Below are 56,317 nucleotides of genomic sequence, written 5' to 3' on the forward strand. Positions count from 1 at the left end.
GCTGTCGGCACCGACGGCGGTGGCTCCTCCGCTTGCTCCTCCGGCCCCTGCGGCCCCTGCCCCGGCCCCGGCGCCCCGCGTCGATCCGGTCAGGGTATCCGTTCCGGCCCCGGCCTCGGAAACGGCTGCTTCGGCCTTTTCCGCTTCCCGGGTTTCCCCGGTCATGCCAATAATCTCTGCCGGCTGCCAGACCCGGAGCATCAGCAGGACCGCAATCACCGTCACAACGGCTGCAACAACGTCGGTCAGCTCCACGATGAAGAAGTTTGAGGCCACGAACTGGGCCAGCCCGAAGGCCGCTCCGGCCACCAGTGCCACCGGCCAGGTCTGCCGCAGCCCGCGCTTCCCGTCCACCAGGAACACCAGGATCAGCGGAACCACCAGGGCGATGAAGGGCGTCTGCCGGCCGGTCATGGACGAAAGCTCCTGCAGCGGGATGCCCGTGACACCGTTCAGGGCGATGATGGGTGCCGCCATGGCCCCGAAGGCCACCGGTGCGGTGTTTGCGAGCAGAGCAACAACAGCGGATTTCAGCGGCTTCATGCCGGCAGCCATCAGCATGGCGGCCGCAATGGCCACCGGTGCGCCGAACCCGGCGAGGGATTCGAGCAGGGCGCCGAAACAGAAGGCAATCAGGATGGAGAGGATGCGCAGGTCATCCGAGATGGACCGGATGGTGCGGCCAAGGATTTCGAACCACGGGGTGGCGACAGTGAGTTTGTAAATCCACAGGGCGTTGATGAGGATCCAGAGGATCGGGAAGATCGCGTAGAAGGCGCCCAGGCCGGTTGCCGACAGGACCTGGCCCACCGGCATTTGCCAGCCGACAACCGCCAGGATGATGGACAGTGCCAGGCTGATCAGGGCCGCTTGGTACGCCTTCATCCGGAACACGCCCAGCAGGACGAAAAGGATCAGCAGCGGAAGGGCGGCCAGGATGGCCGAAATGGCCAGGGACCCGGCTACGGGATCGAGCGGTTGCTGGAATGCGGCGGCTACATGCGTCTTCACAAAAACTCCCTTGTTTTTGTTCCCACATCTCTAGGTTTCCTACCGCTTTCCTCCGCGCCGCTCTTCCGGGGCGAACTGTCACAGTGAGGATGGGTCCGACACTAGGCCCGGGTCACCGGCAGGGTCAACGGTTCATGACCCTTGGATCAATAGCCACTCCGGGCAAAAGAAACGTCCCTCCGATTCAGGGTGCGGCCCCGATACCGCATTTAACGAGGCAGCCGCCCGGATTCCCGCCTCAAAGGCGGAAGTCCGGGCGGCTGCCGTCGGAAGTGTGCCAGGCGTACTGCCCGGCCGGCCGAACCTGTCCGGCCGCACGGGCGGGAGTGGTTGGCCGGATGTGACGGGCTAGGCTCGGGCGGCCGGTGCGTCCCGGCGGTCACGGGTCAGGGCCAGGCCCGAACCAATCATGGCAACCGCAAGGAAGGCGTGCAGCCAGTTATCGGCGGTGTTCAGCGGCACGAAGTTGGCCGCGGAGTCGTGGCCGATGAAGAGCCCGTAAAGAAGCAGCAGAGCGTAGACCGCACCGCCCCAGATCAAGTAGTTCCGCGCGGCGCCAACACTGCGGGCAAAGGCGAGGCCGGCAATGCCGAACAGCAGGTGCACAATGTTGTGCAGCACCGAGACCTGGAAGATGCCCAGCAGGAGCGCGCCGGAGTGGTGGCCGGCAAAGGACAGCTGGTCATAGTCGCTGGTGATGCCGGGGATAAAGCCCATCACGCCGACCAGCAGGAATACTACGCCGAAGGCGAGGGCTGCCTTCTGAACATTGGTTCGCCGGGAGGTTGTGGTGGTAGTGCCAGGTTGGACATTGCTCATACCTATCTCTCGTTCGGCCCGCGGGGAAACTGCGGGATGGTTCGGAGATATGGTAAGCATACTTACTGTCTACTCGGCAAACTGCGCAATGGAAATGTTATGGGATCCGTCTGCGCTACTGCCGGGGATCCGGATTGCGCGGTTCATCGCCACCCATATCCGCCGCCCCAAACAGCTTTTCCGCGGGTGAATTAGTACCTTCGTTGGCCCGCGGCATCAGCTCCGGATGGTGCAGGTCCAGTGCCGGACGCTCCGAGCGGATACGGGGCAGCGAGGTGAAATTGTGGCGCGGCGGCGGGCAGGACGTGGCCCATTCAAGGGATCCCCCGAAGCCCCACGGGTCATCCACTTCCACTTTTTTGCCGTGGCGCCAGGTGATGTACACGTTCCAGAAGAACGGAATCATGGACAGGGCAAGAATGCCGGAACCGATGGTGGACAGCTGGTTCATGCCGGTGAAGTTGTCCTCCACCAGATAGTCCGCGTAGCGGCGCGGCATGCCCAGCACACCGAGCCAGTGCTGGATCAGGAAAGTGGTGTGGAAGCCGATGAACAATAGCCAGAAGTGGATTTTGCCCAGGCGTTCATTGAGCATCTTCCCGGTCCACTTGGGCCACCAGAAGTAGAAGCCGGCGAACATTGCGAAGACCACGGTTCCGAAGATGACGTAGTGGAAGTGTGCCACCACGAAGTAGGTGTCCGAGACGTGGAAGTCCAGCGGCGGTGCCGAGAGGATGATGCCGGTCAGGCCGCCGAACAGGAAGGTAATCAGGAAGCCGATGCTCCAGAGCATGGGCGTCTCAAATGTAATGGACCCCCGCCACATGGTGCCGATCCAGTTGAAGAACTTCACGCCGGTGGGCACCGCAATCAGCATGGTCATAAAGGCGAAGAACGGCAGCAGCACGGATCCGGTGACGTACATGTGGTGTGCCCATACGGTCATGGACAGGGCAGCGATGGCGATGGTGGCAAACACCAGCCCCTTGTAGCCGAAGATCGATTTGCGGCTGAAGACGGGCAGGATCTCGGAGATGATGCCGAAGAACGGCAGCGCGATGATGTACACCTCGGGGTGGCCGAAGAACCAGAACAGGTGCTGCCACAGGATCGAGCCGCCGCGTTCCGGATTGTAGATGTCGGCGCCGAACCGGCGGTCGGCACCGAGGGCGAACAGGGCTGCGGCCAGCGGCGGGAACGCCATCAGGATCAGGATGGCGGTGACCAGGGTGTTCCAGGTGAAGATCGGCATCCGCCACATGGTCATGCCCGGGGCTCGCAGGCAGATGATGGTGGTGACGAAGTTGACCGCACCCAGGATAGTGCCGAAGCCGGACAACGCCAGCCCAAAGACCCACAGATCCCCGCCGAGGCCGGGGCTGAAGGCCGTGTTGGAGAGCGGGGTATAGGCCGTCCAGCCGAAGGACGCCGCCCCCTGGGGCAGGATGAACCCGGCCAGGGCAATGGTGCTGCCAAAGAGGAAGAACCAGAAGGCCAGGGCGTTCAGCCGGGGGAACGCCACATCGGGGGCGCCGATCTGCAGCGGCATGATGGCGTTCGCAAACCCGGCGAACAGCGGGGTGGCGAACATCAGCAGCATGGCTGTGCCGTGCATGGTGAAGAGCTGGTTGTACTGTTCCTTGGTCTGCAGGATCTGCATGCCCGGTTCAAAGAGTTCCATGCGGATGATCAGTGCCATCACGCCCGCGAGGCAGAAAAAAGTGAAAGAGGCGATCAGGTACATGTACCCGATGGTTTTGTGGTCTGTGGAGGTGATCCAGTTGACGACGATGCGCCCTTTGGAAACCGGAACAACCCGGGGCGCAACGTAGGTGCCGTCCGGTTCCGCGGTGTATTTCACTGTCGACATGGATCTATCCCCATCAGCCGTTGGGTACTGCCCTGCCAGAAACGTTTCAGACCGTGTGCTTCGTATCGTAGGGCGGCCGCGGGCTGCCCGCCAGACCCCCGACCCTTCGGGACGGCTCCGCGCAGCCAATGGCTTCACGGGTTTTCACCGCGGGCAGGGAACAGGCGGAAGGTCCCGGTGGTGCACCGCCTGCGGACGGCAGGGCAGAATCAAGTCATGGACAAGGACACGCACAACATCCCACCAGGTGCCGCTGGCGCCACGCCCCGCACCGCCGTGGTCACCGGCGCCGGATCCGGTATTGGGCGGGCAACCGCGCAGGCGTTCCTGGCGGCAGGCTACCGGGTGGTGCTTGCGGGCCGGCGCGAGGCCGAGCTGCAGGAAACTGCTGCCGGCCACCCGGAAGCGCTGGTGGTGCCCACCGACGTCACCGTGCCCGACGACGTCGAACGACTGTTCGCTGCCGCCGCCGGAACCTTCGGGCGGGTGGACGTGCTGTTCAACAATGCCGGGGTCTTCGGGCCCACCGGCAGCATTGACGAACTGAGCATTGAGGATTGGAACCGGACCCTGGCGGTCAATGTCACGGGCACCATGCTGTGCGCCGCCGTGGCGGTACGGCACATGAAGGCACAGACACCCCGTGGCGGACGGATCATCAATAACGGTTCCATCTCCGCCCACACTCCCCGGCCGCTCTCCGCGGCGTACACCGCCACGAAGCACGCTGTGACCGGACTAACGAAGTCCATCGATCTGGACGGCAGGCCCTACGGCATCACCTGCGGGCAGATCGACATCGGCAACGCCGCCACCGAACTGCTCAGTGGGATCAGCAGCGGCCAGGGCGCACTTCAGGCCAACGGCACCACATCGGTGGAGCCGTCATTCCCGGTGGAGGAAGCGGCCGCGGCGGTGCTCTTTATGGCGTCGGCACCCGCCTCCGCGAACGTCCGTTCCCTGGTGGTTACGGCATCGGGGATGCCGTTCGGCGGCCGCGGCTAAGCGAATCAGTCTTTGCGGGCTTTCCGTGTTTCGCTCGCGTTGGCCTTTTGCAGGGCGTCCACCAGTTCGTCCTTGGTCATCTTGGAACGGCCGGAGATTTCCAGCTTGGAGGCCAGCTCGTAAAGGTGTTCCTTGGAGGCGTTGGCATCCACACCGCCTGCAGTGTCCTTGGAGGATCCCCGTCCTTCAGCCGCCCTGGCATCGGAAGGGCCTTTCCCTTCCTTTTCCTCCCAGTGGTCGCCCACCTTTTCATGGGTGTGCTTCAGCGAGGCGTAGGCAGTACGCGCGGCCCGCTCGGCGTCGTCGTACTCCTCCATGGCGGAGTCATACGTCTTTGCGAACGTGTCCTGCGCCTTTTTGTCCGAGCGCTGCAGAGTCGAGGGCAGTTCGTCCTTGATCGGTGAACCACTCTTGCCGGTCTTAGGCATTTCGGGCCTCCTTGTCCTTCGGGTGGCTGTTTCCGTGTGTCATGCCGTTCCTTCCGGTCCGTCGCTGCCAGGGGTTCTTCCGGTTTTACCACCGGAGAATCGGACGCCTCAAGCCTCTGCACGCGGCTCGCCCCGAACATTTCAGGCGTTGGCCTGGGCCTCTTTGATGTCCTCTTCATCGATGCCGAGCACCTCCAGCTTGCCGCTCCGGCGGTCCGCCAGGTACTGCTTCATTTCCCGCTTGATCACCGGCAGGAGGAGGTAAACACCCAGCAGGTTCACAAAGGCGCAGACAAACAGTGCCGCATCCGCAAAGCTGATGACCTGGCTGAAGGACAGCACGCAGCCGGCCACGGTGAACGTCAGGAAAATGACCTTATAGGTGGCTTCCCGGCGACGCCCGCGGCCAAAAAGGTACTCCCAGGATTTGAGTCCGTAGTAGGACCAGGTGATCAGGGTGGAATAAGCGAACAGGGCCACGGCAATGGAGAGGATCACCGGGAACCACGGCAACACTGTGGCGAAGGCATCCGAGGTGAGGATAACGCCGTCGGGGGCATCACCACCGCCCTGCACCTGGTCAATTCCGGCCTGCAGGCTGGGAGTAGAGGCCATGATGATGGTCAGGGCGGTCATGGTGCAGATAAGGACCGTATCCACCAGCGGCTCGAACATGGCCACGAAGCCCTCGCTGACCGGCCGGCGGGTCTTGACCGCCGAGTGCGCGATGGCTGCGGATCCCACGCCCGCCTCGTTGGAGAAGGAGGCGCGCTGGAAGCCGACAATCATGACGCCGATGATGCCGCCGGCAAAACCTTCGGGGCGGAAAGCGCCCTCGAAGATGGCGCCAAACGCCGCGGGCACATTCTCGATGTTCACGATGATGACGAACAGGCACGCCAGAATGTAGACCGCGCCCATGGCGGGTACCAGCTTGGAGGTTGTGGCACCGATGGACTTGATGCCGCCAAGGATCACCACCGCCACCAGGGCGGCCAGGATCAGGCCGAAGATCAAGGCTCCGCCCGCGCTGCCCAGGAGTCCGTCATCGCCTCCGGTGACGTTCTGAATCTGGGCGAATGTCTGGTTGGCCTGGAACATGTTGCCGCCGGCGACGCCAAAGATCAGGATGGCCACGGCAAACACGCCGGTGAGGATCTTTGCCGGCCAGCTGCCGAAGCGGGCGAACGCCACCGGCAGGTACTTGAACGGCCCGCCGCTGATGGAGCCGTCGGCATGCACCTCGCGGTATTTCACGCCCAGGGTGCATTCGGCAAACTTCGATGCCATGCCCAGCAGGCCGGCCAGGATCATCCAGAGGGTTGCCCCCGGCCCGCCCAGGGCCATGGCCGCGCCAACACCGGCAATGTTGCCCAAACCCACGGTGCCGGACAGCGCCGATGTCAGTGCCTGGAAATGCGGCACTTCCCCGGGGTCCTCTTTCGAGGAGAACTTCCCGCGCACCACTTCCACCGCCACTTTTAGGCCGCGGAACTGAATGAAGCCGAAATAGATGCTGAAGACTACGCCTGCCACGATCAGCCAGGCGACCACCACGGGAAAGCTGAAGTCACCGATGCTGACCGGAAAAAACACGATCGCGGAGAAAACGGCCGTTATGGGTTCGAAGAAGGAATTGACCGCGGCATCCACAGACCCGAGCCATCCGACTTCCTCCGACGCCGGAGCCATCGGAACTGCCCGTGCTGCACTCATCAATCGAACCTCGGTTTTCAGTAAGCATGCTGTCGAAGGGACACCATAGCCTTGCTTAAACCTCAGCTGTAACACAAATCACATCAGCCGGACGCAGCGCGCAGCGGTCAGCACTCCACCACGTTGACGGCGAGGCCGCCGAGGGCGGTTTCCTTGTACTTCGAACTCATGTCGCGGCCGGTTTCGCGCATGGTCACAATGACTTCGTCCAGCGAGACACGGTGGTCGCCGTCGCCCCAGAGCGCCATCTTTGCCGCATTCACGGCCTTGGCCGCTCCGATGGCGTTGCGTTCGATGCAGGGCACCTGGACGAGTCCGCCAATCGGGTCACAGGTCAGGCCCAGGTTGTGTTCCATGGCGATTTCGGCGGCATTTTCCACCTGCTCCGGACTGCCGCCGAGGATCTCGGCCAGACCGGCGGCCGCCATGGACGACGCCGAACCCACTTCGCCCTGGCACCCCACCTCAGCACCGGAGATGGAGGCCTGCTCCTTGTACAGCACGCCCACGGCACCCGCTGCGAGCAGGAACCGGACCACCACGTCGTCGCGCTGTTCGGGCGTGGCGCTGTCCATGCCGGGACCGTAGTGGGTGGCGTAGAACATTACCGCGGGAATGATGCCTGCGGCACCGTTGGTGGGTGCGGTGACTACCCGGCCGCCGGAGGCGTTTTCCTCGTTCACGGCCAGCGCCACCAGGTTCACCCATTCCTGCCAGAACTTCGGATCACGGTTGGGGTCTTCAGCGCGCAGCCGGGTGTGCCAGGCGGGGGCACGACGGCGGACCTTCAGCCCGCCGGGGAGCAGGCCCGTGCGGCGGATCGCGGAGTTTTTGCACTCCTCCATGACGTCGCGGATGTGCAGCAGGCCGGCACGGATATCCTCTTCGCTCCGGGCGGCCTTCTCATTGGCCAGCATGACTTCGCTGATGCTCAGGCCGTTTTCGGTACAGTGCCGCAGCAGCCCGGCAGCGGTACGGAACGGATACGGCAGCTCGGATTTGCTGGCTTCCAGCTCCAGGGCCGCTGCCCGTTCCTCGCCCTCGCGGACAATGAACCCGCCGCCCACGGAGAAGAATGTTTCGGCGTGCAGCACTGATCCGTCTCCGGCCAGGGCCGCGAACTTCATGCCGTTGGTGTGCCGGGGCAGCACCGTCAGGGGGTGCAGGACAATATCCGCCTCGCCGTATTCCAGTGGGCGGGCGACGGCGCCGGGCACCTCGCTGCAGAGCTGCAGTTTCCGGGTGGCCTCGATGTCGGCGAGCCGCTCCTCCACTTGTTCCGGCAGGATCAGTTCGGGGGCGAAGCCTTCCAGTCCCAGCAGCACGGCCGTCATGGTGCCGTGGCCGCGGCCGGTCGCCGCGAGGGACCCGTACAGGTCCACGCGGAGGCCGGCCACGGAATCCAGGATGCCGGCGTCCACCAGTTCGGCCGCGAACACGGCAGCGGCACGCATCGGACCCACGGTATGCGAGCTCGACGGGCCGATGCCCACGGTAAACAGATCAAAAACGCCGACAGCCATCGGGTGTCCTAACGGTGTGCTGCCGCCGGGGCCGCGGAGAGATCCGCGACATCGGTGTACAGCGGGTGGGATTCAGCCAGGACGGTGACGCGGTTGCGCAGCGGCGCCAGATCGGCGTCGCCAGCCGCAATCAGCGCCTGCGCAATGATGTCCGCAACCTCGCGGAACGCGTCCTCGTCGAAGCCGCGGGTAGCCAGGGCGGGGGTACCGATCCGCAGGCCCGACGTCACCATCGGCGGACGCGGGTCGAAGGGCACCGCGTTCCGGTTCACGGTGATGTCGATCTGCGCCAGCCGGTCTTCGGCTTCCTGCCCGTTGAGGGAGGCATTGCGCAGGTCCACGAGCACCAGGTGCACGTCCGTGCCGCCGGAGACCACCGAGATCCCGGCAGCAGCGACGTCGTCGGCCAGCAGGCGCTCGGCGAGGATCCGCGCACCGGCGAGCGTACGTTCCTGGCGCTCACGGAATTCCGGCGTCGCGGCGATCTTGAAGGCGGTCGCCTTGCCGGCAATAACGTGTTCCAGCGGCCCGCCCTGCTGGCCCGGGAACACTGCGGAATTGATCTTCTTGGCAATCTCCGCGTCATTGGAGAGGATGATGCCGCCGCGCGGACCCGCGAGGGTCTTGTGCGTGGTGGTGGTGACCACATGGGCGTGCGGAACCGGGCTGGGATGCAGTCCGGCGGCCACCAGGCCGGCGAAGTGGGCCATGTCCACCATCAGGTAGGCGCCCACCTCGTCGGCGACGCGGCGGAACGCCTCAAAGTCCAGCTGCCGGGCGTACGCGGACCAGCCGGCGACGATCAGCTTCGGCCGATGTTCACGGGCCAGGCGGGCGACGTCGTCCATGTTCACGGTGTGGGTCGTTTCGTCCACGCCGTAGGGAACGATGTTGTAGAGCCGGCCGGAGAAGTTGATCTTCATGCCGTGGGTCAGGTGGCCGCCGTCGGCCAGGGAAAGCCCCAGCACGGTGTCGCCCGGCCGGATCAGCGCATGCATCACCGAGGCGTTGGCCTGCGCACCGGAGTGCGGCTGTACGTTGGCGAAGTTCGCGCCGAAGAGTTCCTTGGCACGGTCGATGGCCAGCTGCTCAATGACGTCCACGTATTCGCAGCCGCCGTAGTAGCGGCGGCCCGGGTAACCCTCGGCGTACTTGTTGGTCAGCACCGAACCCTGCCCCTGCATGATGGCCACGGCGGTGTGGTTCTCCGAGGCGATCATCTCCAGGCCCTGCTGCTGGCGGCGCCTCTCGTTGTCGATCTGCTCGGCTACCTCGGGATCAACCTCGGCCAGCGGGGAATTGAGGAAATCGCTCACAGCTCGCCGCCGTTCTTCTCGGCGTACTCCTCAGCGCTAAGCAGCTCACCCTCGGCGGTGGCATTCACCGTGAACAGCCAGCCGGCGCCGTACGGGTCCTCGTTCAGCAGGGCCGGGTTGTCGATGGCTTCCTGGTTGATTTCCACGATTTCGCCGGATACCGGAGCGTAGAGGTCCGAAACGGACTTCGTGGACTCGACCTCGCCGCAGGTCTCGCCGGCGGTGACCGTGTCGCCAACGGCGGGCAGGTCAACGTAGACCACATCGCCCAGGGCGTCGGCAGCGACGGCGGAAATGCCGACGCGGACGGGACTGGAGGAGTCGACCCACTCGTGTTCGGCGGAGTAGCGGAGTCCTGCGTTTACTTTGCTCATCTGTTTGCCTCTCGGAAAGCTTGATCGTGGTTTGCTTCAAAGTTTAGGTTCCGAGGGCCCGCGGGGCGGCATTCGCCGCCCCTTAGCGTTCCAGATCCTGCCCTCCTCCTCGCAAGCTCGGAGAGGGAACCCTGGATCTTTCACTTCCTCGTCGTTCCTCGCTCGGCGATGCGGGCTACACAGAATGCCCCGCGTCCGACGCGTTCGTCCCGCCTTACTATGCTCACACCCACGTACCCACACGAGAGGCTCGCAAGAAGGTGACCGACAGCCGGCCCTCCGGCGCCGGCGTCACGAGAATCTTTTATTTTTTTGGTTTACCGCTTCTCGCGCTTATAGAACGGAAGGCCAACAACCTCGAACTGCTCGGGCTTGCCGCGGAGGTCCACGTCCAGGAGGGTGCCGGGTTCGGTGTAGGCGGCATCAACGTAGGCCAGGGCAATCGGGAAGCCGAGGGTGGGGCTGGGAACGCCGGAGGTGACTTCGCCGATCGTCTCCCCGTCCTTCAGGACCGGGTAGGAGCTGCGGGCCGACCGGCGGCCGGAGCCCTTCAGGCCCACGAGCTTCCTGGCCGGGCCGGTTTCCTTGCGGGCTTCGAGAGCGGTGCGGCCCACAAAGTCGCCTTCCTTGGACAGGGCCACCACCGGGCCGAGGCCCGCGGCGTAGGGGTCGGCGTCCAGGGTGAGCTCGTTCCCGTAAAGCGGCATGCCGGCTTCCAGCCGCAGGGAGTCGCGGCAGGCCAGGCCGGCCGGGATCAGGCCAGAGTCCGCGCCGGCGGCGAGCAGCGCGTCCCAGAGGGCCGCGGCGTCGTCGTTGGGCACGTAAATCTCAAAGCCGTCCTCGCCGGTGTAGCCGGTGCGGGCCACGAGCAGGTTCAGCGTCCGCTCCCCCGCAGTGACATCCACCGTGTCCGCGGCGTAGTACTTCATGCCGGTGACGGCTTCGTGCTGCGTTTCGGGCACGAGTTCCAGCAGGATGGCCTCGGCTGCCGGGCCCTGCACTGCCACCAGTGAGGTTTCGGTGGACACGTTGGTCACCGTGACGTCGAAGCCCTCGGCGCGGGCGGCCAGTTCAGCGGCCACCGTGTCCGCATTTCCGGCGTTGGGGACCACGAGGAACGAGTCCTCTGCCAGCCGGTAGCTGATCAGGTCATCAATGATCCCGCCGTCAGTGGTGGTGATCAGCGAGTACTTGGCACGGCCCGGCTTCACGGCGGAGAGCCTGCCCACCAGTGCGTAGTCCAGGAACGCCCCGGCGTCGGGGCCGGAGACCTCCACTTCACCCATGTGGGAGAGGTCGAACAGGCCTGCGGCGCTGCGCACGGCCTTATGTTCGGCCAGCTCGGAGCTGTACTTGAGCGGCATCTGCCAGCCACCGAAGTCGGTGAAGGAGGCGCCCAGCTGTTTGTGCGCCTCATAGAGCGCGGTGTATTTCTCAGTCACTGGAATAACCCCTAGTTCTCGAACTCTTCGATGGGCGGGCAGGAGCAGATCAGGTTCCGGTCGCCGGCAGCGCCGTCAATCCGTCCCACCGGCGGGAAGTACTTATCCATCCGCAGGCTGCGCAGCGGGAAGGCTGCCTGCTCGCGGGGGTAGGCACGGTCCCATTCGTTCCCGGCCACCACAACGGCGGTGTGCGGGGCATTGCGCAGCGGGCTGCCCTCCAGGCTGAAGTCCCCGGCCGCCACCTGATCGATTTCGGCGCGGATGGCGATCATCGCGTCAATGAACCGGTCAATCTCGCCCAGATCCTCAGACTCGGTGGGCTCCACCATCAGGGTGCCGGCCACCGGGAAGGACAGCGTGGGGGCGTGGAAACCGTAGTCCACCAGCCGCTTGGCCACGTCCTCGGCGGTAACACCGGTCTTCGCAGTGAGTTCACGCAGGTCCAGGATGCACTCGTGCGCCACGAGTCCGCCCTTGCCGGTGTAAAGCACCGGGAAGTACTCGTTCAGGCGTGCAGCCACGTAGTTCGCCGCGAGCAGGGCGTGCTTGGTGGCGCTGGTCAGGCCCTCGCCGCCCATCAGGTTCACGTAGGCCCAGGAGATGGGCAGCACGCCGGCGGAGCCGAAACGCGACGCCGAGACGGGGATGTCCTCGCCCTCGGTCCAGGTGGCGGCGTCGCCGGGCATAAACGGTGCCAGATGTGCCTTCGCGGCCACGGGTCCGACGCCGGGACCGCCGCCACCGTGCGGGATGCAGAAGGTCTTGTGCAGGTTCAGGTGGGAGACGTCGCCGCCGAAGTCGCCCGGCTGGGCCAGGCCCACCAGGGCGTTGAGGTTGGCGCCGTCTATGTAGACCTGCCCGCCGGCCTCGTGCACGGCTTCGCAGACGTCGCGGACGTCGTCGTCGAACACGCCGTGCGTGGAGGGGTAGGTGATCATGATGGCGGCCAGGTTCTCCCGGTGCGCGTCGATCTTGGCACGCAGGTCCGCGTGGTCAATGGCACCGTCCTCGGCAGTGGCAACAACTACCACCTTCATGCCGGCCAGTACGGCCGAGGCGGCGTTGGTGCCGTGCGCCGAGGCGGGGATGAGGCAGACGGTGCGCTGCTCGTCGCCGCGGGAGTGGTGGTAGCCGCGGATGGCCAGCAGGCCGGCCAGTTCGCCCTGCGAGCCGGCGTTGGGCTGGATGGAAACGGTGTCGTAGCCGGTGATGACGGCCAGCTTCTCTTCCAGGTCCGCAATCAGTTCGCGCCAGCCCTCGGTCTGGGAATCCGGGGCGAACGGGTGGATGGAGGCGAACTCGGGCCAGGTCATGGCCTGCATTTCGGCGGTGGCGTTGAGCTTCATGGTGCAGGAGCCCAGCGGGATCATGGTGCGGTCCAGGGCCAGGTCACGGTCCGAGAGGCGGCGCAGGTAGCGCAGCATCTGGGTCTCGGAGCGGTAGGAGGAGAACACCGGGTGGGTCATGAACTCCGAGGTGCGCAGCATATCCGCGGGCAGCTCGAAGCCCTCCACCGAGTCCGCCGGGGCGGCACCAAAGGCGTCCGCCACGTCCGCGATGACGGCCGGCGTTGTGGTCTCGTCGGCGGAAACACCCACGGTGTCGGCATCGACGAAGCGCAGGTTGATGCCCTTTGCCTCGGCCGCAGCCACAATATCTGCGGCCTTGCCGGGAACCCGGGCGGTCACGGTGTCGAAGAAGGTCCCGTGCAGCAGTTCGACGCCGGCGGCCTGGAGGGCGGCGGCCAGCGAACGGGCCGAGTCATGCGCCCGGCGGGCAATCGCCGTCAGGCCTTCGGGGCCGTGGTACACGGCGTACATGGAGGCGACAATGGCCAGCAGGGCCTGTGCGGTGCAGATATTGGAGGTGGCCTTCTCCCGGCGGATGTGCTGCTCGCGGGTCTGCAGGGCCAGGCGGTAGGCGGGGGTGCCGGCGGAGTCCTTGGAGACGCCGACCAGGCGGCCCGGCAGGGAGCGTTCCAGGCCCTTGCGCACGGCCATGTAAGCGGCGTGCGGGCCGCCGAAGAACAGCGGAACGCCGAAGCGCTGCACGGAGCCGACGGCAATGTCCGCGCCCTGCTCGCCGGGAGGGGTGATCAGGGTCAGGGCCAGCAGGTCAGCCGCAACGGTGACCAGCGCGCCACGTTCCTTTGCTTCGGCAATCAGCGCGGCCTGGTTGCGGACCACGCCGGAGGCACCGGGCTGCTGCAGAACGACGCCGGCCAGTTCACCGTCGGGGAGTCCGTTGGCCAGGTCCGCGACGATGACCTTGAAGCCGAGCGCCTTCGCCCGGCCCTTCACTACGGCGATGGTCTGCGGGAAGGCTTCGGAGTCCAGCACAATGGCGCCGTTGCCCTTGGACTTGTTGGACCGGCGCATCAGCAAAACGGCCTCAGCCACCGCGGTGGCTTCATCCAGCAGGGACGCATTGGCGATCGGCAGTGCGGTGAGGTCCTGGACCATGGTCTGGAAGTTCAGCAGCGCTTCAAGCCGACCCTGGGAGATTTCGGGCTGGTACGGGGTGTAGGCGGTGTACCAGGCCGGATCCTCCACCACATTGCGCAGGATTACCGGCGGGGTGTGGGTGGAGTAGTAGCCCTGCCCGATCATCTGCACGGCGGTTTTGTTCTTCCCGGCGATACGACGCAGCGCGGCCAGGGTTTCCTCCTCGGATTTCGCCGGATCCAGCACAAGCGGGAAGCCCTGCCGGATGGCGGCGGGGACAGCCATGTCCGCCAGCCCGTCCAGGGTGTCGTAGCCAACGGCCTTGAGCATGGTTTCGACGGCGTCGCCGCGGGCACCGATGTGCCGGTCCGCAAACGCGGCGGCAAGGGTGGAGGAGGACGGTTCTACAGGCATGAGAGGCTCCAGGAAAGGCAGACGGGGGTACGCCAACTAACGAAGGCTCCTCCCCGCTCTGTATTGGACCTGAGAGATTCCGCGGGTGTACTTCCGCTTGCACCGTCGGTGAGTCCCGGCCGTGGCCGGAGCTGCTTTCCAGAGTTGCCTCGCCATGGCGGTACGGGGGCCTGAGAGATTCCCGGGGAGGGTTTGCTCCTACGGCGCCCGGCGCGATGCTCGTGTGCATCCGGCGGGACTCTCCCGCCACGGCTGATAAAGGCATGTTCATTTGTGGGTGTCACACGCACGTGACACAGCAAACTCTAACCCGACGCCCGCACGGCCTCAACCCCTCGACACACCCGGCTGCGGGGGCCGTACGCAGCCCCACACGAGCGCTGTGACCTGCAACGTCACAATCCTGTAATTTGACGGGGCCAGTAGGCGGCTTCCAAACTGAAATGTCGGCGGCAGCGCCAACAGCAAGGTGCTGTCCCCTTCCGGGAGCGGCATAGGCGAGTACGGCGGTTAGCTGCCGGCGGGTGCCTATTAGAAGGATTTTGATGTCTGAGCGCATTACCCGCCCACCGAGCGACAGCCCTGTTTCAGCGCCGAAAAACAATTCCGCTGAGCCGCATCTTGCCCGCTCACTCTCCAGCCGCCACATCCAGCTGCTGGCTATCGGCGGAGCCATCGGCACCGGCCTGTTTATGGGTTCGGGCAAGACCATCTCCGTTGCCGGCCCGTCCGTCATCTTTGTTTACGCGATCATCGGCTTCATGCTGTTTTTCGTTATGCGGGCCATGGGCGAACTGCTGCTCTCGAACCTCAGCTACAAGTCCTTCAGCGATTTCTCTGCGGACCTGCTCGGCCCCTGGGCCGGCTTTTTCACCGGCTGGACCTACTGGTTCTGCTGGGTGGTCACCGGCATTGCGGACGTGGTGGCCATTGCCCACTACGTGACGTTCTGGTGGGGCAACGCTCCGCTGTGGATACCCGCGCTGGCCTGCATACTGGTCCTGCTCGCGCTGAACCTGCCCACGGTGAAGGCCTTCGGCGAGACCGAATTCTGGTTCGCACTGATCAAGATCATCGCTATCCTCACCCTGATTGTGGTGGGCCTGGCCATGGTCCTGACCGGCTTCACCCACGGCGACGGCGTCACGGCAGGCTTCAACAACCTCTGGGACCACGGCGGCTTCTTCCCCACCGGTCCCATGGGTTTTGTGGCCGGCTTCCAGATAGCCGTCTTCGCCTTTGTGGGCATCGAACTGGTGGGCACCGCCGCCGCGGAGACCAAGGACCCGGAGAAGAACCTTCCCCGCGCCGTGAACTCCATCCCCATCCGCATCCTGCTCTTCTACGTAGGCGCCCTCGTTGTACTGATGGCCGTGGTCCCCTGGGACGAATTCAGCGCCGATGAGAGTCCGTTCGTAGGGATGTTCACACTGGCCGGCCTGGGCACGGCTGCGGCCGTAGTGAACTTCGTGGTGCTGACTTCCGCGGCATCCAGCGCGAATTCGGGGATATATTCCACCTCGCGCATGGTTTTCGGCCTGGCGCACGACGGCGATGCCCCTCAGGCTTTCGGCCGGCTGTCCCGGCGCAAAGTGCCCCAAAATGCTCTGTTCTTCTCCTGCACCTTCCTGCTCGCCGGCGTCGTGCTCCTGTATGCCGGCGAGTCCGTCAGCGCCGCGTTTACACTCGTAACCACAATTTCCGCGCTGTGCTTTATGTTCGTCTGGTCCATCATCCTGGCCAGCTACCTGGTGTACCGGAAGCGCCGGCCGCAGCTGCACGAAGCGTCGAAGTTTAAGCTGCCGGGCGGCGTCGTTATGGTGTACGTGGTATTCGCCTTCTTCGCCTTCATCCTGTGGGCGCTGACCACCCAGCCGGACACCTTCCAGGCCCTGTTGGTAACGCCCTTCTGGTTCATCCTGCTCGCTGTGGTGTACGCATTCCTGCGCCGCACTCCCGTGCACCAGGCGCGGGTGGCGGCGCATCAGGACAAGGTGGTCCGCGAGCGCGCCGAAGCGGTGCGGGCCCGCTAGTACACCACGGTGCCCCGGGAGCTGACCCTTGCCCCGTCAGTCCGGGCGCCCGGTTTGCTGCTGGCGTCCACTTCGAGGCCGAAGGTGTTAAGCGGCACCTCCAGCGCCGTCACCAGATGAGGAACCACCTCGTGCTGGATCCGGGCGATGACCCCCTGCACATCCGCATCGGAGTTCACCGTGACCTTCATGGCCAGATCGGGTTCATCTGCCGTGCCCCGCAGGCGCACGCTGGAGGAGACCACTCCGGGCAGCTGTTCCGTCTCGTTGCTGACGGCGGCCGCAAGCACTGCCGGATCGCAGACCGTTATGCCGCGCGCCGGGTCTTCCTGCAGGCGGAAGGTCCCCGCCGTCCGGCTGCGCGGAATCTGGGCCAGGATCCACCAGAGGCCAAGAATGCCCAGCACCACGCCGGCCAGCAGTACCACCCACGGCGCTGACTCGCCGGCGAGCAATTCCGCACCGTCCGCCAGCAGCGGCTCCGATGCGTTGGCCACGCCGCCCAGCACACCGGTGGCGATAAGCACCGCCAGCACTCCGGCGGCAAGGAAAACTATCCCGAGGATGATCAGCCACGTCCGGTTGGCCGCTCCGGCATGTTCTTTCATTGAGGCTGGCCTTTCTGCTTGTCCGTCACCGCTCCCGGGTCATTCCCGGGAGCGGATGGAGGCGGTGACTTCCGGCACCGGATCCAGTCCGGTGGCGGCAAGACGGGACCGCACCCCGTCCACCACCCAGTGCTGGAGATCCGCGGTGCCGTGCAGCGCGGTAGTGACGTCCAGATGGACCCTTCGACCCGAGGCACTCGCCGAGGCGGAGGACACCCCGTCAATGTGGTTGCAGGTGGACGCGGCCAGCCGCGCCACGGCACGCCGGCTCATCACCACCGTTTCCCCTCCCCGCACCGAAGGCACCCCGCCGGACTCCCCGGCTCCGGACAGGCCCGGCATGTTTACGGGTTTGGCCCGCAGCGGCAGGGCGCCGAATTCGCCGGGGATGATCCCGCACAACAGCAGGACCAGGCCGATGAGGAGCAGGACCACCGCGGCGGTCCAGCCCTGAGGGCTGTCCCAGGAGGTGGAGGACAGCCACACCAGCGGCTCGGCAAAAAAGACCGGCCACATCCCTTCCGCCAGCCGGACCACTGCCGCCCACACCAGTGCCACCCCCAGTGCCAGCAGCAGGAGGGCGGTGACCACGGCAGGGGCGGACCGGCTGGGTCTGCGCCGCATGGAGACCGGCGGGTGAATCCTCCCGCTCATTGCAGCCTCCGGCGTGAGAGCTCCGTCCCGGCGGGCTTCAGCCAGGACACAGTAATGTCCACCTGCCGTACCTCCACACCCGTCAGTTCAGTGACCCGGTCGGTAATCCGGCGGCGCAGCTGTTCCGTAGCCTGCCGCAGGGCAATCGGGTACGGCAGTCCCACGGTGACTTTCAAACTGGCAATATTTCCCGCCAGTTCCACACTGGCATCCGGCCTGGCAGACAGATCGGCCCGGGCACCGATCCCCAGAAAGCCTCCCGAACTGCCGCCTGCAAAGGTTTCATCCCGGGCAACCTGGCTGGCGGTTTTCTCCAGCACCCGCCGGGACAGCACGGTTTCCCCCCGGTCATTGATATCCCGTGCCGGACGCAGCCGTCCCGGCGCCGATGGGATGCTCATCGGCTTGACGCTCTGCCGAGCATCCCCTGAACGTCCACCTTTCCGTCCACCACCAGACCCACGAGGAGTCCGATCAGACCAAAGAGAAGCGTAATGAGGAGCGCCAGCCAACCGCCGAAGGCCAGCACGATTCCCAGTACCAACCCGATTACCAGACACCACCGCGTTGCGGACATGGAGTCCTCCTTCTGCTTGTTGTACTGCCGTTACTGCAGGCTCTTGGGCGGCTTGTTTTCGCTCTCGCCGCTCTCATCCTGTTCATCCGGCAGGTGTACGTCCGTGACATTCACGTTGACTTCGAGCACCTCCAGTCCGGTGGCGTTTTCCACGGACCGGATGACGTTGCGCCGGATGCTCTGGCTGACCTCCACTACGGAGAAGCCGTACTCCACCACGATGCTCACATCCACGGCTGCCTGCCGCTCTCCCTTTTCCACTGTGACGCCGTTGCTGACGTTGGTCTGCGAGCCCGGGATCCGCTCGGTCATGGAACTGAAGGCCCGCCGCGCTGCGTTGCCCATGGCGTAGACACCGGGCACTTCGCGGGTGGCCATACCGGCCAGTTTCTGCACCACGGTTTCTTCAATGGTGGTGTCGCCCCGGGGAGTCTGCAGCGGGCCGGACCGGCGCTGGGCATCCATCCCCGACGACTCGTGATCGTGTCCCTGCGGGTCCGGAGCCGGGGGCCGGGCCTGGGTTCCGGTTCCGGAGGGGTCCGGGACGCTCTGGGCTCCCCGGGGGGTGGTGGTTGCCGGTGTGGGTCCGGCCGGTTTCGATGGATCTGCCATGGGAATCATCTCTCCTGCGATCGTTGCGGCGTCACCGCGCACGCCCCTTACAGGATTAATGACGTGTGCGGACGGGAAACGTCACGGCCGCAGCTGAGATTTGGGTATCTTCCCCTCGGTCCGGCAGCCGCTTATTCCGCCCTGCCCGCACCTCTGGGAAAATAGGAGCAGATCCGGTCACTGCCGGACGGACAAGGGACACCATGGCAGGATCCGAGCTGCCGCAGGCGGCACATGACCGGAGGGGTTCCACCCGCAGCCCGGCGGGGACGGATACCGGCTTCCCGAACGAGGTTTCCCTCGTGGCGATGGCCAGGGGCGGCGATCTGACGGCGTTCGAATACCTTGTGGCACTTTACCGGGAACGGTTGTTCCGGCTGGCCTACCGCATGCTGCGGGACCGCGGCGATGCCGAAGACGTTGTGCAGGACACCCTCACGGCTGGCTGGCGTGTGCTGCCGTCATTGGAACGCGACGATGCGTTCGGCGGATGGGTTTACCGCACAGCCACCAACCGCTGCCTCGACGTCCTGCGCCGCCGCACCTCCCACCCGCAGGACATGCTGGATCCGGATGCTGATGACCCGCACTTCCGTGCCACGTTTCCCGGTACGGACCCGCACCGCACCGCGGAAGTCTCGGCTGAACTCGAGACCCTGCGGCGTGCCCTCTCCCTGCTCCCGACGGACCAGCGGGCATGCTGGCTGCTGCGCGAAGTCCATGACCAGAGCTACGCGGAGATTGGTGCCGCCCTGAGGATCAGCCCCCAGGCGGTCCGCGGGCGGCTGGCACGGGCGCGGGAACACCTGGCAGCGGCTATGACGGAGTGGAAGTAGGCACCGGTAATGCTGGGTCACAGGACACATTTACCCTTGTAATTCCACTCCACAGATAATAATATCCACGATACGGAAGAAAGTGTAGGGTTGGCGGTTCATCACGGACCGCCGCGGCCCCGTTGCTGCACCCGCACCCGCCCCACAGGCATTGTCGACAGGGAGAACCATCATGGCCATTGAAGTAACCGACCCCTCACCCGCAGAGGGAGCGGAGCAGATCCTGACCCCCGAGGCACTGGAATTCATCGAGGAACTCCACCGCCGCTTCCGCAGCACCCGCGACGAGCGCCTCGCTGCCCGCACCGTCCGCCGCCGCGAGGTTGCCGCCTCGGGCAAGCTGGACTTCCTGCCCGAAACCGCCGAGGTTCGCAGCGGAGACTGGAAGGTAGCCGAGGCCCCGGCCGCACTGCAGGACCGGCGCGTGGAAATGACCGGCCCGGCCTCCCCCGCCAAGATGGCCATCAACGCGCTGAACTCCGGCGCGAAGGTGTGGCTTGCCGACCTCGAGGATGCCTGCACCCCCACCTGGCACAACGTGGTGGATTCGCAGGTGAACCTCTACCACGCCGCCCGGGGAGACCTTTCCTTCACGTCCCCCGAGGGCAAGGAATACAAGCTGCGCACGGATGCCCCGCTCGCCGTCGTCGTGATGCGCCCGCGCGGCTGGCACCTGCCGGAGAAGCACGTACTGATCGACGGCGAACCCGCCGTGGGCGCATTGGTGGACTTTGGCCTGCACTTCTTCGCCAATGCCAAGCAGCTGCTCGAAAACGGCCAGGGCCCGTACTACTACCTGCCCAAAATGGAGAGCCACCTCGAAGCCCGGCTCTGGAATGACATCTTTACCTTCGCCGAAGAGTACGTGGGCGTACCCCAGGGATCGGTCCGGGCCACGGTGCTCATCGAGACCATCCCGGCGGCATTCGAGATGGACGAGATCCTCTACGAACTCCGTGACCATGCCTCGGGCCTGAACGCCGGCCGCTGGGATTATCTGTTCAGCATGATCAAGGTCTTCCGTGACGCCGGAAAGTCCTTCCTGCTGCCCGACCGCGCCGACGTCACCATGACGGCACCGTTTATGCGCGCCTACACCGAGCTGCTGGTGAAGACCTGCCACCGCCGCGGCGCCTTCGCGATGGGCGGCATGGCCGCGTTCATCCCGAACCGCCGCGAACCGGAAACCACTGCCGCCGCCCTGGACAAGGTCAAGGCGGACAAGACCCGCGAAGCCGGCGACGGTTTCGACGGCTCCTGGGTGGCACACCCGGACCTGGTTGCCACCTGCAAGGACGTTTTCGACGGCGTGCTGGGCGAGAAGCCCAACCAGGTGGACCGGCAGCGGGACGATGTTTCGGTCAGCGCTGCGGACCTGCTGGATGTCAGCACCGCCGGCGGATCCATCACCGAGGCCGGACTGCGGTCAAACCTCTACGTGGCTGTCAACTACGTGGCCATCTGGCTTTCCGGCAACGGTGCAGTGGCCATCCGCAACCTGATGGAAGACGCTGCGACGGCGGAGATTTCCAGGTCCCAGGTCTGGCAGCAGGTTCGCAACAACGTGGTGCTTGAGGACACCGGCGACACGGTGACGGAGGAACTGGTCAGCCGGATCCTTGCCGAGGAAACCGAACGCCTGCGCGGTGAGGTCTCCGAGGAAATGTTCACGGCGTACTTCGAACCGGCCAGCCGCATGATCGGCGAGATCAGCCTCTCCGAGGACTACCCGGACTTCCTGACCCTGCCTGCATACGAGCTGATCGACTAGCCGGGCACACCGTCACGGTTCACCCCGGCGGTGTGAGCGAGCTTCGGGTCCTGCCGCTTTGCGGCGGGACCCGAAGGTAGCCGCTGCTCCAGCGGGTAATCGCCGCATAGGCCTGCGCCCGCACCGCCGGTGCGGACAGGAACACGTCATGCATGGCGTTGGCAATCCGCACCACGCTCACCGCGGAACCGAGCGACAGTGCCCGGTGGGCCACCACGTTTACATCGAGGGCGACGTCGGCGCGTTCCGCTGCCTCGGACCACCTCGGGTGCAGGTAACTCTTGTCCGAGAGCAGCACCAGCACGGGCACCTCCAGCCGGAGCCCGTCCGCCACGGTTGCCTGGGCTGAAAAGACGGCATCCAAAAACGCCACGGTAACGGGAAACCCGCGGACCGGGCGCCAGTCCGTGTTGTAGTGCCATTCCCCGCCAAACGCTGCGGAGACGGTCCGGGTGTAAATCCCCTGATCCACCGGAGGGAACAGAGTGCGGGGCCGGCGCTGCGCCTGAAGGCTCACCAGCGGAGACATCACGCGGCGGGCCAGTTCGGTGGCCTGGAATTCCAGCCAGGGACTGTTCAGGATCAGGGCAGCCGCCCGTCCCGGATGCCGGTACACCCAGGTGGCCAGCGTCAGCCCGCCGGTGGAGTGCCCAAGCAGGATGAGCGGGGCTGCGTCCGGCCGGTCCTGGCCCATGGCCAGCAGTGCAGCCTCCAGATCCGGGTCATACTCCGCGAGGCTCCGGGTAAAGCCGGGTTCCTGGCCCGGCCGCAGGCTGCGCCCGTAATTGTGCAGGTCCACTGCGAAGAAGCGCGCTCCACGGCCCGCCCAGTAGCGGGCCAGTTCGGTCTGGAAAAAGTAGTCCGACCAGCCGTGTACATACAGCACATCGGCAGGGACGGCGTCCGGGCTCCCGGAATCCGCCGCCGGCGCCGGCCCGCGGGGATGGGGCTCCGGCGGGACGTAACGCACAAGCGTGGCCACCGAACCACCGGGGAGGGGCATGGTCAGCTGCTCGAACCCCTCCCCCAGAATGTCCGGACGCCACTCCTGCGCCGCCGGGATCCCGTCCGCGGACTCATTCATTCTGTGCCGCCACGTTCCCGGCCGGGAGTCCGGTTCCGCTAGTCAAAAAGAATCACCTGGCGGATCGCGTGGCCGTCCGCAAGGGTGTCCATGGCAGCGTTGATGTCCTCCAGGGCGATCGTGGAGGAGACCAGTTCCTCCACCGGAAGTTTTCCCTCCCGCCAGAGCTGTGCATACACCGGAATATCGCGTGCAGGCACGGCAGAACCGAGGTAGCTGCCGATGATGGTCCTGGCCTCGGCCGTCAAGGTGAGCGGAGTGATCTCCGAGGTCTGGTCCGGGCCGGGAAGGCCCACTGTCACGGTGGTGCCGCCGGGCGCAGTGATCCGCACCGCTGTTTCAAAGGCCCGGGGATGCCCGGCTGCCTCGATCACCAGCGCCGGGCGGATGCCGGCCTCAATCGCCTCCTGCGGGGTATACACCGCGTCAGCGCCCAGTTCCTTGGCCCGGATGAGTTTCTCCGGCAGTGCATCAATGCCGATGACCGTGCGGACATCCAGCGACAGCGCCGTCAGGAGGGCTGCCATGCCCACCCCTCCGAGCCCGACTATTGCGACGTCGTCGTCCCGGCCCGGACGCGCGGGGTTCAGCACGGCTCCGCCGCCGGTAAGGACGGCGCAGCCCAGCAGGGCGGCTACCTGAGGCGGAATATCGTCCTCCACCGGCACCACGGACTTCCGGTTGACCACCGCGTGGGTCGCGAAGCCGGAAACGCCCAGATGGTGACGCACTTCCCCGCCGTCGGGGTAACGCAGCCGCATCCCGCCCCCAAGAAGCGTGCCGGCATTATTGGCCGCGCTGCCGGGAATGCAGGGCATTTTGCCGTCCGTCCGGCAGCCCGCGCAGTCGCCGCAGCGCGGCAGGAAGGCCATCACTACCCGCTGCCCCACACTGAGATCCTGAACGCCGTCGCCCAGCTCCTCCACCCTGCCCGCCGCTTCATGCCCGAGCAGCATGGGCAAGGGCCGCACCCGGCTGCCGTTCACCACCGACAGGTCCGAGTGGCACAGGCTGGCCGCCTCGATGCGCACCAGGATCTCCCCCGTCCCCGGCGGATCGAGTTCCAGGTCGCGTACCGTTACGGGCCGGGAACGGGCGTAGGGGCGCTCGGCGCCCATGGTTTCGAGGACCGCTCCCCGGATGGACCTGGTGCCCTCGATACCCATGAACTCTCCTTCGAAGATTCCTGCCGCGTCTGTCCGGTCCGGCGGTTTCCGCACCGACAGCCTTATTCCACCACGTCCGGCACGTTCCAACACGCCCCGGATGGGCACCGGTGCCGGAATCCTTTGGCAAGATGAAGTCATGAGTGAGAGTTCCGCGACCGTACCGGCGCTGCCGGACAAAGACACCCTTGCCTTGAAGCGTGCCCTGGCCGCCGGGGATGTCACCGTCTTTGTGGACGGGACCGCCCTGCGGCTTCCGGACGCAGCCAGGGACGCGGTGCTGGAGCTGCTCTCCCGCCTGGCCCGGGGCGATGCCGTCAAGATCTCCACCCCGGCTCCTGCGGACCCGCCCCTTCCTGCCGGGCCGGTGCCGCTGCTGACCACCTCGCAGGCCGCCGCCGCCGCCGGAATTTCACACACCTACCTGCGGAACCTGACCGACGCCGGCATCATCCCGGTGCAGTACCGCGGTTCGCACCGCCGCATCCGGATGGAAGACATCCAGGCCTGGCTTGAATCCCAAAGTGCCGCCAAAGCCGCGCGCGAAACCGCCGGCCCGGGCGGCACGGACAGCTGAGCCGCCAACCGGCAGCGGACGCATATGCCCGCAACGGTGCCCGGGGATCTATGCTGGGGCTGTGTCGGCGGACACCCCGCCGGCTGACCCTACTGACGGAGCAATACTGTGATCATCGGTATCCCCAAGGAAATCAAGAACAATGAATTCCGCGTAGCAATCACTGCCTCGGGAGTGCACGAGCTCCTTACCCACGGCCATGAGGTGCTGGTACAAAGCGGTGCCGGCACCGGTTCAAACATTTCCGACGCGGAGTATGCCGCGGCCGGAGCGCGGATCCTGGACTCAGCCGACGACGTCTGGTCCCAGGCCGCCATGATCCTCAAGGTGAAGGAACCCATCGCCTCCGAGTACCGCCATTTCCGGCCGGGCCTCATTCTCTTCACCTACCTGCACCTCGCTGCGGAGGCGGAACTGACCTCTGTCCTGCTGGAATCCGGTGTCACCGCCATTGCGTATGAAACCGTGCAGCGCGGCAGGGCCCTGCCCTTGCTGGCCCCCATGTCCGAAGTTGCCGGGCGGCTCTCGGTCCAGGTCGGAGCCCAGTCCCTGATGGCTCCCGCCGGCGGTCCCGGGCTGCTGCTGGGCGGCGTGCCGGGAGTCCGTCCCGCCAAGGTGGTGGTGCTGGGCGCCGGAGTCGCCGGCACCAATGCCGCTGCGGCCGCCGTCGGCGCCCATGCCGACGTCACCGTGCTGGACATCAATATTGACCGGTTGCGCGAACTTGATGCCCAGTACGCCGGGCGGATCAAAACCGTGGCATCCAACGCGTTTGAAATCGAGCGTGCCGTGCTGGACGCGGACCTCGTGATCGGCTCCGTGCTGATCCCCGGTGCCAAGGCCCCCAAGCTGGTCACCAATGCCATGGTGGCACGGATGAAACCCGGCAGTGTCCTGGTGGATATCGCCGTGGACCAGGGCGGCTGCTTCGAGGACAGCCACCCCACCACACACGAGGAACCGACGTTCCGGGTGCACGGATCGCTGTTCTACTGCGTGGCAAATATGCCCGGCGCAGTGCCGAACACGTCCACCTATGCCCTGACCAATGTGACGCTGCCCTACGCAGTGGCCCTGGCTGACCGCGGCGTCACCGGCGCTTTCGAGCGGTATCCCGAGCTGGCCCACGGCCTGAATATCGCCGGCGGACGGGTCACCCACTCCTCCGTGTCCGCGGCACATGGCCTTGACCTGGCTTCGGACTGGCCTGAACTGGTCAACTCCTAGGCTCCGCCGCACGGTTCTGCTTCCGTCCCGGAAACAGAACCGTGCGGCGCCTTCGCGTGCGGCCTTAGTGGACCGGGATGTCCGCCTTGGCGGCGGGTCCGCGCAGCACCGGCTTGCCCAGCAGCGAGATGACGACGGCGCCCAGCGCCATGGGAATCACGAACAGGAAGTACAGGTCGCCGGGGGTCCAGCCGCCGTCGATCAGGGCACCGGCCAGGATCGGGGACACGATGGCACCCACCCGGCCCATACCAATCACCAGTCCCAGCGCAGTGCCGCGCACGTCGCTGGTGTAGTAGGTGGGGCTGATGGCCAGCATTCCGGCGATGGGCGCATTGGACCCGAAGCCCACCAGCGCCGCGGCAAACAGTGCCCAGCCGAGTGAACCGGTAGTGGAATTGGCGAACACCACAAACGTTGCCGCACCGATCACGAAGAAGACGGCCAGCACCTTCCGCATGGGGAAGCGGGCCCCAAACAGGCCCAGCATGACCGCGCCCACGATGGCGCCCACGCTGAAGAGAATGCCGGCATTGATCCCGTCCTGGGCCGAGAAGCCGCTGGCGGTGATCAGTTTAGGCGTCCACGAGTTCGCGAAGTAGAAGCTGGCCATCAGGATGAAGTAGGCCAGCGCCAGCAGGATGGTGCGCCGGGCGTTGTAACCGGTGAGGATGTCCGCAAAGCGGGACTTGTGATGCTGCTGGTGCACCCGTTCGGGCAGCACGTCCACGGCGGGCTGGCCAATGGCACGCAGGCTCCGGTTGACCCGTTCCAAGGCGCCGGCCGGGCGCCGTACCAGCAGATAGTCCACGGATTCCGGGAAGACCTTCATCACCAGCGGAATCATCAGGAAGGTCACGACGGCGCCGAACATAAACGCTGACCGCCAGCCGTACTGGCTGATCAGCACCCCGGTGACTATGCCACCAAGAACACCGCCGATCGGCTGACCGATACTGACAATGGCCAGCGCCGTGGAGCGGCGCTTGGCGTTGGAGAACTCGGAAGCAAAAACATTGATGGTTGCCTGCAGGGTTCCAATGGCTATGCCGGTCACAAAACGCAGGGCCACCAGCACGGCATAGCTGGGGGCAAAGAAGGAGGCCAGCATGCCGAGGGCAACGATGCAGACGCCGATCAGCAGGGTCTTCTGCCTGCCGATAATGTCGGCCACGGTCGAGACGAAGATCGACCCGACGGCCATTCCCACCAGCGCGGCGCTCAGCAGGTAGCCCAGCTGCGCGCCGTTCAGCCCCCACTCCGCCTCCACGTGGCTGGCAGTGAATGCCATGACCAGAACGTCAAATCCGTCGATCATGTACAGCATGGTGCAGATGGCAATGATGGCCACCTGCCGGGGACTCATCCGGGCTTCTTCGATCCGGTCCTTGATGTGCATCAGATAACGCTAACTGAGAGAAGGGCCACATACAGATTCGATGTCAATCTGTGTCAGTTTCCGCCGCTGCGGCCCGGATGGAGCGATTGGCGGGGAGAGCGGTTTCGCTCTACTATTTCCCTTGGTCAAGACGTGGCCGAAGGTCTTTGCCTCTCCCGTACCCTGCCTTCACGAGGAATCCGTGCCGTACTCCCACGTCTGCCCTGCTGACGCACCCCGAAGGTTTCTTCCCGGTGCATTTCCCGCCCCGGCCTGCCCCGCCGGCCACCGCACCCGGTTACGGGCACTGTGAACAACGAACCGGACACCGCGTCGGGCACCGCTCCGGACAACGAGCCGCAGATGCCGGACACTGATGGTCCCGCGCAGGACCCCGCACCCGCTCCCGGATACTTTCCTCGCCTACTGTCGGCAGCTGCCCACGTGACCCATCTGGCCTCCGACAGTGTGCTGGAACGGTTTGACCTCACCCGCGACCGGTATTCCCTGCTCAACCGCCTCGCCCTGTCCACAGCCGATGACACCGCCCTTGCCGCCACCACCGGGCAGCCGGCTTCCCTGGACAGTGACCTGGCGTCCCTGCATTCCTCGGGGTACGCCTCGCGTAACGGGCAGGGCCTGTGGTGCATCACTGACGCAGGCCGTCAGGTCATTGAGTGCGCAAAGCTGGCGGAGGCCGAAATAACACTCGACGCCGAGGACAGCCAGGAGCTGCGCAAGGCGCTTCGCTCCCTGATTTCCTCCCTGCGGCTCGACCGGCCGGACGGGACCGGGAACCGCCGGCCCTAGCCCGGCGTCCCACCCGGTCGGGACTTCCCGTCACCCTTCGTGCGGTAAATGCAAGCCCTTTCGGGAATAAATTTCCGTGCTGGCCCGTTTAGGGGGTTGAAACGTTATTCGTGTCCGCGCCCCAGTCAGAGTGCGCGGCCAGACAGGAGTTCCAACCTTGAGCACCACAATCTTGACCCTCGTCGGCAGCCTGCGCGCCGGTTCCGTTAACCGCCAGCTCGCCGAAACTGCCGCAGCGGGCGCCCCGGAAGGCGTCGAGGTTCAGATCTTTGACCGGCTTGGCGAGATCCCCTTCTACAACGAAGACATTGACGCCGAGGGAACTATTCCCGAGACGGCACAGGCCCTTCGCAACGCTGCCGCCGCCTCCGACGGCCTGCTGCTGATCAGCCCCGAGTACAACGGGACCATGCCGGCCGTCCTCAAGAACGCCATCGACTGGCTGTCCCGTCCGTTTGGCGCCAGCCCCATCTCCGGAATGCCCACCGCGGTTATCGGCGCTGCCTTCGGCCAGTACGGCGGCGTTTGGGCCCAGGATGATGCCCGCAAGTCGGTGGGAATCGCCGGCGCCCGCGTGGTCGAGGAAGTACGCCTGGCCATCGGCAGCTCGGTAACCCGTTACGCCGAACTGCACCCGAAGGACGATGCAGAGACCGTGGCCCAGCTGGACGAAGCCCTCCGCGTGCTGGCCGACGCCTCTGTTTCCGCCGTCTAGTTTCCGCCGTCTAGTTCCCGCCGTCCAGGAGAATCCCGGCGGAGAGCAGTCAGCACCCGCACAACAGGGAAGGGACGGACCGGTACCGGTCCGTCCCTTCCCTGTTCTACGTTCTACCTTCTACGCGTTGCCCCGCCTAGTACCAGGCCCTTAGTACCAGACCTGGTCGGCCCAGGCTGCGTCGCGCAGGTACTCCCGCGCCGGGCCGACATTCCATGCCTCCCCAAAGGGTTCAAGGACGCCGCTGTCCCTCATATCGGCAAGTACATCTTCGGAACAGCCCAGCACTGAGCCCAGCTCATGGGCCTGCGCAACAACTACCTCTTCTTGATCGGCCACGGTACGGGCCCCCTTCCCTTGATGCGCCGGATCAGCGCTTGTCGAGCAGAACCGATTCGCGTTCAGGGCTCCATGTGCGTGCGTACAGTCCCATGGCAGCTTCCTCGCGCAGGCTCAGACCGAGCCGGTTCAGGAGCATGTGTGCCTGATAGACAGTCAGGTGCTGTGCGCTTCGGCTAAGCCGGGCCTTGTCCGCCCGGTACAGGTAGGTATCGATTCCCCGGAACCAGCGGCGCCGCCAGTTTTCGACGGCCGATTCCGCCGCCGTCGCCGCCATCAGCCGGTGGGTCGGCATCACCTTGGCGCCCACCTGCACCGACATTGCCTGGCGCACACCCGCTGCGCGCGGGCCGAATCCGGCGGTGCAGCTACGCAGGTGGCTGTCCCAGTAGTAGTCCCAGGAGAGCCTCCGGCGGTCCGGCCAGGCCGATGCCCGCGGGCCCTTCATCATGCTCCGCGCTGCATCGAAAAGCAGCAGTGACCCGAGGGCCCAGCGGTTCTGGACCTTGGGAAAGCGTGCCGTTGCCCAGCTGGCCAGATCCGAGGAAAGCTCAAAAACCTCTTCGGCGAGGGACAGGCCCTCCACGCCGCCGTACTTGGCCAGGTCCGCCTCCACGCGGGGGTCCTGCGGTTCACCGCCGCCGGGGCTCAACCGGTCCGTAGCGGGTTCGGTGATCTGGTGGCTGGTTTCCAGATGGCCCAGAACACCGCTGGACTGGTCCTGCAGCGCCGCCAACAGCGACTGCAGCCGGTCCAGGGTGTCCATGCCGGCCAACACTTTCAGCTTTACGTGAGCGTGGGCCGGGTCGGCACATCGGGTGTAATACCAGCGCTGCGCGCCCAGGATCTGGGCCTGAGCCGCCAGCGGGGTAACCAGCTCTCCAATGATGCCGTCCGCTACATCGAAGCCCCCGGTGTGGATGGAGAGAGACCACCAATGAGTGCCGGTTTGCGTCCGTGAGGCTGGTCGAACTGCAGCTAGCTGACTCATAAGCGTCTTTCCCCTCGGGGTATTGGTTACCGCCGCTGGAGCGGCCTTGCATTGTTGTTATCTGTGGTCAGCCCAATTGGGGCCGACGGTTAGAACCAATCCCAGCTCTTCATCATGATGGCTATCCCCCTTGTGTCTCTTCTGGCTGAAGCTCAGCCGGCGCCTTGATTGACTCCGAAAGCTTCCCCCGCGGTCACGCGGACTGTAAATACCCTCCGGTGCCCGGTTCCGGACATGTCCGCTTCCGGCACACGGGTCAGCCGTTTTTTCTCCGATTTCTGTGGCAGTGCGGCGTATTAGCGGCCCTCCTGCGGATGGACGAGCCGGGTGCGTATGGTGGCATTAACCGGCCATGTCCAACATTTCCTAGTGTGTTGTAGACACAAAACACTTTCGTCACGAGCGGCCCACACTTGCCGCCCGCTGGGTAGGGTGTGCATGGGGGAGGTCAGCTTGCTGCATTGAAAGGATCCGCCGTGCTGTCTCATGCTTCTCTGGATGTTTACCGATTTGCCGTCAGCCGTCCGGGGTGGACGGCTGAAGAGGCATCGGAAGCCCTGGGGTATACGAGCCGGGTCATCGATGCCGCAATAGCGGAGCTCACCTCGCGCTGCCTGCTGCTCAAGCAGGCTGCGGACTGCCCCAGCTACACGGCCGTTTCCCCGGAGGTGGCCCTTGCTGAACTGGTGGATCCGGACGAGCGGGCGCTGTTGGAACTACGCGGAAGAATCAATGCCCGACGCCGGGAAATGGCCGCACTGACGCCGGCCTACGCCGAGGCCCGCAAGCGTCTTGCCGCGGATTCCTCGGTGGAAGTGGTGGAGGACCAGGAGAAGGTCCAGCGTGTGCTCATCGAATACGGTCGCAGTGCCACGGACCGCGTCCTGATTGCGCGCCCGGGGCAGGGCGCCAATGCCGACATTCACGAGGACAGTGTGCAAAAGGACCTGGATCTGCTGCGCAGCGGCGTCCGGCGCCAGACGCTTTACCATTCCAGCACCCGGGACCACGTTCCCACCCGCAAGGCCGTGGAAACCATCACCGAAGCGGGCGGACAATTCCGCACGCTGCCCTATATGCCCCAGCGCACCCTGATCTTCGATGAAAAAGTGGCAGTGGTGGCCCGGCAGCTCCATCCCGGCGACATGGCAGGGCTGGTAGTACGGGATCCCAACCTGATCCGCATTTTCAGCCTGCTCTTTGAGTTCGCCTGGGGGTTGGCGGAGCCCTTCCTCACCGAAAGCCCGGGCCGGGAGGAACTCACCAGCACGCAGCGCTCGGTTCTCACCGCCCTGGCCGCGGGGCATTCGGACGAGGCCATTGCGCGCCGGGTCGGCATCAGCGTCCGGACCTGCCGCCGGCACATCGCCTGGATGCTGGAGGAACTGGGCGCCGAAAGCCGGTTCCAGGCCGGGATCAAGGCACACAAAGCGGGCTGGATTTAGTCGGTCCTGCCGGAGGTGGCACCTTTTATGGGCCGGTCCGACACCCCTGCTCGATTAGGCAACAGCTGTTGCCTAACAGTTAACCCGCAGGGTTAGCATTGAGGGCATGACCCGCGAGGAATTCTCCAATGCAGTAGAACTACCCGTTGACACCATGGCCGCACTGGAGCGTGCCGCCGAATCCCACCGGCACGAAATGCTCTTTTCAAACCGCGCCTTCCACATCAAGCAGTCGGCGGTGCGGGATGTCTTCGACATCTCCATCCAACCCGGCCTGATTTCCCTGGCCGGCGGCAGCCCGTACCTGAAGTCGCTGCCGCTGGAGGACCTGGGCAGGACGGCCCAGCGGATCATCAGCGACCACGGCCTGGAGGCGCTGCAGTACGGCGGCGGCCAGGGCATGGAGGAACTGCGCCGGCAGGCCTGCGAGGTCATGGCCGCAGAAGGGATTACCGACGCCGATCCGGCGGACATTGTCATCACCACAGGCTCCCAGTCAGCGCAGGACGTCGCAGCCAAGGTGTTCTGCGATCCCGGGGACGTCATTCTCTGCGAAGATCCCACATACGTCGGCGCCCTCAACGCCTTTGAAGCCTACGAAGTGGACGTCCGCACCGTCCCGATGGACGCCGACGGCCTGGTTCCGGAGGCCCTGGAGCAACAGATCCGCGCGCTGCAGGCGGAGGGCAAGACCATCAAGCTGCTGTACACCATCCCCAGCTTCAACAACCCCAGCGGGGTAACCCTCACCGAGGCCCGGCGCCAGGCCGTGGTGGATATCTGCAGCCGCAACAACATCCTCATCCTCGAAGACAATCCGTACGGGCTGCTCCGCTTTGACGGCCGGCCACTGCGGCCCATGCGCGCATCAAACCCACAGGACGTGCTGTACCTTGGGTCCTTCTCCAAGATCTTTGCGCCCGGAGTCCGGCTGGGCTGGGCACTGGTGCCGCGGCACCTGTACCGGCGCTTCTACCTGGCCTGCGAGGCGGTGGTCCTGTGCCCCTCCCCGCTGACCCAGATGCTGGTATCCGCATACCTGCGCGAGTATGACTGGATGGGCCATATCCGGGACTCCCGGGAGCTCTATGCCGAACGCTGCTCCACGATGCTCGCCGCACTGGAGGAACATCTGCCCGGGGACGTTTCCTGGACCCGCCCCGAGGGCGGCTTCTTCATCTGGGTGACCCTGCCGGACGGGGTGGACACCTATCCCCTGCTCTACGAGGCGATCGACGCCGGCACCGTCTTTATCCCCGGCGCGGCCTTCACACCCGGTGAAGGGCCCTCAAACAAGCTGCGGCTGGCCTTCAGCGCCGTGTCGCCGGAGGACATCCGGGAGGGTGTCCGCAGGCTGGCACCGATACTGAGGGCCGCCGTCGACAAGGCCAAGGTGCGCCGCGCCGGTTAAGGACGCGGGCCCGGCTAATCCAGGAGCAGGGCCGGTTCCTCGAGAATTGCCGCCACGTCGGCCATGAACCGTGCGGAGAGATCGCCGTCGACCACGCGGTGGTCAAAGGAGCCGCCGAGTGTGGTGATCCAGCGCGGAACCACTTCCCCGTCCACCACCCACGGTTTCTGCTTGATGGTGCCAAAGGCGACAATCGCCACTTCGCCGGGATTGATGATGGGGGTGCCGGTATCAATGCCCAGCGAACCGATGTTCGTGATGGTCAGGGTTCCACCCTGCATGTCCGCCGGCGGCGTCCTGCCTTCCCGCGCGGTGGAGGCCAGGGAGTTCAGGGCAACCGCGAGTTCCTTCAGTGAGAGATCCTGCGCGTCCTTGATGTTGGGCACCATCAGGCCGCGGGGCGTTGCCGCGGCGATGCCGAGGTTCATAAAGTGCTTGATCAGGATTTCGTCGCCCGCCCAGGACGCGTTGACGGAGGGGTTGCGGGCTGCGGCCCAGATGACCGCCCGGGCCAGGATCAGCAGCGGGGAGACCCTGATGCCCTCAAAATCCTTGGATGTCTTCAGCCGCTTGACGAACTCCATGGTGCGGGAGGCATCCACGTCCACAAAGATGCTCACGTGCGGTGCACTGAAGGCGCTGGACACCATGGCCTTGGCCGTAGCCCGGCGGACCCCCTTCACGGGAATCCGCTCAATCCGGGACTCCTTTGCTCCCGCTCCGGGAGTCCAGAACTGTGGCGCTGATTCCCGCTCCGCCTCCCGCTGGGCCTGATAGCTGATGAGGTCCTGCTTGGTCACCTCACCGCCGGCCCCGGTCGCGGGGACGTCCGCCAGGTTGATGCCCAGGTCCTTGGCGGCCTTCCGCACCGGCGGCTTGGCCAGTACCCGCTGGATCAGCCGGTTCACCCGGTCCTGGACAGCAGCCGCTGCTGCGGCTGCCGGGGTTGGTTCCGGGCCGGCCTGCGGTGTCCGGGACGGCTGCGTCCGCTCCGGGGACGCTGCTCCCGGGGTCTGAGTCCGGGGTGCAGCCGGGGCGTCGGCGGCGGGTGTAGACGGTGCTGCATCCGCCGGCACGGTGGAACGACGCCGCGGGCGGCGTTTGACGGCGTCCGGCTTGGGTCCGGTGCCGGTCAGGGACGCGGACGGCGCTTCGGGCGAGGAGTCCGCGGGAGTCTGTTCCGGTGTCCGTGCCGCGGGAAGCGCATCATCAGTGCCATCGCGGTCAGCGCCGGCCGCCCCGCCGTCGACCGCCACGCTGATGATGGGCGTGCCGACGTCGACGGTTTCGCCCTCGCGGACCAGGAGTGATGCCACCGTACCGGCGTAGGGAGAGGGCAGCTCAACCAGGGACTTTGCGGTTTCAATTTCGACGATGACGTCATTGACGGCAACTGTGTCGCCCGCCTTGACCTTCCACTCGACGATGTCGGCTTCGGTCAGGCCTTCGCCCACGTCCGGCAGGTTGAATGTCTTTTCAGTCATGGCTTCTCGATCTTCAGGGCTCTGGATGGGGACGGTGGGCAAACGGCGGGGCCGCGCTCAGGCGAAGGACGCTCAGTAGGCGAAGGAACGGTCCAGCGCCTCGAGCAGCCGGTCAATGTCCGGCAGGTAGTGTTCTTCGACCTTGGCCACCGGATAGGGCATATGGAAGCCGCCGACACGCAGCACCGGCGCTTCCAGCGACAGGAACGCCCGCTCGGCCACTCGGGCGGCAATCTCGCCGCCAATGCCGCCGAACGTCGGTGCCTCATGCGTCACGATCAACCGGCCCGTTTTCTTCACCGAGTCCGTGATGGTGTCGAAGTCGATGGGCGATATGGACCGCAGGTCCACTACCTCCACGGACCGGCCGTCCTCCTCCGCGGCAGCTGCTGCGGCCAGGGCCACGGGCACCAGGGGCCCGTAGGTCACGATGGTGGCATCGGTGCCTTCGCGGACAATCTGCGCGGAGAACGGATCCGAGGTGGGTGCCGAGGTGTCGACGTCGCCCTTGAGCCAGTACCGGCGCTTGGGTTCAAAAACGATCACCGGGTCCTTGCAGGCCACGGCCTGCTGGATCATCCAGTAGGCGTCCTGCGGGTTCGACGGCGTGATGATGCGCAGTCCGGCCGTGTGGGCAAAGAGCGCCTCGGGCGATTCGGAATGGTGTTCGATGGAACCGATGCCGCCGCCGTAGGGAATCCTGATGACCACCGGGGCACTGAGGTTGCCCTCGCTGCGCGAGTGCATCTTGGCCAGCTGCGTGGTGATCTGGTTGAACCCCGGGAAGACAAAGCCGTCGAACTGGATTTCACACACCGGCAGGTAGCCGCGCAGGGCCAGTCCGATGGCAGTTCCGATGATGCCGGATTCGGCCAGCGGGGTGTCCATCACGCGGTCGGCGCCAAAATCTGCCTTCAGCCCTTCGGTGACCCGGTAAACGCCGCCGAGGGAACCGATGTCCTCGCCCATCAGCAGCGAGTTCGGATGGGATTCCAACGCTGCGCGCAGGCCGGCGTTGATGGCCTTGGCCATGGTCATGGTGGTGCTCATGCAGTGTGCTCCCGGGAAGCGGCGGTGGGATCGGCGTCGGAATCGGCAAACCCGGCCTCGTACGCGCGGTGGGCGTTCAGCTCCTCGCGGACCAGCGGGTGGGCTTCGGCGTAGACATCCGTGAAGGCGTCCTCAAACCCGGGCGCTTCCATGGCCTGGACGTTCTCGCGCAGCCGGACCGCCATGTTGCGGCCTTCCTCGCGAAGATCCTCAAAGAACGCATCGTCCACCAGATCCCGGCTCCGCAGGTGTTTTTCCAGCCGGAGCAGCGGATCCCGGTCCAGCCAGGCTTCCTCGTCGGCACTGAGACGGTACTTGGTGGGGTCATCCGCGGTGGTGTGCGCGCTCATCCGGTAGGTAAACGCCTCGATGAGTACCGGGCCGCCGCCGGAGCGGGCGTGTTCGAGCGCCCACCGGGTCACGGCATGCACTGCCAGCACGTCATTGCCGTCCACCCGGATTCCGGGGAATCCGTAGCCCCGGGCGCGGTTGGCCAGCGGAACCCTCGACTGGACCTCGGTGGGAACGGAGATGGCCCAGTGATTGTTCTGGCAGAAGAAGACCACCGGCGCGTTGTAGGAGGCGGCGAAGACCATGCCTTCGTGTACGTCGCCTTCGGAGCTGGCACCGTCACCGAAGTAGGCCACCGTGGCGGCTTCCGGAAGCTTCGGGTTCACCAGCCGGTCCCGGGCCATTCCCATCGCGTAGCCGACGGCGTGCGGAACCTGGGCGGCAAGGACCAGGGTGTAGAGGTGGAAATTCGCTTCCCTGGGATCCCAGCCACCGTGGGAGATACCGCGGAAACGCCGCAGCAGATGCGAGAGCTCGAGTCCGCGGGTGTAGGCCACGCCGTGTTCACGGTAGGTGGGGAAAACGTAGTCCTGCGGCATAAGTGCCCGGCCCGAGGCAATCTGGGCGCCCTCCTGGCCGGTCATCGGCACCCACATCACCAGCTCGCCCTGCCGTTGCAGCGCCGTCGCTTCCTCATCGAACCGGCGGACCAGGAACATGTCCCGGTAGAACCCGCGCAGCTCATCTGCCGTCAGGTCCGCGACGTAGCTGCTGTAGGTCGGGTCATGACGGACTTCCCCGTCGATGGTGAGCAGCTGGACCATGTCGGGGACAGGGTTCTCCTCGGGAGACCCCATCAGGGTCTGCTCGAATCCGGCCGAGTCGAATTCACTGGCCGGCAGGTGTCCTACGTCCATGCCTACTCCTCGCCCGGGCGGCCAAAGGCCACTCCGGCGCTAGAAATATGCCTTGCGGGGAATACATTCCCCGTTCCGCATATATGTGGAAGTTACTTTCCACAGCCTAACGACGGCGCGGCCTTCGGCCCTACCTAGGACACGCTAGGAAACCCGCGGGCCTTTTGTATAAGTCGCACATATTGACAGGAAACGGGTGTTCGCTTCCTCCTCACCAATGGTGACTCTCACACCTTCGGTGCCGAAGGCCCTCACAGCCAGGGCCTTCTGCTCCGCCAGCGCCGCAAACTCGGGGGTGTTCTCCCCCAGAGCCAGCCAGACGAAGTTCCCCTGCGCGTCCGGAACGAACCAGCCCAGTGCCTCCAGTCCCTCCACCACGCGGGTCCGTTCGGTCACCAGTGCTTGTATTCTCTCCACAAGTTCGTCGTGATGGCGCAGGGATGCCACCGCCGCCTGTTCGGCGATGGTGGATACGGCGAACGGCACAGCTGCCACCCGCAGGTACTGGGTGATCGGCGGATGCGACACCGAATAGCCGACCCGGAGACCGGCGAGGCCGGCACCCTTGGAGAAGGTACGCAGGACAACCACGTTGGGGTGCTTCCGGTACATCTCGATGCCGTTGACCGCGTCCGGATCGCGGACGAAGTCCTCATACGCCTCGTCGATCACCACGATGACGCGGGAGGGGACCTTGGCCAGGAAGTCTTCCACCTGAGCGGTGGTCAGCGCCGGGCCGGTGGGGTTGTTCGGAGTGCAGAGCAGGATGACCTTGGTCCGCCCCGTGACCGCAGCGGCCATGGCGTCCAGATCATGGGTGCCGTCAGCCCGGAGCGGGACCTTGACGCTTTCCGCCCCGGCGAGGCCAACGCTGATGGGGTAAGCCTCGAAGGACCGCCAGGGGTAAATGACCTCATCCGCGGTTCCGTCCGCATTCCGGCCGGCATAGGTGGCCAGCAGCTGGTTCAGCGCGCCCAGGCTTCCCCCGCCAGTCACGATGTCTTCGGCGGGCACGTCCAGGAAAGCGGAGAGCTCAGTGCGCAGCGCGGTGGAAAGCGGGTCCGGATACCGGTTGACGGTCGCGTGGTCCGCGATAGCCTTCACTACCGAAGGGAGCGGCGGATAGGGGTTCTCGTTGGAGGACAGTTTGTAGCTTTGCAGGCCGTCGATAACCACCGGAGGCTTGCCCGCCCTGTAGCGGGGCATTTCATCCAGAGCGGGTCTGGAGGAAATGCCGGGAGCGGGAACTTCAGCTGCGTTGGTGTCATTCACGGGTATGGTCATGGCGTTAACACTAAACGCCGCGTTTCTGCCAGCATGGGAGCATGCTCTCATTTGTCCTGCGGATTGCCGTCAACGCGATTGCCCTGTGGGTAGCCGGCTGGCTTCTGCCAGGGCTCACACTGACCAGCTCCACCGGGTCCATGACCGGCAACCCGACACTGGATACCGTCCTTGCGTATCTGTTTATCGGGTTGATTTTCGGTATTGTCAACGCCCTTGTCCGGCCCATCGCCCAAGGCCTGACGCTGCCTTTGGCCATTCTCACGCTGGGGCTATTCCGGATCATTATCAATGCGGCCATGCTGGAGCTCACTGCCTGGCTCAGCAGCTACACACCTATTCAGTTCGAGGTTGAGTCCTTCTTCTGGACAGCCATTCTGGGTGCGGTAATTATCAGCCTTGTGTCCATGGTTCTGGACGGTGTCACCGGCAGCCGCAGGCGAAGCCGGCAATAAACGGACCCCACGCCGCAGGACCTCCGGGACCTCCTCCCCCGGCACGCTATGGCAGGGGCAGCCCGCTGTTTACGAGGCACTCCTCTGTCAGCGGTCCGGGCCTGCCGTCAGCGGGGCAGCGGGTCGGTGCAAACGGCCCGGCGGGCGCTGGGTTCCACGTCCGGAACCACCGGAGCCCCTGCTCCGGCCACCGGACGGAATCCGGGAGCCACGGGCAGCGAGGGCCCCGCTTTAGCTACAGGCATTGACGGCCCGGCGTGGCGCAACGGCACCTGCGTCAGCGGTTCCCGGCTGAACCGGTACAGGTGCCGGGTGGCCACCGTTGCCGTACCAATGGCCGCGCCGAGGGAACCCAGTACCGTCCGCAGGGAGGCATCGTCACTGGCATCGGCCATCGCCGCAGCCTGCTGGTAGTGGTCCAGCCGGTGCCCCGGGCCGAGGCCCACATCCTCTCCGGCGGGCGTGGTCACCGGGTCAAGCCGGGTCAGGGTCACCCGGTCCGCAGTGTCCGGATTCGCGATGCTGTCTATACCCGGCACCCAATCCTGAACATGCTCCAGATGCAGTGCCGGCAGGCCGGGAGGCAGGTCGGTTGCACCCGTGGGGCTGCCGGCGGTCAGCAGGAAATCCACGTCGTATTCACTGTCCCTGCCCAGTTCCGCCGCAACGTTGGCGGCATGGTCACCGCCCTGACTGTAACCGGACAAGATGACGGAGTCCCCGGCCTCCGCTTCCGCCTGGCGCAGCGCCTCCGCCACCCCTGCGGCGACGTAGCGGCTTTCCTCCAGCCGCGATTCTCCGTTTCCGGTGAATCCGAAGGGGTTGGATCCGTTTGCGCCGTCCTGGGTGCCGGGGATAGTGACCACAAAAATGCTCTTCCCTGCCTCGTCTATGCGCAGGATCTCCACCACCCCCTCACGGTTCTCACGTTTCAGCACCTCGGAACGGGACAGGATGGAGCGTGCCGTTCCCTCCACCTGCACCAGCTCGGGTTTGCCCGGCAGGGCCGTGACCGTCACCGGGCGCGGTTTCCCGAACCCCATTTTCCGAACCACCCACATGGCCGCTGCCATGGCCCGCTCATCCGCCGGAGAGGCCAAAGCGGACTCGGTCTGCGGCAGGGTGGGAAACCCGCCGGCCCTGGGCCCGGGAATGATCCAGGGGGCCAGCGGAAGGGGGCCGAGGGAGGGCAGCATCAACTGGATCCGACCTTCGGTTGCAGCGTACTGCCGCGCGCTTTCCCGAACACCGTCTACCAGCCGGTCCAGCGCGGCGGCACAGAGCGCGAGATTGCCAACCGCACCGGCCAGGTGCACCCTGATCCGGTCCGCCGGGAGGTTGGTTCCGACGCCGGGCTCCTGCCAAAGCTCCGCGGCCTGTTCCCGCAGGCTGTGGAGGCGCTCCGCAGCCAGCTCCATCCGGCCGGCAATCCGGACAAGGTCCTCGTACTGCACCAGGAGACCCGCGGCCCCGCCGGCCACAATGTAGACGGGCTTGTCCCCTGCCGTGTCGGCCGCACCCAAGGCTCCCACGATGTCAGCTTCCTGCAGCACAAATAAGCGGAATCGCCCGCAATTCCCCTACCGCGGCATGCAGGTGGCGGACGGCAGGCGGGAGGTCCGCTATCGCTGCGATAAGACCGTGCCGGAAGGCATCGGCGGCCGGAGACTCCCACTGGACATTTGCCGCACTGGCGACCTCCGCCTCGATTTCGTCAATTTCCGCGGCCAACGCAAGAAGCGAGCGTTCCATCTGCTCAGCGCGCGCAGCGGTCAGCAATTGATCCACGGATTCCTCCCTAGGAATGTCGTTTGTCCAAATCTACGCAGGTGAGGCCGTAAGGCCAGATCTCCGTTCCAGCCGGCCGTCAACCGCGGCTCTCTGTCCCTGTCAACGTAGTTCAGGGCGGGCCGGGCACGGTCAGCGCGTTAAAGCTTGGTGGACGGATAGTTCCGCCCGCTGTGGGGAACCGCACTGTGGAGGGGCAGTGACCCAGCAGGAAAGTCACACACGCGGCGGCAGGCGGCGGCATGAAAGAATTGCCGCATGGCCGAATCCGCATCTGCTCCCCGTGTCTCCCTCGCCTCCGTGACCCCCGCCATCGCGCTGGGCCCCCTGGACGGCCGCTACCGCAGCGCCACCGCCCCGCTGGTGGATTACCTCTCCGAAGCCGCCCTGAACCGGGACCGGACCCACGTGGAGGTGGAGTGGCTGATCCACCTGACCTCCAACTCGGTCCTGCCCGGCACCAAGCCCCTGAGTGAACAGCAGCAGCACCAGCTCCGGGAGATCGTCAGCAGCTTTGACGGAAACTCCGTTGCTGAACTCGGCGAGATTGAAAAGCGCACGGTGCATGACGTGAAGGCCGTGGAGTACTACATCGCCGACCGGCTGGCCGCCATCGGGATCGAGGACCTGAAGGCCCTGGTCCACTTCGGCTGCACCTCGGAAGACGTTAACAACCTCTCCTACGCGCTGGGCATCAAGGGTGCCGTGGAGAACGTGTGGCTCCCGGCAGCACAGGACCTCGTGAACCGGATCGCTGCCATGGCGGAGGAAACCCGCCACGTTCCCATGCTCTCCCGCACCCACGGCCAGCCTGCCACGCCCACCACGCTGGGCAAGGAACTGGCGGTCACCGTTCACCGCCTCTCCCGCCAGCTGCGCCACATCCGCAACACCGAATTCCTGGGCAAGATCAACGGGGCCACCGGCACCTATGCAGCACACTACGCGGCTGTGCCGCAGGCGGACTGGCAGCAGGTGGCCCGCAGTTTCGTCGAGGGACTGGGCCTGACCTGGAACCCGCTCACTACGCAGATTGAATCCCACGACTGGCAGGCGGAGCTTTACGCCGATATGGCCCGCTTCAACCGGATTCTGCACAACTTCTGCACCGATGTGTGGAGTTACATCTCCATTGGCTACTTCGCGCAGGTTCCCGTCGAAGGTGCCACCGGCTCCTCCACCATGCCGCACAAGGTCAATCCGATCCGGTTCGAGAACGCCGAAGCAAACCTGGAGATTTCCAACGGCCTGCTGGACACGCTCGCCTCCACCCTGGTGACCTCCCGGTGGCAGCGGGACCTCACCGACTCCTCCTCCCAGCGCAACATCGGCGTTGCCGTCGGCCATTCACTGCTCGCCATCTCCAACGTGGCCAAGGGCCTTGAACGCCTGGATGTGGCCGAGTCCGTGCTGGCCGCGGATCTGGACACCAACTGGGAGGTTCTTGGCGAAGCCATCCAGATGGTGATGCGCGCCGAGGCCGTCGCCGGCACCCCCGGCATGGAAAACCCCTACGAGCGGCTCAAGGACCTCACCCGCGGCCACCGCGTAGACGCCGCACGGATGCAGGAGTTCATCGCCGGGCTCGGCCTGCCGGCCGAAGCGGAAGCACGCCTCCAGGCGCTCACGCCCGGCAGGTACACGGGCATCGCGGACGAACTGGTGGACCACCTGAAGTAGCCGCAGCATCCCTGCCGGTGAGTCGGCGGTGCCGGGAGCAGTCCTCCCGGCACCCCCGGCTGCCGGCACCGGACCGGCACCCATAAACGACGACGGCGGGAGGCGGGCACACAGCCCGGCCTCCCGCCGTCGTCGTTTGTGGTGGGAAAACTAGTCGGCGGCGGCCAGCTGGCCGCAGGCACCGTCAATTTCCTTGCCGCGGGTGTCACGGACCGTAGTGGGCACACCGGCGTCGATCAGGTGGTTGATGAACTCCTGGATGACCTCCGGTTCCGGGGAGGTCCAGATGGAACCGGGCGTGGGGTTCAGCGGGATCGGGTTGACGTGCACCCATCCGCGGCCGCGGGAGTTCAGCTTCTTGGCCAGCAGATCCGCACGCCAGGCGTGGTCATTCATGTCCTTGATCAGGGCATATTCGATGGACACACGCCGTCCGGTGACCCGGTAGTAGTTGTACGCAGCGTCCAGCGCCTCGTCCACCTTCCAGCGGCTGTTGACCGGAATCAGCTCGTCGCGCAGCTCGTCATCCGGGGCGTGCAGGCTCAGGGCGAAGGTCACCGGGATGTTTTCCTCGGCCAGCTTCTTGATGGCCGGCACCAGTCCCACCGTGGAAACGGTGATGTTGCGGGCACTCATGCCGAGGCCTTCGGGGACGTCGGCGGCCATCCGGTGCACGGCATTCATCACCCGCTTGTAGTTGGCCAGCGGCTCACCCATGCCCATAAACACGATGTTGGTGACGCGCTCGGCGTCGTGGCCGCCGTCGCGCCGCTTGCCGCCGAGGCCGCCTTCCTTGATGACGCGGTTGGCCTGGACAATCTGGTCCAGGATTTCCGCGGCGGACATGTTCCGGGTCAGGCCGGCCTGGCCGGTGGCACAGAACGGGCAGTTCATGCCGCAGCCGCACTGACTGGAGACGCACAGCGTGATCCGGCCGGGGTAGCGCATCAGCACGGACTCCACCAGGGAGCCGTCAAAGAGGCGCCAGAGGAACTTGATGGTGTCGCCGTTATCCGTGGTCAGGCGTTTGACCTCGGTGAGCAGTGTGGGGAACATCTCGGCGGCAAGCTCGGCACGGCGTTCCTTGGGCAGGTCGCTCATGGCCTCGGGGTCCGTGGTGTAGTGCTGGAAATAATGCACGGAGAGCTGCTTGGCGCGGAAGGCGGGCAGGCCCAGGGACTTCACCTTCTCCTGGCGTTCGGCCAGCGTCATATCGGCCAGGTGGACCGGCGGCTGGGATACGCGCGGAGACTTGAACTGCAGCAGCGGGCGGCCGTCCGGCTCCTTGGCCTGCTCCCACCCCTCCGTGGCAGGGCGGACCTGCGGTGCGGTGGCAGACGGAAGCGTGCGGGCGGTACGCGGCTTTTTGGCGGGGGGAGTATCGAGGGTTGACATCGCCACCATTCTCGCACGGTTCGCACGTCCGGAACATTCCTTTTGCGCCGCTGCCACACCGCTGAAACACCGCGGAAACCCGCCGCCCGTAGCGTGGAGGCACACTCCCCGGCCACTGGAGGCAGCATGTCGGATTTGCGACCTTTTTCCGGAGTTTCCGGAGTTTCCGGAGTTTCCGGAGTTTCCGGATTCCGTCCGTACTCAACCCCGCACCTGATCATCCGTGAAGTCCCGTGGAGCAACCCCGTGGGCGCGGATCTGCGTGAGGCACAGCAGGCTGAACTGGATGCCCGCTACGGGACCGTACATCACGACCCGCATCCGCCGCAGGCTGCGGAATCCGCCGTGTTTCTGATCGCCTACGAGCGCAGCAACGGACAGCCGCTGGGCTGCGGCGGCCTGCGCCGGCTGGATACCTCGACGGCGGAGATCAAACGGGTCTATGTGCTCCCCTATGCCCGCGGGTCAGGGGTGGCCACGGCCATCCTTGCGGCGTTGGAGGCAAGGGCACGGCAGATGGGTTTCGCCGTCCTGACCGCGGAGGCAGGCTCCGCCCAACCGGACGGGCACCGGTTCTATGAGAACGGCGGCTACAAGGTGGTGCCCAACTTCGGCCCGTACATCACTGCCGCCGGCTCCACCTGCTATTCAAAAACCATCGGCGCTGCCCTGCCGCTGTAGGACGGGTGCCGTGGGGCAGCCTAATAGTCGGTGCGGTTGGCGGCCGAGGTCCAGGCATCAAACGGCGCCATGCTCGGGGTGCCGTCCACGGAAAGCTGGGTGACCTGCATGGACCGCTCTTCCAGCGGGGTTTCGAAGTACTCATAGAACACGGCGTCGTCGAACCCCGCACTGGCGGCGTCGTGCCGGTCGGCGGCGAACACCACCCGGTCCACCCGCGCCCAGAGTGAGGAGGCCAGGCACATGGGGCACGGTTCGCAGCTGGTGTACAGGACGGCGCCGGTGAGGTCGAAAGTACCCAGGGCTGCGCAGGCGTTGCGGATTGCCGTCACTTCGGCGTGCGCAGTGGGATCGTTGTTGGCCGTCACCCGGTTCACGCCCTCGAAGGCGGCGCCCTCGGCAGTGACAACGACGGCGCCGAACGGGCCGCCGTCTGCCGCGACGTTTTCGGTGGCGAGGCGAATGGCCTGGGCCAGGTAGGTGCTGTCCATATCCGAGGTGCTCATTGGCTTCTCCCTTGGTTCCCGATGCAGTGTTGTTGCAGGTGTGCCAGGTAGATGACCGGTGCATTTCCGGCCCGCCTTCGCAGCAGCGAGGTTAGCAGTTTTTCCGGCCACAACGAATATGGGCCACGTCACGAAGGGACATTGCCGGCTGCGGAGATTTCCCGTGCGCGGCGTTCCCACCGCGAGCCGGGGCCTTCAGCAGCGGCCTCATCCCCGGCGTTGAAGATCCCGCACCGGTCCAGTGACAGGCAGCCGCAGCCGATGCAGCTGTCCAGGGACTGCTGCAGTGCCTGCAACCCGCGGATCCTTCCCGCCACCATGGCGGACCAGTCTGCGCTCATGGCCGACCATTCGGCCCGGGTGGGCGCCCGGTCCGCAGGCAGCACGGCGAGGGCATCCCCCACTTCCCGGAGCGAAAGGCCCATCCGTTGTCCGGCGGAGATAACGGCCAGCCGGCGCAGGACATGGCGAGGAAAGCGGCGCTGGTTGGCGCTTGAGCGCTGGGACCGGATGAGTCCGCGCTCCTCGTAATAGCGGACGGCCGGCACGGAGATGCCGGCACGTTCGGCTACCTCACCAATGGCGAGCAGGTTGCGCGGTTGGGCAGGTTCAGTCACTAGTTCAGTGTCGCAGCGCGCACGTCGCGGCCGGTGACTGTGACGCGTATTTGACCTCCAGCGCACTTGAGCACGTTTGCTCAGTGCAGGGGCTGCCATCCGGGCGCCCGGAGGAAAGGACCGCACATGTTCCGCAGGCAGGCAGCACGGGAAACACTGGAAAACCGCTGGAACCTTACCGGGGCGGCGGGGAGCGCAGGTGCGCCCCGGCGTTCTTCCCCAAACGCCGGAAATACCCGGGCATCAATGCTCCCGGAGACGGCACACCTGTTCTTTCCGCCCCGCTGAGAAGCGCTTCCGGCTACCCATTGTCACCGGCCCGCCGCGGTGGGAACGTAAAAACCATCCGTCTTTGAAAGGACCAGCCATGGAACGCATGATCTTCCCGAATCTTCCGGTTGCGGACCTGAAAGCGGCCGAAAGGTTCTACCTGGGCCTTGGCTTCACCAAGGATCCGCAGTTCAGCAATGATGACGCCGCTGCGATGGTTATCTCCGACAGCATTGTGGTGATGCTCCTGCAGCAGGACTTTTACCAGGGGTTCCTGCCCCAGGGCGACACCCCGCATCTGGGGTCCTCCGGCAAGGAAGTCCTGAACTGCATAAGCTGCGAGAGCCGTGACGAGGTGGACCGGATATTGGCTGCCTGCCAGACGGGCGGCGGCGCTGTTTACGCTCCTGCCGAAGAACGCATGCCCGGCATGTACAGCGGTTCCGCCACCGACCCGGACGGTCACGTCTGGGAATCTATGTGGATGGACCCGGCCAGCGTCGAGGAGCCGGAACGGACATTCGAGGTATCCTCCAACGCCACTGTGCAGGAGCAGAACCAGGCACTCTGACGGTTACCCGGCAGGAGTACCCGAGGTTTCCATCACCATTTCAGCAGCCCCGTCGGCGGTTTTGAGGCTCAGCCGGACCTGGATGCCGGAGAACCGGGCCAGGGAATCCGAATGGGTGCCGCCACAGGGAATGCTGACAGTGCCGTCGGGCAGGTCGCAGACCCACCGGCGCATCCCGGTCAGCAGTTCCGAGTCCCGCTCAATGCGGACCGCGGCGCCGGAGGCCACCCAGCCGGCCAGGGTCCGGTTCACAGCCTCCTCCACGACCTCAGGTGAGGCCAGCAGGGCATCCGGCAGGAACCCCTTGCGGCGCAGGGACTTACCCAGCCGGTAGAGGTCCCGGGAACCGAATTCGGAAATGGTGGACGTCTCGATGGCCAGCGCATCAAAATTGGGATTGCCGGCGGCGTCGGCCTGAACGTCCTTTTTCCAGGCCTCGGCCAGCGCCTTGTTCAGCGCCAGGGATGCCAGGTGGCAGGCAGTGTGCCCGGCGGAAAGGGCTGCCCGGTAGCCGTTATCCACCTGGAACCGCACCTCGGAGCCCTCGGCCGGGACGGTCCCGGCGGGCAGGACGTGGACCACGGTAAAGACCCACCCCTCTGTGCCTTTTCGGACCGGGATGTCCCGGCCCAGGAAAAGCGAGCTGCCGTCCGTAGCGCCGACAACGCAGTATTCCACGGGGACTTCGGTGCCGTCCGCCGTGGTCAGCGTGGCCCGGTCCGCCCCCTGGTCCGGCCATCCCGCGTCCACCGGATGCACCGGGGTGCTGTCGGTCAGTACCGCCAGGCGTCCGTCCGGAAGCGTCTGCGTGTAAAGGACAGTTCCGGTGCCGGCAACGGCACCTGCGGGGTAGGTAACAGTGGTATCGACGGTAGGCAGGCTCATCCGCCCACCCTACCGAAACCGGAGCATGGAACTGTGACGGGGGCCACGGGATTACGCTGTGGGGAAGATCTGCGGTAAAGTCGTAATCACGCCGCGGGGTGGAGCAGTTCGGTAGCTCGCTGGGCTCATAACCCAGAGGTCGCAAGTTCAAATCTTGCCCCCGCAACCACGTAGAAGAATCCCGATCCGGATCACCGGATCGGGATTTTTTGTGCGCTCACACCCTGCCGGCAACGCCCGATGACAGCCTGCTTAGTTGTTTCCTCCATGCCTCCTCCGATAAGTTGCGAGGACCAACCGGCAATGGAGAGGTGGCCTGATTCATGGAAGCCCGAATATCCCTGCAGGTGGACGGGGCCCAGCGCACCCTCACCGTCGACACCCGCACCACCGTTCTGGACGCCCTGCGGGACCGGCTGGGCGTGACCAGCCCCAAGAAGGGTTGCGACCACGGCCAGTGCGGCGCCTGCACGGTACTCCTGGACGGCCGGCGTGCGAATTCCTGTCTGACGCTGGCGGTGGCGCACGACGGCGCGGAGATTGTCACGGCGGAGGGACTGGCGGGCGGCACGGCGGACGGGGAACTGCACCCGGTCCAGCGCGCCTTCCTGGAACAGGACGGTTTCCAGTGCGGCTACTGCACCCCGGGCCAGGTCTGTTCCGCGGCCGGAATCATTGAGGAAGCCGCCGCCGGGCACCCTTCGGCCGCCACCGGCGATCTGCAGGCGGAGGGCGGAATCGACCTGACGGATGCGGAAATCCGCGAGCGCATGAGCGGAAACCTGTGCCGCTGCGGGGCGTACGCCAACATTGTGGCCGCAGTGCGTCAGGCCGCCGTCGCAGCAGCAGCCCGGCGCGGCGGTGCGGCTGATCCGGAGGAACCGGAAGTCGAGGACTCGCCCACAGCGGAATCCATGCCGTCGCACCCGGAGGAACGCCCATGATCCCCTTTGATTACCGGCGGGCCGAGAACGCGGCGTCGGCTGTTGCACTGGTTTCCGGCAATCCGGACGCCGCTTATCTGGCCGGGGGCACCAACCTGGTGGACCGGATGAAGCTCGGGGTGGCTAAACCCGCCATGCTCGTTGATATCAGCCGGCTACCGCTGGACGCCGTCGAGGTCGAAGATGACGGCCGGGTGCGGATCGGAACCAACGTCCGCAACGCCGATCTGGCCGCCAACACGTTCATCCGCCGCCGCTACCCTGCGCTGTCCCAGGCGCTGCTCGCCGGAGCATCCGGACAGCTGCGCAACCTCGCCACCACGGGCGGAAACCTGCTCCAGCGCACCCGCTGCGTGTACTTCCAAAACCCCACCACGCCCTGCAACAAACGCGAACCCGGTACCGGCTGCTCCGCCCTGGACGGGTACACCCGCTACCACGCGATCCTCGGCGCCTCCGAGGACTGCGTGGCCACCCATCCATCGGACATGGCCGTCGCCCTCGCTGCCCTGGACGCCTCCGTAGTGGTGCTGGGCCCGGCTGGGGAACGGATCATCCCGGTCAGTGACTTCCACCGGCTGCCCGGCAGCGAGCCGCAACGTGACACCGTGCTTGAGCACGGCGAACTCATCACCGCCGTCGAACTCCCCCCGGCGCCGGCCCGATCCGCCTACCGCAAGGTCCGGGACCGTGCGTCCTATGCCTTTGCGCTGGTTTCCGTAGCGGCAGCCGTGGAGCTGGAGGACGACGGCGCTAATCCCCCGGTGATCCGGGACGTACGCATTGCCCTGGGCGGGGTGGCGCACAAACCCTGGCGCGCACTGCAGGCCGAAGCGGTACTGCGCGGCGCCCCCGCCACCGAGGAGAACTTCCGCGCCGCCGCCGACGCCGAGCTGCTCTCCGCCCGGGCCCTGAGGGAAAACGGCTTCAAGATCCCCATGGTCCGCAACACGCTGGTGGCGGTCCTCCGTGACCTCACCGGCTCGCCGTCGCCGGACGCGAGCGCCGAAGGAACAGATCACCCCGAGGGTCCGGACGGACCCGCGGATGCCGGCTGGGAGGAACTGGACTCATGAGCAACCTGCTGCCTGCTTCGGCTATCGGCACCGCATTCGAACGGCTCGACGGCGAACTCAAGGTCACCGGAACCGCTCCGTACGCGTATGAGCAGCCGGTGGACCACCCCGTTTACCTGTATCCGGTGCTCTCCACCATTGCCCGCGGGGCCGTGGAACGCGTGGACACCGCCGATGCTGAAGCCATCGAGGGTGTCCTGACCGTCCTGACCGCGGAAACCGCGCCGCGGCTGGCGGATGCCTCGGACCGGGAACTGGCCGTGCTGCAGGACACCACGGTGGGATACCGCGGGCAGATCGTGGCAGCCATCCTGGCCGAGACGCCGGAGATTGCCCGGCAGGCAGCGGATACGGTCCGGGTGAGCTATGCGGAGGAACCTTTTGCCGCCCAGCTCCGTGCCGACGATCCCGCCCTCTACGCCCCGGAGGAGCTGAATGCCGGCACCCCTACGGACAGCAGCCAGGGGAACGCGGACGCGGCCTTCGACACTGCCGCACTGAAGATCGAACAGACCTATTCCACCCCCGCCGAGCACAACAATCCGCTGGAACCCCATGCCACCGTGGCGCAGTGGGACGGCTCCGTGCTGACCCTGTGGGACTCCACCCAGGGTGTGCATGCCGTCAAGGGCACCCTGGCCCAGGTGCTCGGACTGGAGCAGGAGCAGGTACGGGTGATAGCCCCGCACGTGGGTGGCGGGTTCGGCTCCAAGGGCATGCCGCACGTACACGTGGTGATGGCGGCCCTCGCCGCACAGTGCACCGACGGGCGGCCGGTGAAGTTCCCGGTCAGCCGCCAGCAGATGTACAGCCTCACCAGCCACCGCACCCCCACCATCCAGCGCATCCGGCTGGGCGCCGCCGACGACGGCCGGCTGACCGCCATGTCCCTGGACATTGTGGAACACACCTCCCGCATCAAGGAGTTCGCCGAACAGACGCCCGCGCCGTTCCGGATGATGTATGCCTCCCCCAACCGGAGCACCACCACCCGGCTGGCTCCTCTGGATATTCCGGTGCCGTCCTGGATGCGGGCGCCGGGTGAGTGCCCGGGCATGTTCGGTCCCGAGGTGGCCATGGATGAACTGGCCGCCGCTGCCGGGCTGGACCCCATCGAACTGCGCCGCCGGAACGAACCGGCGGCGGATCCGGAGACCGGCAAACCCTGGTCCAGCCGGCACCTGATGGAGTGCTTCGATCTGGGCGCCGAACGGTTCGGCTGGGACCGGCGGGTCACCCGGCCGCGCTCGGTGCAGCAGGACGGCTGGCTGGTAGGCCTGGGCACGGCCAGCGCCGTGTATCCCTTTATGCGCCAGCCCGCCAATACGGCGCGGATCAGCTATGAACAGGACGGGATCTACTCAGTGCAGATCGGCGCCGCGGACATTGGCACCGGTGCGTGGACGTCCCTGACACAGATCGCCGCCGATGCGCTACGGGTTCCGGCGAACCGGATCCGGCTCGGCATCGGCGATACCCGGTTCCCCGCGGCCAGCGTGGCCGGCGGGTCCTCCGGCACGGCCAGCTGGGGTGGCACCATCATTGCTGCAGCCAAAGCCTTCCGAGCCGACCACGGTGAACACCCCTCCCCCGGCGCCACCACCGAAGCGGACGCACCCGAAGACGCCGAAGCGCACAACTTCGCCCTCTACTCCTTCGGTGCACACTTCGCCGAGGTGCATATCTCTGCCGATACCGGGGAGATCCGGGTGGCCCGGATGCTCGGGGTCTTTTCCGCAGGGCGGATCATCAACCCGCGGACCGCCCGTTCCCAGTTCCTTGGCGGAATGACCATGGGCCTGGGCATGGCCCTGCACGAGCAGAGTGTCCTGGATCCGCGGTTCGGGATCTTCGTCAACCACGATCTGGCCGAATACCATGTCCCCACCAATGCGGATGTGCTGGACATGGATGCCGTGTGGATTGAGGACCGGGACGAGCACGCGGGGCCGCTGGGCGCCCGCGGCATCGGGGAAATCGGAATTGTGGGCAGTGCCGCAGCCATTGCCAATGCTGCCTACAACGCCTCGGGTATCCGGGTGCGGGACCTGCCACTGACCCCGGACAAGTTCCTGGCGTAACGAAGCGTTCCAGCACGGGGCGGACGGTTCCGGATGTGCAAAACTGGCGCCATGACCGCCGTGCGCCCTCTTCCCGCCGTCCTGACCGGCCGGTGGGTCCGGCTTGAACCGCTCACCGCTGACCTGCTGCCGGAACTGCACCGGGCCATCGCCGTCCCCGAGGTATTTGCGGGCGGCTACGGTGGCGGACCCGCGGGGCTCCGGGAGGACCTTTTCGGGTTCACCGAGTGGGCGCGGACGTACTACCGGTGGAACGAACTGCCGTTTGCGGTCCGCCGGATCGGCGGGAACAGCGATGGCGCCATCGTGGGCACCAGCAGCCTGGCGGATCTGGACCCGGGAACCGAATCGGCCCAGCTGGGCTGGACTGCGTATGCCCCCTCGGTCTGGGGTACCGCCGTGAACGCAGAGACCAAGCTCCTGCTGCTGGGCCATGCGTTCGCCTCCGGGATCGGCCGGATCACCATCCAGGCGGATTCCCGCAACGAACGGTCCCGGGCCGCGATCCTCGGCATCGGCGCGGTTTTTGAGGGCATCCGCCGCCGGGACAGGCGCCGGGCGGACGGCAGCTGGCGGGATACAGCGGTGTACTCGGTCCTCTCGGAGGAGTGGCCACAGGTCCGGGCACTCCTCGAACACAGGGTGGCGGGGTTCGCGGCCCCAGCGGGTCGCGGCGCAGCGAAGATGACCCGGGAGTAGCATTTCGCCCACAGGTATCCCGGCGACGGCGCCGGGAACAGGAAGGAACGGGGACCAACGTGGGCGCGAACTTCGGGGATTACCAGCTGGGCATTTACATGAACGGAGCCCAAGGCGTGGTCCCTGAACTGCCGATGGGCTTTGCCGCCACGGAGGAGTTGGCGCAAACCGTGATGGACCCCCGGGTCCTGGGGTACGTGGCCGGCGGCGCCGGCAACGAACACACCCAGCGGGCCAATGTCGCTGCCTTTGACCGGTTGGGCATCATGCCGAGAATGCTGGTCGGTGCGGCACAGCGCGATCTGGGAATCGACCTGTTTGGCCACCGGATGCCGTCGCCCCTCTTCTTCGCCCCCGTGGGCGTGCTGGGCGCAGTGGCGGACGACGGCGACCTGGCCACCGCGGCGTCGTCGTCGGAGCTGGGCGTACCGATGGTGGCGTCCACGCTGGCCTCCGCCCCGTTGGAGCAGGTCCGCGCAGCGGCCGGCGGGACGCCCGGGTTTTTCCAGCTCTACCCGCCGGCGGACCGTGAACTGACGGAATCCCTGGTGCACCGCGCCGAAGCGGCCGGTTACACGGGCATAGTCATCACCCTGGATACCTGGGTGAACGGCTGGCGCCCTCGGGACCTCAGCGCCGCCTACCTGCCCATGCTCTCCGGGCAATGCCTGGCCAATTACCTGACCGATGACCGTTTCCGGAAGCTGCTGGCCGAGCAGGGCTCCACCGACCCGGCTGCCGTGGTGATGCTCTGGGCCTCACTGTTCGGGAATCCCACGATGACCTGGGAGGACCTGGCCTGGTTCCGGTCCCTGACCAGCCTGCCCATCCTGCTCAAGGGCATCTGCTCCCCCGATGACACCCGGCGCGCCCTGGACGGCGGGATGGACGGGATCTACTGCTCCAACCACGGCGGCCGGCAGGCCAACGGCGGGATTCCCGCGATCGATTGCCTGCCCGGCGTGGTGGAGGCGGCCGACGGCGCGCCGGTGCTTTTCGATTCAGGAGTGCGTTCCGGCGTGGACGCGCTGCGGGCACTGGCCCTCGGGGCGACCGCGGTGGGGATCGGACGGCCCTACGTGTACGGGCTGGCCGTGGGCGGGCAGGCCGGGGTGTCCCATGTGATGCGCAGCCTGCTTGCCGAGGCGGACCTGACCATGGCGGTCAACGGCTATCCGGACCTGGCCTCGCTGCGGGGAGCCCTGCACCGGCTCTAAGGCTGTCCGGGCTCTAGGGCTTCCGGGCTTCGGGCCCCCGCCGCGCGGGACCCGCGCCCGGGGACCGGTTGGGGTGCGGGCGGAAAACCTTCCCTTGGCCACCAAACGGGAAGAAGGTTCCGCAGCGAACCGAGCCAGGCTTCGACGTCGTCGTCGTCACTGATGACCCACTGCTCGAACCAGGACGCGTAAGCGCCGCCCAGGTACCCGGCGGTAGCCTCCGGATCAAGGTCCGGAAGCACTCCGTGTGCCTGCCACACGTCCATGGCCAGCACAAAGCGCATCCGCAGGTTTTCGACCAGGACGCCGAGGAACGCTTCGGTGTGGAACAGGGCCCGGTACACCCGCTGTTCGTCCTTGGTGTGCTGCAGGATCTGCCGGATGGATTCAACGTAGAGTTCGCCGATTTCGGCGACGGTGCGGCCGGTCCCCCGCTGGTCCAGGTCCACGGTGCCCAGCCGGTCCACGAGTCCGGCGTAGACGGAGGCTGCGAAGTCGAAAATGTTCCGGTGATGCCCGTAGAAGGTGGTCCGGTGCACTCCGGCCACTTTGCAGAGCGCGGAGACGCTGATTTCCGCCAGTTCATGCTCACGCAGGAGCTCCCATAGTCCTGCTTCGAGGGCTTCCCGGGTCCGGGCAGTCCGGGGTTCCTCCGGAGAGGGGCGCCGGGGCGGCTTGGGCTCTTCCGGTGCAGACATAAACCTAATCTTCGCAGATACACGAAAGGACCCCGCCGAAGCGGAGTCCTTTCATGCCGCGGCGCAGGGGGACGCCGCAAGCTTGTATGCGCAGGGGCCTTAGTGGTTGGCCAGGCCTGCGGTTTCGCCGCCGTCAACAACGAACTCGGCTCCGGTGGAGAAGCTGGAATCGTCGCTCGCGAGGAAGAGGACCATCCGGGACACTTCCTCCGCCTCACCCATGCGGTGCAGGGCGACGTGGTTCATGGGGTTCTCCATGCCCTCGGTCATCGGCGTCTTGATGACGCCCGGGTGCACCGAGTTCACGCGGATGCCGTACTTGCCCAGATCCAGGGCCACGGACTTGCTCAGGCCGCGCACCGCGTACTTGGTGGCGGTGTAGCCCGGCAGTTCCACGAAGCCCAGCAGGCCGGCGGTGGAGGAGATGTTGATGATCGAGCCGCCCTTGGATTCCTTCAGTGCCGGAATCGCTGACTGGATACCCAGGAAGACGCCGTTGAGGTTGATGTTTACAATCGCATTCCACTGCTCAACGCTGTAATCCTCGATGTGCCCGAAGTTCGCGATGCCCGCATTGTTGACCAGCACGTCCAGGCCGCCGAATTCGGTGACGGCGGTCCGCACCGCAGCTTCCCAGTCTTCTTCCTTGGTCACATCCAGGTGGACGTAACGGGCGTTGTCGCCCAGCTCCGCGGCGGTCTGCCGGCCGTCGTCGTCGAGAATGTCGCCAATAACGACCATGGCACCTTCTTCGACCAGCAGGCGGGCATGCGAGGCACCCATGCCCCGTGCGCCTCCGCTGATCAGTGCCACTTTGCCGCTTACGCGTCCCATTACGTTCCCTTCGTTGTGATTACATCCTGCCCTATTCAACACATGTAGAAGAACTCGGCATTCCGAAAACACGGAAATGTGACGCGGCGAACATTTATCAGAGGGGCTGCTCCTGTTGCCGGCGCGGCGGCAGCGGGATGATCGGGGAGGTGTGCTGTTCATACCGGCGGTAATCCGGATACCTGCTCCGGGAGATGCTCTCGGTAAAAACAGTGGAACCGATAAACAACAGCGTCAGGAGCACCGGTCCGGCCAGGGTCCAGTGCAGCCACGCGCCGGATGCCGTGATGGCAAACCCGTAGAAGAGCCACCACTGGACCTGCTCGAAGAAAAAGTTCGGATGCCGCGAGAACCGGAACAGCCCCGTGTGGACAAACCCCGGCGCCGGGGTTCGCCCGGCAGCGCGCTGGGCCTTTTTCCACTGTTGAAAGTTCCACTGCTCCTGATCCGCCAGCGTCTCTCCGGCCAGGGCCGCAAGGAACAGTACCGCCAGCAGCCAGTCCCCCGGGGTCAGCGGGCCCGGGTGTTGGTACACGGTAAGCACCGGCAGGGTGATCAGCCAGATAATGGCGTTCTGGTACACGCTAATGAACCCGAGGTTGAAGAGCTGGAACTGCCAGGGCCGCAGCCGCTGCTGCAGTATCCCCCACCGGTAATCCTCCCCGCCTGGCCGGTACCCGCCCTTCCGGGCGAAATTGAACGTCAGCCGGGCACCCCACAGCGACACAAGGACCGCCATCAGCACTATCCGCGGCTCGCCCCCGGATGCGGCGGCAAAGACCCAGAGATAAACCACCGGGGTCACTGACCAGATCCGGTCGGTCCATGAGTACTCCCGCGTCAGGAGCGAAAAAACCCACGTTCCGGCGGCAGTGGCAAGGAAAATCCAGAAGCAGGTGCGAACCGGGTCCATTCTTGTCAGGATACGGACGCCTGTTTCCAAGCGGGAGCCCTCCGGCCCGAAGCCGGGACACACGGGGCGGACCCCGTGCCACACAGCCGGCAAATAAAGGGCCCGTCGCCTGCGCAGGCATACTATGTCCGGATGGCCACCCTGATCACCCCGCATGCCCGTTTCCGTGAAAGCTGGCTTGCCGCCGCCGAAGAGTTCGGCGGCGAGCACATGGACGGTTCCGGCGTGTACGGCGGGAACCCGCTCGAGCGGATCCGCACGGAAATAGCCGCGGATTTCCCCGGTTTTGTCGACGGGCTGGTGGCGGAGCGGCTGCCGGAGACGCCCCGACCGCCTGAGTTTGTGCCCTGCACATATCTTTGGCTGGTCGAAGAGGATGAATTCCTCGGGTCCCTGGCCATCCGGCACACCCTGAACGACTTCCTGTTCGAACAGGGCGGGCACATCGGTTACAGCGTGCGGCCCTCGGCCCGCCGGCAGGGACACGCCGTCCGTGCCCTGCATGATGCCCTGCCGGTTGCCCGCGGGCTGGGAATCGAGCGGGTGCTCGTCACCTGCGCCGAGGACAACACCGGCTCCCGGACGATCATCGAGAAAAACGGCGGCGTGTATGAGGACTCACGGGAAGGTGCCCGGCGGTACTGGATCGAGTTGCCCTAACCGGGCGTTTTCCTGCGGCAGGATGGCAACCTGCCTACCCCTGATGGTCAGCAGGCTTATGGTTCTTATGGTTACTCGTCACACCATCAAGCAGCGCCGAAGGGGACGCCATGAGCGAGGAACGCCGCAGGGAAATCGGCCAGTCCGATGCACCCGTTGAAGACGAACTGCACGAATCATTTGAGAATACGATCACCGAAGGCGGGGAACGGCTGCACCGGACGGTTCGCACCATTCTGATCACCGGCTTTTTCGGCGGCCTCGAAGTGGGACTCGGTGTGATGGCCTACTTGGCGGTTATGCATGAAACGGGCGACCACCTGCTGGCCGGCATTGCCTTCAGCGTCGGGTTGATCGCCCTGTTCCTTGCCCACAGTGAGCTCTTCACCGAGAACTTCCTTATGCCCGTTGCCGCAGTTGCCGCCAAAGAAGGCAGCGTTAAGCAGTTGGGCAAACTGTGGGGCGGAACCCTGGTGGCCAACCTCGCTGGCGGCTGGGTCTTTATGTGGATTGTCATGCAGGCGTTTCCGCAATGGGAGCCAACGGTGGCGGAATCGGCACGGCACTTCACCGACGCACCGTTTTCCCTCCAGACTGTTGCCCTGGCCATTCTGGGCGGCAGCACCATCACCCTCATGAGCCGTATGCAGCAGGGCACCACCTCTGACCCGGCCAAGATCGTGGCTACGGTAATCGGCGGGTTCCTCCTCGCCGGCCTGCAA

53 protein-coding genes, 1 tRNA gene and 1 riboswitch (1 of these 55 cut by a window edge) are annotated in these 56,317 nt (G+C 65.7%); of the genes, 22 read left to right on the forward strand and 32 right to left on the reverse strand.

Going from position 1 to position 56,317, the window contains the following annotated elements; all coding sequences use genetic code 11:
* The 3 genes from AC5RVB_RS01460 to ctaD form a co-directional block, all read right to left on the reverse strand.
* A partial coding sequence (locus tag AC5RVB_RS01460) for an L-lactate permease (RefSeq protein ID WP_494141774.1) occupies positions 1-1,011 on the reverse strand: 1,011 nt, incomplete at its 3' end.
* Positions 1,012-1,359: 348 nt separating this feature from the next.
* Entirely contained in the window at positions 1,360-1,830 is a 471-nt protein-coding gene (locus tag AC5RVB_RS01465) for a DUF4383 domain-containing protein (protein ID WP_290243651.1), read from the reverse strand.
* A 115-nt stretch (positions 1,831-1,945) separates the two neighbouring features.
* Positions 1,946-3,700: an aa3-type cytochrome oxidase subunit I gene (ctaD, locus tag AC5RVB_RS01470; protein WP_290243649.1), complete on the reverse strand. Its 1,755-nt coding sequence runs from the start codon at positions 3,698-3,700 to the stop codon at positions 1,946-1,948.
* A gap of 216 nt (positions 3,701-3,916) precedes the next feature.
* On the opposite strand from ctaD, the gene AC5RVB_RS01475 reads away from it, so the two are divergent.
* Positions 3,917-4,705, forward strand: coding sequence for an SDR family oxidoreductase (locus AC5RVB_RS01475; protein ID WP_290243647.1), 789 nt, complete (start codon positions 3,917-3,919; stop codon positions 4,703-4,705).
* A gap of 5 nt (positions 4,706-4,710) precedes the next feature.
* Here the strand turns inward: AC5RVB_RS01475 and AC5RVB_RS01480 are convergent, their stop codons facing one another.
* The 7 genes from AC5RVB_RS01480 to gcvP all read right to left on the reverse strand — a co-directional run bounded on the left by AC5RVB_RS01480 (position 4,711) and on the right by gcvP (position 14,365).
* Complete coding sequence (locus AC5RVB_RS01480) at positions 4,711-5,133, reverse strand: ChaB family protein (RefSeq protein WP_227928272.1); 423 nt, start codon at positions 5,131-5,133, stop codon at positions 4,711-4,713.
* 141 nt (positions 5,134-5,274) lie between these two features.
* Positions 5,275-6,849, reverse strand: a complete 1,575-nt coding sequence (locus AC5RVB_RS01485) for an alanine/glycine:cation symporter family protein (RefSeq protein ID WP_494141775.1) — start codon at positions 6,847-6,849, stop codon at positions 5,275-5,277.
* 107 nt (positions 6,850-6,956) lie between these two features.
* Positions 6,957-8,372, reverse strand: coding sequence for an L-serine ammonia-lyase (locus AC5RVB_RS01490; protein ID WP_227902967.1), 1,416 nt, complete (start codon positions 8,370-8,372; stop codon positions 6,957-6,959).
* Between the two features lie 8 nt (positions 8,373-8,380).
* On the reverse strand, positions 8,381-9,688 hold the full coding sequence (glyA, locus tag AC5RVB_RS01495) for a serine hydroxymethyltransferase (RefSeq protein ID WP_494141776.1): 1,308 nt from the start codon (positions 9,686-9,688) through the stop codon (positions 8,381-8,383).
* The gene (gene gcvH, locus AC5RVB_RS01500; protein ID WP_227902969.1) at positions 9,685-10,062 is read right to left on the reverse strand and encodes a glycine cleavage system protein GcvH; all 378 of its coding nucleotides are present in this window, start codon (positions 10,060-10,062) and stop codon (positions 9,685-9,687) included. Before gcvH ends, glyA begins: the two co-directional genes overlap by 4 nt.
* A gap of 317 nt (positions 10,063-10,379) precedes the next feature.
* Complete coding sequence (gene gcvT / locus AC5RVB_RS01505; RefSeq protein WP_494141777.1) at positions 10,380-11,504, reverse strand: glycine cleavage system aminomethyltransferase GcvT; 1,125 nt, start codon at positions 11,502-11,504, stop codon at positions 10,380-10,382.
* 11 nt (positions 11,505-11,515) lie between these two features.
* Entirely contained in the window at positions 11,516-14,365 is a 2,850-nt protein-coding gene (gene gcvP / locus AC5RVB_RS01510) for an aminomethyl-transferring glycine dehydrogenase (protein WP_494141778.1), read from the reverse strand.
* Between the two features lie 148 nt (positions 14,366-14,513).
* Positions 14,514-14,621, reverse strand: a riboswitch (glycine riboswitch).
* A gap of 289 nt (positions 14,622-14,910) precedes the next feature.
* Between gcvP and cycA the strand changes: the two genes are divergently transcribed.
* Entirely contained in the window at positions 14,911-16,398 is a 1,488-nt protein-coding gene (gene cycA, locus AC5RVB_RS01515) for a D-serine/D-alanine/glycine transporter (RefSeq protein ID WP_494141779.1), read from the forward strand.
* Here the strand turns inward: cycA and AC5RVB_RS01520 are convergent.
* The 4 genes from AC5RVB_RS01520 to AC5RVB_RS01535 all read right to left on the reverse strand — a co-directional run bounded on the left by AC5RVB_RS01520 (position 16,395) and on the right by AC5RVB_RS01535 (position 18,702).
* Positions 16,395-17,006 (reverse strand): Asp23/Gls24 family envelope stress response protein, encoded by a 612-nt coding sequence (locus AC5RVB_RS01520; RefSeq protein ID WP_494141780.1) that lies wholly within the window; start codon positions 17,004-17,006, stop codon positions 16,395-16,397. The two genes, cycA and AC5RVB_RS01520, sit on opposite strands and share 4 nt — an antisense overlap.
* A gap of 39 nt (positions 17,007-17,045) precedes the next feature.
* Positions 17,046-17,660 (reverse strand): DUF6286 domain-containing protein, encoded by a 615-nt coding sequence (locus tag AC5RVB_RS01525; RefSeq protein ID WP_494141781.1) that lies wholly within the window; start codon positions 17,658-17,660, stop codon positions 17,046-17,048.
* The gene (locus AC5RVB_RS01530; RefSeq protein WP_227902975.1) at positions 17,657-18,061 is read right to left on the reverse strand and encodes an alkaline shock response membrane anchor protein AmaP; all 405 of its coding nucleotides are present in this window, start codon (positions 18,059-18,061) and stop codon (positions 17,657-17,659) included. Before AC5RVB_RS01530 ends, AC5RVB_RS01525 begins: the two co-directional genes overlap by 4 nt.
* A gap of 206 nt (positions 18,062-18,267) precedes the next feature.
* Entirely contained in the window at positions 18,268-18,702 is a 435-nt protein-coding gene (locus tag AC5RVB_RS01535) for an Asp23/Gls24 family envelope stress response protein (RefSeq protein ID WP_227903056.1), read from the reverse strand.
* A 350-nt stretch (positions 18,703-19,052) separates the two neighbouring features.
* On the opposite strand from AC5RVB_RS01535, the gene AC5RVB_RS01540 reads away from it, so the two are divergent.
* Positions 19,053-19,685, forward strand: a complete 633-nt coding sequence (locus AC5RVB_RS01540; protein WP_227902976.1) for an RNA polymerase sigma factor — start codon at positions 19,053-19,055, stop codon at positions 19,683-19,685.
* Between the two features lie 172 nt (positions 19,686-19,857).
* The gene (gene aceB / locus AC5RVB_RS01545) at positions 19,858-21,456 is read left to right on the forward strand and encodes a malate synthase A (RefSeq protein WP_227902977.1); all 1,599 of its coding nucleotides are present in this window, start codon (positions 19,858-19,860) and stop codon (positions 21,454-21,456) included.
* A 19-nt stretch (positions 21,457-21,475) separates the two neighbouring features.
* Here the strand turns inward: aceB and AC5RVB_RS01550 are convergent, their stop codons facing one another.
* A complete protein-coding gene (locus tag AC5RVB_RS01550; RefSeq protein ID WP_227928254.1) occupies positions 21,476-22,540 on the reverse strand; it encodes an alpha/beta hydrolase in 1,065 nt (354 codons plus the stop codon).
* A gap of 38 nt (positions 22,541-22,578) precedes the next feature.
* Positions 22,579-23,706, reverse strand: a complete 1,128-nt coding sequence (locus AC5RVB_RS01555) for an alcohol dehydrogenase catalytic domain-containing protein (RefSeq protein WP_494141782.1) — start codon at positions 23,704-23,706, stop codon at positions 22,579-22,581.
* A 139-nt stretch (positions 23,707-23,845) separates the two neighbouring features.
* On the opposite strand from AC5RVB_RS01555, the gene AC5RVB_RS01560 reads away from it, so the two are divergent.
* Together AC5RVB_RS01560 and ald are read left to right on the forward strand one after the other, a co-directional pair.
* Positions 23,846-24,283 carry a helix-turn-helix domain-containing protein gene (locus tag AC5RVB_RS01560; protein ID WP_227902980.1) on the forward strand — a complete coding sequence of 146 codons (438 nt, stop codon included), beginning with the start codon at positions 23,846-23,848 and terminating at the stop codon, positions 24,281-24,283.
* 108 nt (positions 24,284-24,391) lie between these two features.
* The gene (ald, locus tag AC5RVB_RS01565) at positions 24,392-25,510 is read left to right on the forward strand and encodes an alanine dehydrogenase (RefSeq protein WP_494141783.1); all 1,119 of its coding nucleotides are present in this window, start codon (positions 24,392-24,394) and stop codon (positions 25,508-25,510) included.
* A 64-nt stretch (positions 25,511-25,574) separates the two neighbouring features.
* Here the strand turns inward: ald and AC5RVB_RS01570 are convergent, their stop codons facing one another.
* Positions 25,575-26,909 (reverse strand): MFS transporter, encoded by a 1,335-nt coding sequence (locus tag AC5RVB_RS01570; protein WP_227902982.1) that lies wholly within the window; start codon positions 26,907-26,909, stop codon positions 25,575-25,577.
* 288 nt (positions 26,910-27,197) lie between these two features.
* Between AC5RVB_RS01570 and AC5RVB_RS01575 the strand changes: the two genes are divergently transcribed.
* Both AC5RVB_RS01575 and AC5RVB_RS01580 read left to right on the forward strand, forming a co-directional pair.
* Positions 27,198-27,698, forward strand: coding sequence for a hypothetical protein (locus tag AC5RVB_RS01575; protein WP_494141784.1), 501 nt, complete (start codon positions 27,198-27,200; stop codon positions 27,696-27,698).
* Positions 27,699-27,855: 157 nt separating this feature from the next.
* A complete protein-coding gene (locus AC5RVB_RS01580; protein WP_227902984.1) occupies positions 27,856-28,413 on the forward strand; it encodes an NADPH-dependent FMN reductase in 558 nt (185 codons plus the stop codon).
* Positions 28,414-28,563: 150 nt separating this feature from the next.
* Here the strand turns inward: AC5RVB_RS01580 and AC5RVB_RS01585 are convergent, their stop codons facing one another.
* Both AC5RVB_RS01585 and AC5RVB_RS01590 read right to left on the reverse strand, forming a co-directional pair.
* The gene (locus AC5RVB_RS01585; protein WP_227902985.1) at positions 28,564-28,752 is read right to left on the reverse strand and encodes a hypothetical protein; all 189 of its coding nucleotides are present in this window, start codon (positions 28,750-28,752) and stop codon (positions 28,564-28,566) included.
* Between the two features lie 31 nt (positions 28,753-28,783).
* Positions 28,784-29,743 carry a lantibiotic dehydratase C-terminal domain-containing protein gene (locus AC5RVB_RS01590; protein WP_227902986.1) on the reverse strand — a complete coding sequence of 320 codons (960 nt, stop codon included), beginning with the start codon at positions 29,741-29,743 and terminating at the stop codon, positions 28,784-28,786.
* Between the two features lie 476 nt (positions 29,744-30,219).
* On the opposite strand from AC5RVB_RS01590, the gene AC5RVB_RS01595 reads away from it, so the two are divergent.
* Together AC5RVB_RS01595 and AC5RVB_RS01600 are read left to right on the forward strand one after the other, a co-directional pair.
* Positions 30,220-31,188, forward strand: a complete 969-nt coding sequence (locus AC5RVB_RS01595; protein ID WP_494141785.1) for a helix-turn-helix transcriptional regulator — start codon at positions 30,220-30,222, stop codon at positions 31,186-31,188.
* Between the two features lie 106 nt (positions 31,189-31,294).
* Complete coding sequence (locus tag AC5RVB_RS01600; RefSeq protein WP_227902988.1) at positions 31,295-32,599, forward strand: aminotransferase-like domain-containing protein; 1,305 nt, start codon at positions 31,295-31,297, stop codon at positions 32,597-32,599.
* A gap of 14 nt (positions 32,600-32,613) precedes the next feature.
* Here the strand turns inward: AC5RVB_RS01600 and AC5RVB_RS01605 are convergent, their stop codons facing one another.
* The 4 genes from AC5RVB_RS01605 to AC5RVB_RS01620 form a co-directional block, all read right to left on the reverse strand.
* The gene (locus AC5RVB_RS01605) at positions 32,614-34,083 is read right to left on the reverse strand and encodes a dihydrolipoamide acetyltransferase family protein (RefSeq protein ID WP_227928253.1); all 1,470 of its coding nucleotides are present in this window, start codon (positions 34,081-34,083) and stop codon (positions 32,614-32,616) included.
* Positions 34,084-34,155: 72 nt separating this feature from the next.
* Positions 34,156-35,133, reverse strand: a complete 978-nt coding sequence (locus AC5RVB_RS01610) for an alpha-ketoacid dehydrogenase subunit beta (protein ID WP_227928251.1) — start codon at positions 35,131-35,133, stop codon at positions 34,156-34,158.
* Positions 35,130-36,341, reverse strand: a complete 1,212-nt coding sequence (pdhA, locus tag AC5RVB_RS01615) for a pyruvate dehydrogenase (acetyl-transferring) E1 component subunit alpha (RefSeq protein WP_227928249.1) — start codon at positions 36,339-36,341, stop codon at positions 35,130-35,132. The genes AC5RVB_RS01610 and pdhA overlap by 4 nt, the downstream gene beginning before the upstream one ends.
* A 144-nt stretch (positions 36,342-36,485) precedes the next feature.
* Positions 36,486-37,625: a histidinol-phosphate transaminase gene (locus AC5RVB_RS01620; protein WP_227928248.1), complete on the reverse strand. Its 1,140-nt coding sequence runs from the start codon at positions 37,623-37,625 to the stop codon at positions 36,486-36,488.
* 41 nt (positions 37,626-37,666) lie between these two features.
* Here AC5RVB_RS01620 and AC5RVB_RS01625 point away from each other — a divergent pair, with 41 nt between their 5' ends.
* Positions 37,667-38,080 carry a phage holin family protein gene (locus tag AC5RVB_RS01625; RefSeq protein WP_227902993.1) on the forward strand — a complete coding sequence of 138 codons (414 nt, stop codon included), beginning with the start codon at positions 37,667-37,669 and terminating at the stop codon, positions 38,078-38,080.
* A gap of 107 nt (positions 38,081-38,187) precedes the next feature.
* Here AC5RVB_RS01625 and AC5RVB_RS01630 read toward each other — a convergent pair whose 3' ends face one another.
* Positions 38,188-39,612 carry a hypothetical protein gene (locus AC5RVB_RS01630; protein ID WP_494141786.1) on the reverse strand — a complete coding sequence of 475 codons (1,425 nt, stop codon included), beginning with the start codon at positions 39,610-39,612 and terminating at the stop codon, positions 38,188-38,190.
* Positions 39,613-39,616: 4 nt separating this feature from the next.
* Positions 39,617-39,868, reverse strand: a complete 252-nt coding sequence (locus AC5RVB_RS01635; RefSeq protein WP_290243601.1) for a hypothetical protein — start codon at positions 39,866-39,868, stop codon at positions 39,617-39,619.
* Between the two features lie 258 nt (positions 39,869-40,126).
* Between AC5RVB_RS01635 and purB the strand changes: the two genes are divergently transcribed.
* Positions 40,127-41,548, forward strand: a complete 1,422-nt coding sequence (gene purB, locus AC5RVB_RS01640; protein WP_227902996.1) for an adenylosuccinate lyase — start codon at positions 40,127-40,129, stop codon at positions 41,546-41,548.
* A gap of 150 nt (positions 41,549-41,698) precedes the next feature.
* Here purB and rlmN read toward each other — a convergent pair whose 3' ends face one another.
* The gene (gene rlmN / locus AC5RVB_RS01645) at positions 41,699-42,943 is read right to left on the reverse strand and encodes a dual-specificity RNA methyltransferase RlmN (protein ID WP_227902997.1); all 1,245 of its coding nucleotides are present in this window, start codon (positions 42,941-42,943) and stop codon (positions 41,699-41,701) included.
* Between the two features lie 246 nt (positions 42,944-43,189).
* Here rlmN and AC5RVB_RS01650 point away from each other — a divergent pair, with 246 nt between their 5' ends.
* Positions 43,190-43,624, forward strand: coding sequence for a GNAT family N-acetyltransferase (locus tag AC5RVB_RS01650; RefSeq protein ID WP_227902998.1), 435 nt, complete (start codon positions 43,190-43,192; stop codon positions 43,622-43,624).
* A gap of 20 nt (positions 43,625-43,644) precedes the next feature.
* Here the strand turns inward: AC5RVB_RS01650 and AC5RVB_RS01655 are convergent, their stop codons facing one another.
* Both AC5RVB_RS01655 and soxR read right to left on the reverse strand, forming a co-directional pair.
* Positions 43,645-44,130: a nucleoside deaminase gene (locus tag AC5RVB_RS01655; RefSeq protein ID WP_290243594.1), complete on the reverse strand. Its 486-nt coding sequence runs from the start codon at positions 44,128-44,130 to the stop codon at positions 43,645-43,647.
* Between the two features lie 128 nt (positions 44,131-44,258).
* Positions 44,259-44,747, reverse strand: a complete 489-nt coding sequence (soxR, locus tag AC5RVB_RS01660; protein ID WP_227902999.1) for a redox-sensitive transcriptional activator SoxR — start codon at positions 44,745-44,747, stop codon at positions 44,259-44,261.
* Between the two features lie 367 nt (positions 44,748-45,114).
* Between soxR and AC5RVB_RS01665 the strand changes: the two genes are divergently transcribed.
* On the forward strand, positions 45,115-45,588 hold the full coding sequence (locus AC5RVB_RS01665; protein WP_494141787.1) for a VOC family protein: 474 nt from the start codon (positions 45,115-45,117) through the stop codon (positions 45,586-45,588).
* A gap of 3 nt (positions 45,589-45,591) precedes the next feature.
* On the opposite strand, the gene AC5RVB_RS01670 is transcribed toward AC5RVB_RS01665, so the two are convergent.
* A complete protein-coding gene (locus AC5RVB_RS01670; RefSeq protein ID WP_494141788.1) occupies positions 45,592-46,473 on the reverse strand; it encodes an alanyl-tRNA editing protein in 882 nt (293 codons plus the stop codon).
* Between the two features lie 92 nt (positions 46,474-46,565).
* On the opposite strand from AC5RVB_RS01670, the gene AC5RVB_RS01675 reads away from it, so the two are divergent.
* The 6 genes from AC5RVB_RS01675 to AC5RVB_RS01700 all read left to right on the forward strand — a co-directional run bounded on the left by AC5RVB_RS01675 (position 46,566) and on the right by AC5RVB_RS01700 (position 52,490).
* Positions 46,566-46,642, forward strand: a tRNA-Met gene (locus tag AC5RVB_RS01675).
* Positions 46,643-46,796: 154 nt separating this feature from the next.
* Positions 46,797-47,417 (forward strand): (2Fe-2S)-binding protein, encoded by a 621-nt coding sequence (locus AC5RVB_RS01680; protein ID WP_227903002.1) that lies wholly within the window; start codon positions 46,797-46,799, stop codon positions 47,415-47,417.
* Positions 47,414-48,493, forward strand: coding sequence for an FAD binding domain-containing protein (locus AC5RVB_RS01685; RefSeq protein ID WP_227903003.1), 1,080 nt, complete (start codon positions 47,414-47,416; stop codon positions 48,491-48,493). The genes AC5RVB_RS01680 and AC5RVB_RS01685 overlap by 4 nt, the downstream gene beginning before the upstream one ends.
* Positions 48,490-50,574 (forward strand): xanthine dehydrogenase family protein molybdopterin-binding subunit, encoded by a 2,085-nt coding sequence (locus AC5RVB_RS01690; RefSeq protein WP_494141789.1) that lies wholly within the window; start codon positions 48,490-48,492, stop codon positions 50,572-50,574. Before AC5RVB_RS01685 ends, AC5RVB_RS01690 begins: the two co-directional genes overlap by 4 nt.
* A gap of 51 nt (positions 50,575-50,625) precedes the next feature.
* Complete coding sequence (locus tag AC5RVB_RS01695; protein WP_494141790.1) at positions 50,626-51,273, forward strand: GNAT family N-acetyltransferase; 648 nt, start codon at positions 50,626-50,628, stop codon at positions 51,271-51,273.
* Positions 51,274-51,332: 59 nt separating this feature from the next.
* Complete coding sequence (locus tag AC5RVB_RS01700; protein ID WP_227903006.1) at positions 51,333-52,490, forward strand: alpha-hydroxy-acid oxidizing protein; 1,158 nt, start codon at positions 51,333-51,335, stop codon at positions 52,488-52,490.
* Here the strand turns inward: AC5RVB_RS01700 and AC5RVB_RS01705 are convergent.
* The 3 genes from AC5RVB_RS01705 to AC5RVB_RS01715 all read right to left on the reverse strand — a co-directional run bounded on the left by AC5RVB_RS01705 (position 52,487) and on the right by AC5RVB_RS01715 (position 54,935).
* A complete protein-coding gene (locus AC5RVB_RS01705; protein WP_227903007.1) occupies positions 52,487-53,188 on the reverse strand; it encodes a TetR/AcrR family transcriptional regulator in 702 nt (233 codons plus the stop codon). The genes AC5RVB_RS01700 and AC5RVB_RS01705 overlap by 4 nt on opposite strands.
* A gap of 99 nt (positions 53,189-53,287) precedes the next feature.
* On the reverse strand, positions 53,288-54,022 hold the full coding sequence (locus AC5RVB_RS01710; protein ID WP_494141791.1) for a glucose 1-dehydrogenase: 735 nt from the start codon (positions 54,020-54,022) through the stop codon (positions 53,288-53,290).
* A 97-nt stretch (positions 54,023-54,119) separates the two neighbouring features.
* The gene (locus AC5RVB_RS01715) at positions 54,120-54,935 is read right to left on the reverse strand and encodes a DUF1295 domain-containing protein (RefSeq protein ID WP_227928228.1); all 816 of its coding nucleotides are present in this window, start codon (positions 54,933-54,935) and stop codon (positions 54,120-54,122) included.
* Between the two features lie 132 nt (positions 54,936-55,067).
* Between AC5RVB_RS01715 and AC5RVB_RS01720 the strand changes: the two genes are divergently transcribed.
* Positions 55,068-55,595, forward strand: coding sequence for a GNAT family N-acetyltransferase (locus AC5RVB_RS01720; RefSeq protein ID WP_494141792.1), 528 nt, complete (start codon positions 55,068-55,070; stop codon positions 55,593-55,595).
* 110 nt (positions 55,596-55,705) lie between these two features.
* On the forward strand, positions 55,706-56,317 hold the 5' portion of the coding sequence (locus tag AC5RVB_RS01725) for a formate/nitrite transporter family protein (protein ID WP_227903011.1). 228 nt of this gene lie beyond the right edge of the window; the window shows 612 of its 840 coding nt (coding positions 1-612); the start codon lies at positions 55,706-55,708; its stop codon lies off the right edge, out of view.

It is taken from the genome of Arthrobacter sp. Y3225209 (assembly GCF_059090685.1).

Excerpts from the sequence above, each read along its gene's own strand:
- AC5RVB_RS01465 (WP_290243651.1), bottom strand. The coding sequence starts at position 1,830 with ATGAGCAATGTCCAACCTGGCACTACCACCACAACCTCCCGGCGAACC.
- ctaD (WP_290243649.1), bottom strand. The coding sequence starts at position 3,700 with ATGTCGACAGTGAAATACACCGCGGAACCGGACGGCACCTACGTTGCG.
- AC5RVB_RS01475 (WP_290243647.1), top strand. The coding sequence starts at position 3,917 with ATGGACAAGGACACGCACAACATCCCACCAGGTGCCGCTGGCGCCACG.
- AC5RVB_RS01480 (WP_227928272.1), bottom strand. The coding sequence starts at position 5,133 with ATGCCTAAGACCGGCAAGAGTGGTTCACCGATCAAGGACGAACTGCCC.
- AC5RVB_RS01485 (WP_494141775.1), bottom strand. The coding sequence starts at position 6,849 with ATGAGTGCAGCACGGGCAGTTCCGATGGCTCCGGCGTCGGAGGAAGTC.
- AC5RVB_RS01490 (WP_227902967.1), bottom strand. The coding sequence starts at position 8,372 with ATGGCTGTCGGCGTTTTTGATCTGTTTACCGTGGGCATCGGCCCGTCG.
- gcvH (WP_227902969.1), bottom strand. The coding sequence starts at position 10,062 with ATGAGCAAAGTAAACGCAGGACTCCGCTACTCCGCCGAACACGAGTGG.
- gcvP (WP_494141778.1), bottom strand. The coding sequence starts at position 14,365 with ATGCCTGTAGAACCGTCCTCCTCCACCCTTGCCGCCGCGTTTGCGGAC.
- cycA (WP_494141779.1), top strand. The coding sequence starts at position 14,911 with ATGTCTGAGCGCATTACCCGCCCACCGAGCGACAGCCCTGTTTCAGCG.
- AC5RVB_RS01520 (WP_494141780.1), bottom strand. The coding sequence starts at position 17,006 with ATGAAAGAACATGCCGGAGCGGCCAACCGGACGTGGCTGATCATCCTC.
- AC5RVB_RS01525 (WP_494141781.1), bottom strand. The coding sequence starts at position 17,660 with ATGAGCGGGAGGATTCACCCGCCGGTCTCCATGCGGCGCAGACCCAGC.
- AC5RVB_RS01530 (WP_227902975.1), bottom strand. The coding sequence starts at position 18,061 with ATGAGCATCCCATCGGCGCCGGGACGGCTGCGTCCGGCACGGGATATC.
- AC5RVB_RS01535 (WP_227903056.1), bottom strand. The coding sequence starts at position 18,702 with ATGGATGCCCAGCGCCGGTCCGGCCCGCTGCAGACTCCCCGGGGCGAC.
- AC5RVB_RS01540 (WP_227902976.1), top strand. The coding sequence starts at position 19,053 with ATGGCAGGATCCGAGCTGCCGCAGGCGGCACATGACCGGAGGGGTTCC.
- aceB (WP_227902977.1), top strand. The coding sequence starts at position 19,858 with ATGGCCATTGAAGTAACCGACCCCTCACCCGCAGAGGGAGCGGAGCAG.
- AC5RVB_RS01550 (WP_227928254.1), bottom strand. The coding sequence starts at position 22,540 with ATGAATGAGTCCGCGGACGGGATCCCGGCGGCGCAGGAGTGGCGTCCG.
- AC5RVB_RS01555 (WP_494141782.1), bottom strand. The coding sequence starts at position 23,706 with ATGGGTATCGAGGGCACCAGGTCCATCCGGGGAGCGGTCCTCGAAACC.
- AC5RVB_RS01560 (WP_227902980.1), top strand. The coding sequence starts at position 23,846 with ATGAGTGAGAGTTCCGCGACCGTACCGGCGCTGCCGGACAAAGACACC.
- AC5RVB_RS01570 (WP_227902982.1), bottom strand. The coding sequence starts at position 26,909 with ATGCACATCAAGGACCGGATCGAAGAAGCCCGGATGAGTCCCCGGCAG.
- AC5RVB_RS01590 (WP_227902986.1), bottom strand. The coding sequence starts at position 29,743 with ATGAGTCAGCTAGCTGCAGTTCGACCAGCCTCACGGACGCAAACCGGC.
- AC5RVB_RS01600 (WP_227902988.1), top strand. The coding sequence starts at position 31,295 with ATGACCCGCGAGGAATTCTCCAATGCAGTAGAACTACCCGTTGACACC.
- AC5RVB_RS01605 (WP_227928253.1), bottom strand. The coding sequence starts at position 34,083 with ATGACTGAAAAGACATTCAACCTGCCGGACGTGGGCGAAGGCCTGACC.
- AC5RVB_RS01610 (WP_227928251.1), bottom strand. The coding sequence starts at position 35,133 with ATGAGCACCACCATGACCATGGCCAAGGCCATCAACGCCGGCCTGCGC.
- pdhA (WP_227928249.1), bottom strand. The coding sequence starts at position 36,341 with ATGGACGTAGGACACCTGCCGGCCAGTGAATTCGACTCGGCCGGATTC.
- AC5RVB_RS01620 (WP_227928248.1), bottom strand. The coding sequence starts at position 37,625 with ATGACCATACCCGTGAATGACACCAACGCAGCTGAAGTTCCCGCTCCC.
- AC5RVB_RS01625 (WP_227902993.1), top strand. The coding sequence starts at position 37,667 with ATGCTCTCATTTGTCCTGCGGATTGCCGTCAACGCGATTGCCCTGTGG.
- purB (WP_227902996.1), top strand. The coding sequence starts at position 40,127 with ATGGCCGAATCCGCATCTGCTCCCCGTGTCTCCCTCGCCTCCGTGACC.
- rlmN (WP_227902997.1), bottom strand. The coding sequence starts at position 42,943 with ATGTCAACCCTCGATACTCCCCCCGCCAAAAAGCCGCGTACCGCCCGC.
- AC5RVB_RS01655 (WP_290243594.1), bottom strand. The coding sequence starts at position 44,130 with ATGAGCACCTCGGATATGGACAGCACCTACCTGGCCCAGGCCATTCGC.
- AC5RVB_RS01665 (WP_494141787.1), top strand. The coding sequence starts at position 45,115 with ATGGAACGCATGATCTTCCCGAATCTTCCGGTTGCGGACCTGAAAGCG.
- AC5RVB_RS01670 (WP_494141788.1), bottom strand. The coding sequence starts at position 46,473 with ATGAGCCTGCCTACCGTCGATACCACTGTTACCTACCCCGCAGGTGCC.
- AC5RVB_RS01680 (WP_227903002.1), top strand. The coding sequence starts at position 46,797 with ATGGAAGCCCGAATATCCCTGCAGGTGGACGGGGCCCAGCGCACCCTC.
- AC5RVB_RS01685 (WP_227903003.1), top strand. The coding sequence starts at position 47,414 with ATGATCCCCTTTGATTACCGGCGGGCCGAGAACGCGGCGTCGGCTGTT.
- AC5RVB_RS01690 (WP_494141789.1), top strand. The coding sequence starts at position 48,490 with ATGAGCAACCTGCTGCCTGCTTCGGCTATCGGCACCGCATTCGAACGG.
- AC5RVB_RS01695 (WP_494141790.1), top strand. The coding sequence starts at position 50,626 with ATGACCGCCGTGCGCCCTCTTCCCGCCGTCCTGACCGGCCGGTGGGTC.
- AC5RVB_RS01705 (WP_227903007.1), bottom strand. The coding sequence starts at position 53,188 with ATGTCTGCACCGGAAGAGCCCAAGCCGCCCCGGCGCCCCTCTCCGGAG.
- AC5RVB_RS01710 (WP_494141791.1), bottom strand. The coding sequence starts at position 54,022 with ATGGGACGCGTAAGCGGCAAAGTGGCACTGATCAGCGGAGGCGCACGG.
- AC5RVB_RS01715 (WP_227928228.1), bottom strand. The coding sequence starts at position 54,935 with ATGGACCCGGTTCGCACCTGCTTCTGGATTTTCCTTGCCACTGCCGCC.
- AC5RVB_RS01720 (WP_494141792.1), top strand. The coding sequence starts at position 55,068 with ATGGCCACCCTGATCACCCCGCATGCCCGTTTCCGTGAAAGCTGGCTT.